Here is a 55,877-nt window from a genome sequence, read left to right as displayed (position 1 = left end):
TCGGGAAGGCGACGGTGCGGAAGTGGACCGGCCGGCCGCGGCGTCTGCTCATCGACTCGCACAGTGCGCCGTAGAGGTCATCGGGTCGCGCGGGCGCGGCCAGCGTGAGCTCTCCGAGCAACTCCCCGCACAGACGGCGCATTTCCTTTGCGATGCCCACAGCTCTCCCCAGGCTCACGACTCGGGCCGCTTGACGCTCTCCAGGAGCATGTCCAGCCACTCCGCCACCTTGTCGCGGTGCTGGTCGGTGGGCAACTGCGCGGCCCGCCAGGCGATCCCGCGGACCCCGTGGTCCTGCAGCAGCCGCTCCAACGGGTCCTCGGCGGCAGCGGCCTCCTCCCGCTCGGCGAGCTTGTGCAGGAGTTCCTGCTCGGTGCTCTGCAGGGCGCCCGTGAGGGCCTCGGGGTCCTCGGCCGTGAGGAATCCGGCGTGCACCCTGAAGAAACGCTGGATGGCGTCGCAGTGCTCCATGGTGGGGCGCCGGTCGCCGTTGATGAGCGCGCCCGCCTGCTGGCGGGACATGCCCGCGCCGTCGGCGATCTCCTGCTGGGTGTACCTGCGCCCGTTGGGCTTGAGCCGGGTGCGGCGCAGCAGGTCCAGGCGCTGCAGAAACCGCGCCTGCACATCGGGTTCGCCCGCCGGACAGCCGTTCAGCAGGGCCTTGACCACGGGTTCGGGGACTCCCGAGGCGGCGGACAGCCGGGCGGTGTCGAAGACCTCCGTGTGGGACACCGCGAGCCGGTCGGCGAGCGCGGTGACGCGAGCGACGACGGCCGGCAGCGCAGCGCTCGCCGCCGTGGTGCCCGGACCCCCGAGGCCTTCCGTCACCGGCAGATCTCCTACGTATCTCACAGGCTTCTCACAAGCGGTCGCCGCGAACTCGACGGAGATTACCGGGTAGTTCGAACTCTCATCCAGGTGTCGCCACAACTGTGGCCAGTTTCGGCCGTGATCGGGCACGAAATGCCACGATAGTTGACACGAGTTGAGTCCGGGCCCCAGGATCAAGGCGCCGCGTGAAGGCCGCAGAGGCAAGAGGGGTGACCTCCCGATGGCATATCAGGCAGGTGGGCAGCGGTCGGCACCGCGGCCCGTCCCCGAGAGTCTCGACGTCCAGGCGTATCTGGAGGATTACGCGGTCCTCCTGGAGGCCGTCCCCTTTCCGTCCGTGGTCCTGGACCACCGCTGGGACGTCGTCCTGGCCAACAGTGCTTTCGCGTCACTTTTCCGTGAAATGGGACAGCATCCCACGGCCATGCCGAACGACAACTTCCTCAGGTTCGTGCTGTTCCACCCCGACGCGGCCACGGTCCTCGGCGAGCACGAGTCGAGCTGGTGTCTGCCGATGCTGGCGCACTTCTCGGCAGCCGTCGAGCGCTACGCCCACGACCACGGACTGCAGTCCATCCGCCGTGACATCGCCCAGGACCCGATCATGGAGGCCGCCTACCGCCAGGGCCTGCCGCACTGGATCCGCGCGGTGGGTGAGCAGGCCGTGGTGCACGACGGCGCCGTACGCCCCCTGACGCACCCCGACCCGCGGTGGGGCGCCACCGACTGCCGCGTGGTGGACGAAACGCCGGGCACGCTGCGGGAGTTGGGGTACACCCGGCTCACCCTGGTCCTGCGGGAGGCCCGCCGCGAGCGGCCCCGGGTCCGCAGGGCGCGGCGCACGGAGGCGCATCTGACGGTGGTGCCGGCCACCGGAGCCTGAACGCAGACGCAGACGCAGACGCAGACGCAGACGCAAAAACTGCCCGCTCAGCTCTGCGCGAGCGAGATCACCAGGACGAGCGGGACGTCCGGGCACGGGACCAGCCGCAGTCCGCGGAAGCGTACGGGCCGCGCCCGCTCCAGTACGGCCGCGAAGTCGGGCCCCTTGGTGAGGGATCCGGCGAGATGGGCGGGGTCGGCGGACGCCGTCACCCGGCCGCGCGCGTTCACCAGGTGGGCCGGTCCCGGCAGCCCGCGCAGCATCGGCAGCACGGCCGCCTCGAAGTGACGTAGATACACGTCCGCGGCGGCCACCCCGGCGAACCGGCCCTCCATCTGCACGGGCGCGGACAGGGTGAGGCTGTACTCGTCGGAGCAGAGGTAGTCGACGTACGGCCCGGCCACCGCGCGCTCGCCGGTGTCGCGGGGCAGGGCGAACCAGTCCCAGTGCGTGTAGTCCGCGTACGCCGACTGCGCGGGGTCGAGGTCGAGCAGCAGCGGTCGTACGCCGCCGTCCGCGTCGCTCTGCCACCACTCCAGCCAGGCGGGTACGTCGGAGAGGAGACCCGGCGCGGCGACGAAGCCGACGCCGGAGACCAACTCATGGCGGCCCAGGCGCAGATGGAGTCCCGGTCGCAGGGCGGCGAGGTCCACGGTCGCGGGACGTCGGCCCTCTTCGGCCACCCGGGCCAGCAGTTGCGCGGTGTCCGCGCGGGTGGCGGCCACGGCGTCGAACACGCTCTCCAGAGCGGAGCGCACGCCTGCCGTGACCGACTTCTCCGGTGCCGTGCCGGCGGCTGCCGTCGCGAGGCTCATCCGTGCCCTCCAACGGACGGGGACCGGGCACGGTGCGGCGCAGGGCCCGCGCCTAGAGCGTCAGGCGCAGCGCGACGAGTCGCGCCGTGGACTCCTGGACGCACCGCTCGGCCAGTCGCCTGGCCGTTTCCTGGATCCCATCCTGCACGGCCGAGATCACGGACCGGTGACGGTCTGCCACCTCTTCACGATATTCGTCGTCCCCGAGCACAAGACAGAGCACGGCGCCGATCTCCGTCTGCAGCGCGACCTGTTCGCGGGTCAGCCGGGCCGACTGCGCGGCGGCGGCCAGCTCCACATGGAAGCGACCGTAGATCCGGCTGCGCGCCGCCGTGTCCGCGGCATGGGTCAACTCCTCGGCCGTACGCCGTAGTTGTACGAGGTCGTCGGGTTCCGTGCGCTCGGCGGCGAGCCGGGCCGCCGTACCCGACAGGGCGGCCCAGTGGTCGCCGAGGTCGCGCAGTTCCTCGGTGCTCCAGCCGCGCAGCCGGACCCTGAGCCGCTCGGCGCCCGGGGCCTCGGGCGAGGAGACGAAGGAGCCGCCGCCGCGGCCCCGGCGGGTGGTGACCAGGCCCTGCTGGCGCAGCGCCATCAGCGCCTCCCGCAGGGTCACGGTGGACACGCCGAGCTGCCCGGCCAGCTCGCTCTCGCCGGGCAGTTGCTCCCCTTCGGCCAGCAGGCCGAGCTCGATGGCGTCGCCGATCCGGCGTACGACCGCGTCGACGCGCGCCCGGTTGTCCACCGGCGTGAAGACGGCTCTGCGGGCGCCACCGTTGATCTGCTGCTGTTTCACGGCCACCACCTTGTGCGTTGACTCAAGCTTTACCTCGAGGGGGACTTGAGCTTTGAACTATGACTTCATATCTTTCCGTGCAACGTACGAGAGCGCCAGAAAGGTTCCCTGCATGGAGGGAATTGCGATCCGGCTGCAGGATCTGCGGAAGTCGTTCGGCGAGACGACCGCCGTGGCCGGGGTCGACCTGGAGATCAGGGACGGGGAGTTCTTCTCGATGCTCGGGCCCTCGGGCTCCGGCAAGACCACGGTCCTGCGCCTGATCGCCGGGTTCGAGACACCGACGACCGGCCGCATCGAGCTCGCCGGACAGGAGGTGACCGGCCTCGCGCCCTTCGAGCGCGACGTGCACACGGTCTTTCAGGACTACGCCCTCTTCCCGCACATGACGGTCGAACAGAACGTCGCCTACGGTCTCAAAATCCGCAAGGTCCCCAAGGCCGAACGCCTCGTCCGCGCCCGCAAGGCCCTCGCCGAGGTCCGCCTCGAAGGGTTCGGCGCCCGCCGTCCGGCCCAGCTCTCCGGCGGCCAGCGCCAACGCGTAGCCCTCGCCCGCGCCCTCGTCGGCCGCCCCCGCGTGCTGCTCCTCGACGAACCGCTCGGCGCCCTCGACCTCAAACTGCGCGAACAGATGCAGGTCGAACTCAAGGAACTCCAGCGCGAGGTGGGCATCACCTTCGTCTTCGTCACCCACGACCAGCAGGAAGCCCTGACGATGAGCGACCGCATCGCCGTCTTCGACCAGGGCCGCATCCAGCAGGTCGGCACCCCCGCCGAGATCTACGAACGCCCCGCCACCGCCTTCGTCGCCTCCTTCGTCGGCACCTCCAACCTCATCGAGGGCGAGTCCGCCCAACGCATCGTCGGCGCCCCGGGCGTCTACAGCATCAGGCCCGAGAAGATCCGCGTCCTGAAGGAGTCCGCGGAGTCCGACGAACCGGAACACGCCAGCGCCACCGGTACCGTCGCCGAGGTCGTCTACCTGGGGGACACCACCCGCTTCCTGGTCGACCTCGACGCCGGCGGCCGGCTCACCGCACTCCAGCAGAACCTCGAGACCTCTGCCGAGGACGTGGCCGCCTACCGCGGCACCAGGGTGCGCCTGCAATGGCACCACCGCCACACCGTCCGGGTCCCCGACACCCGCTGAAGCCCCCACCCCAGCCGCCGAAGCCCCCACAGCCCAGGGAGAACGTCGTGCGTCTCACCCGAACCCTCAAGGTCGCGGCCTGCGCGGCCACGCTGGTCCTCGCCGCCGGTGCCTGCGGCTCGTCCGACTCCGGCGGCGGTTCGTCGGCCACCGGCCTCAACCCGCCCGATCTCAAGGCGCCCACGAAACTCGGCAAGACCGAGGGCAAGGTGAATCTGATCGCCTGGGCCGGCTATGTCGAGGACGGCTCCAACGACCCCAAGGTCGACTGGGTCAGCGACTTCGAGAAGCAGACCGGCTGCCAGGTCAACTCCAAGGTCGCGGCCAGCTCCGACGAGATGGTCAAACTGATGAAGACCGGCGAGTACGACGCCGTCTCCGCCTCCGGCGACGCCTCCCTGCGCCTCATCGCCTCCGGCGACGCGGCCCCCGTCAACACCAAGCTCGTGCCCAACTACAAGGACATCTTCGCCGGGTTGAAGAACGGCGACTGGAACTCCGTCGACGGCCAGATGTACGGCATCCCGCACGGCCGCGGCGCCAACCTGCTGATGTACAACACAAAGAAGGTCACCCCCGCCCCGACCTCCTGGGCCGCCGTCTTCGACGACGCCGCCAAGTACAAGGGCCATGTCACCGCCTACGACTCCCCGATCTACATCGCCGACGCCGCGCTGTATCTCAAGGCCACCAAGCCCGAGTTGAAGATCAAGAACCCCTACGCGCTCGACCAGAAGCAGTTCGACGCCGCCGTCACGCTGCTGAAGAAGCAGAACGCGGACATCGGCGAGTACTGGAGCGACTACCTCAAGGAGGTCTCCGCCTTCAAGAGCGGCGACTCCGTGGTCGGCACCACCTGGCAGGTCATCGCCAACCTCACCGCCGACGAGGGCGCCAAGGTCAAGGCCTTCGTACCCAAGGAGGGTTCGACCGGCTGGTCCGACACCTGGATGGTCTCCGCCAAGGCCAAGCACCCCAACTGCGCCTACAAATGGCTGAACTGGATCGTCTCGCCGAAGGTCAACGCCCAGGTCGCCGAGTACTTCGGCGAGGCACCCGCCAACTCCAAGGCGTGCGAACTGACCAGCGACAAGAACTTCTGCACCACCTATCACGCCGCCGACGAGAACTACTGGAAGAACATCGCCTTCTGGAACACCCCCATCGAGCAGTGCCTCGACGGCCGCACGGACGTCAAGTGCGTTCCGTACGCCAAGTGGGTCCAGGCCTGGACCGAGATCAAGGGCTGAGCGCATGACCGTGGTTGCAGAGCGATCCGGCGGAGGGGGCACCGTCCGCCGGATCGCCGGGGCGCTGCACCGTCGCCCCCGGCTCCGGCTGGCCCTGCTGCTGACCGCCCCGCTGCTGTGGCTGACCGTGCTCTATCTCGGCTCGCTGGCCGTCCTGTTCGTCTCCGCGTTCTGGACGACCAACTCCTTCACCTCCCAGGTGGTGAAGGTCTGGTCGACCGACAACTTCCACGAGCTGTTCACCACGCCCGTCTACCGGCAGGTGATCCTGCGCAGCATCGGCGTCGCGCTCGCGGTCACCGCGCTGTGCGCGGTCATCGCCTTCCCGCTCGCCTTCTACACCGCGCGCGTGGCCCGCCCGAAGTGGCGGCCACTGCTCGTGGTCGCCATCCTCACGCCGCTGTGGGCCAGTTACCTGGTCAAGGTGTACGCCTGGCGGCTGATCCTCTCCGAGGGCGGACTCGCCGACTGGATGCTCAAGCCGTTCGGCGCGGGCGGGCCCGGGTTCGGACTGCCGGCCACCGTACTGACGCTGACGTACCTCTGGCTGCCGTACATGATCCTGCCGATCCACACGGCCCTGGAGCAGCTGCCCGCCAACCTGCTCGACGCCTCCGCGGACCTGGGCGCGCGCAGCTGGCGCACCTTCCGCTCGGTGGTGCTGCCGATGGTGCTGCCGTCCGTCGCGGCCGGATCGATCTTCACCTTCTCGCTCAGCCTCGGCGACTACATCACCGTGCAGATCGTCGGCGGCAAGACCCAGCTGATCGGCAACGTCGTCTACTCCAACATCGAACTCAACCTGCCCATGGCGGCCGCGCTCGGCACGGTGCCGGTCGTGGTCATCGTGGTGTATCTGCTGGCGATGCGCCGTACGGGCGCGCTCAGCAGTCTGTGAAGCGGGTGGTATGTCACATGGCACTCTCCCGATGGGCCCGCACAGCCCTGCGCATCGCCGCCGCCCTCGGCTTCGCGGTGATCTACGTCCCGCTGCTGCTCGTCCTCGTCAACTCCCTGAGCCCGGACCGCAGCGCGAGCTGGCCGCCGCCCGGCTTCACCCTGCACTGGTGGCACGTCGCCTGGCAGAACGCCGGTGCGCGCGAGGCGCTGTGGGTCTCCGTCAAGGCCGGCCTCGGTGCCACCGCCATCGCCCTGGTCCTCGGCACCCTCATCGCCTTCGCCGTCGCCCGGCACCGGTTCTTCGGCCGCAGCACCGTTTCCTTCGTGGTCGTCCTGCCGATCGCCCTGCCCGGCATCGTCACGGGCATCGCCCTCAACTCGGCCTTCGGGACGGTGCTCGAACCCCTGGGCGTGGGCCTCGGACTGTTCACCGTGATCGTCGGCCACGCCACCTTCTGCATCGTCGTCGTCTTCAACAACGTCGTGGCCCGGCTGCGCCGCACAGCCGGCTCCTACGAGGAGGCGGCCATGGACCTGGGCGCCGACACCTTCCGCGCGTTCGTCGACATCACCTTCCCGCTGGTGCGCTCGGCGCTGTTCGCGGGCGGACTGCTCGCCTTCGCGCTCTCCTTCGACGAGATCGTCGTGACGACGTTCACGGCGGGCCCCGGCATCGAGACGCTGCCCATCTGGATCTACGACAACATGACCAGGCCGCAGCAGGCGCCGGTGGTGAACGTGGTGGCCGCCGTCCTCGTCCTGCTCTCCGTCATCCCGATCTACGTCGCCCAGCGGATGTCCGCGGACACGGCTACGGGGAGCCGGGTGTAGGCGGGGAGGGGGCGCCCGGGCGGGTCGGCACCGTTCCCAACCCTTGTGGTATGTGACATAGTACTGACCGTGACCCACCCACTGACCTGCGACGTCGTGGTAATAGGCGCCGGCATGACCGGCGCCGCCTGCGCCCTGTTCGCGGCTCGGGCCGGTCTCGACGTGGTCGTCGTGGACCGCGGCCCGGTGGCGGGCGGTACCACCGGCGCGGGGGAGGGCAACGTCCTGGTCTCCGACAAGGAGCCGGGTCCGGAACTCGACCTCGCGCTCCTGTCCAACCGTCTGTGGAGCGAACTGGCCGAGGAGTTCGGCGAGTTCATCGAGTACGAGGCCAAGGGCGGCGTCGTGGTGGCCACTTCACCGGGCGGACTGGCCGCGCTGGAGCGGCTCGCCGTCGAGCAGCGCGCCGCCGGAGTCGTCGCCGAACGGGTCGACGGGGACACGCTCTACGGCCTCGAACCCCACCTCGCTCCGGGGCTGCCCGGAGCCGTGCACTATCCACAGGACAGCCAGGTCATGCCCGCCCTGGCCGCCGCCCACCTCGTACGGGCCGCGGGCGCGCGCCTGCTCACCGGCCGCACCGTGACGGACGTACTGCGCACCCCCGGCGGGGCGGTGCTCGGCGTCCGCACCGACCGCGGCGACATCCACGCCCCGGCCCTCGTCAACGCGGCGGGCACCTGGGGCGGCGAGATCGCCGCCCTCGCCGGGGCGCCCCTGCCCGTGCTCCCGCGCCGCGGCTTCGTCCTGGTCACCGAACCGCTGCCGCGCATGGTCCACCACAAGGTGTACGCCGCCGACTACGTGGCCGACGTGGCCAGCGACTCGGCCGCGCTGCAGACCTCGCCGGTCGTGGAGGGCACGGCCGCCGGCCCGGTCCTGATCGGCGCGAGCCGCGAACGGGTCGGCTTCGACCGGTCGTTCTCGCTGCCGGTACTGCGCGCGCTGGCGGCGGGCGCGACCCGGCTGTTCCCCTTCCTGGCCGACGTCCGCGCCCTCCGCTCCTACGTCGGCTTCCGCCCCTACCTGCCCGACCACCTCCCCGCCATCGGCCCGGACCCCCGCGTCCCCGGCCTCTTCCACGCCTGCGGCCACGAGGGCGCCGGCATCGGTCTGTCCACCGGCACCGGCCATCTGATCGCCCAGGCGCTGACAGCGAAGACACCCGATCTGGACCTGGCGCCGTTCCGTCCCGACCGCTTCGCCGAGGAGGCCGCGTGAGCTCCCCGCTCGAACTGGCAGGAGCCCGCCCGGGCCCCGCCTTCACGGTCACCTTCGACGGCCGCGAGATCGAGGCGCTGCCCGGCCAGACGGTCGCCGCCGCGCTCTGGGCGGCCGGCATCACCTCGTGGCGCACCACCCGGGGTACGGGCCGCCCGCGCGGCGTCTTCTGCGGGATCGGCGTCTGCTTCGACTGCCTGGTGACCGTCAACGGCCGCCCCGGCCAACGGGCTTGTCTGCTTCCCCTGCAACCGGGCGACGCCATCCGCACCCAGGAAGGCACGGGCCACGATGACTGACCGGCCTCGTCTCGCCGTGATCGGCGCAGGTCCCGCGGGGCTCGCCGCGACCGTCGCAGCCGCAGCGCACGGAGTCCGCGTCACGCTGATCGACGCGGCCGCGCAGGCGGGCGGCCAGTTCTACCGGCAACCCGCCGCCGCACTGCGTGCCGGCCGCCCGCAGGCGCTGCACCACGACTGGCGGACCTGGCAGCGGCTGCGCCGGGCGCTCGACGCACACGTACGGGCAGGCGCCGTAGCGCACTTGACGGATCATCATGTGTGGTTCGTGGAGCGGGAGTCCGGCGAGTCCGGTCGGTTCACCGTGCACGCCCTGCTCGGTCCCGAGGAGGCGGACGCGGTGGCCGTGGGCGCCGACGCCGTCCTCCTGGCCACCGGCGGATACGAGAAGGTGCTGCCCTTTCCCTGCTGGACGCTGCCCGGCGTCGTCACCGCGGGCGGGGCGCAGGCCATGCTCAAGGGGACGCTCGTGGTGCCCGGCCGTACCGCCGTGGTCGCCGGGACAGGGCCGCTGCTGCTGCCCGTGGCGGCCGGACTGGCGGCGGCCGGAGTGCAGGTCGCGGCCCTCGTCGAGTCGGCCGCTCCCCGGGCCTTCCTGCGGCGCACCCGGGCGCTGGCGGCCCAGCCGGGCAAGGTCGCCGAGGGCGCCGGATACGCGGCACAACTGCTGAGGCACCGGGTGCGGACGCTCGCCCGGCACACCGTCGTCGAGGCGCACGGCATCGACCGGCTGGAGGCGGTGACCGTCGCCGCGCTCGACGGCGAGGGACGGGTCAGGGTGGGCACCGAGCGCCGTATCCCCTGCGACACCCTCGCCGTCGGGCACGGCATGCTCCCGCACACCGACCTCGCCGGGACGCTCGGCTGCCGCCTCGACGGCCTGCGCGTCCACGTCGACGACGAACAGCGCACCGACGTACCCGGCGTCTGGGCCGCCGGTGAGGCCACCGGCATCGGCGGCTCGGCGCTCGCGCTCGCCGAGGGCCATATCGCCGGACGTTCCGCCGCGGCACGCCTCACCGGCTCCACACCGGACCCGCAGGAGTGGGCCGCGGCCGCCAAGTCCCGTACCGGACTGCGGGAGTTCGCCGCCGCGATCGAGAGCGTGTACGCCCCGCCCGCCCACTGGAGCGAGCAGGTCACCGACGACACCGTGGTGTGCCGTTGCGAGGAGGTCACCGCGGGCACCGTCCGCGAGGCCGTGGCGCAGCTCGGCGCCGGTGACCTGCGCACCGTGAAGCTGTTGACCCGGGCCGGCATGGGCTGGTGCCAGGGCCGCATCTGCGCACCCGGGGTCGCCGGACTCGCGGGATGCGAACTCACCGCGGCCAGAAGGCCGTTCGCACGTCCCGTACCGCTCGGCGTGCTCGCCGAGGACCACCCGCAGCCGACGTCCCGCGCGCACACCCACCCGACCGATGGAGGGCCATCATGACCGACCACCGTCCCTGGCGCGGCGTCCTCGTCGCCACCGCGCTGCCGCTGAACGACGACCTCTCGGTCGACCACGGCAGGTACGCCGAGCACTGTGCCTGGCTCGTCGAGAACGGCTGTGACGGCGTCGTCCCCAACGGCTCGCTGGGGGAGTACCAGGTACTGACGCCCGAGGAGCGCGCCAAGGTCGTCGAGACGGCAGTCGCCACGGTCGGCGGCGAGCGAGTGATGCCCGGCGTCGCCGCCTACGGGTCCGCGGAGGCCCGTCGCTGGGCCGAGCAGGCCCGCGACGCCGGCTGCCACGCGGTGATGCTGCTGCCGCCCAACGCCTATCGCGCCGACGAGCGTTCGGTCCTCGCCCACTACGCGGAGGTCGCCCGGGCGGGTCTGCCGGTCGTGGCGTACAACAACCCGATCGACACCAAGGTCGACCTCGTGCCCGAACTTCTCGCGAAACTGCACGGCGAGGGATACGTCCAGGGCGTCAAGGAGTTCTCCGGAGACGTCCGCCGCGCCTACCGCATCGCCGAACTCGCCCCGGAACTCGACCTGTTGATCGGCGCCGACGACGTGCTGCTGGAACTCGCCATCGCCGGTGCGAAGGGCTGGGTGGCGGGATACCCGAACGCGCTGCCGAGGTCGTGCGTCGAGCTGTACCGCGCGGCCGTCGCGGGCGACCTGGACACGGCCAAGAAGCTGTACGAGCAGCTGCACCCGTTGCTGCGCTGGGACTCCATGGTGGAGTTCGTGCAGGCCATCAAGTTGTCGATGGACATCGTCGGGCGGTACGGGGGCGGCTGTCGCCCGCCGCGGGTGCCGCTGCTGCCCGAGCAGGAGGCCGTGGTGCGGGCCGCCACCGAGCAGGCCGTCGCGGCCGGACTGGCGTAGGTCATGCGCAGCAAACTCGTCCTGCACGCCGTGGACTCGCACACCGAGGGCATGCCGACCCGCGTGATCACCGGCGGCATCGGAGTTGTCCCCGGCGCGACGATGAACGAGCGGCGGCTGTACTTCCGCGAACACCGCGACGACGTCAAGCAGTTGCTGATGAACGAGCCGCGCGGGCACTCCGCGATGAGCGGTGCGATCCTGCAGCCGCCGACCCGCCCGGACTGCGACTGGGGCGTGCTCTACATCGAGGTGTCCGGCTATCTGCCCATGTGCGGACACGGCACGATCGGCGTCGCGACGGTGCTGGTGGAGACCGGCATGGTCGAGGTCGTCGAACCGGTCACCACCATCCGCCTGGACACCCCGGCCGGACTGGTGATCGCCGAGGTGGAGGTGCGGGACGGGGCGGCGAAGGCGGTGACGCTCCAGAACGTGCCGTCGTTCGCGGTCGCACTCGACCGGAAGGCGACGTTGGCTGACGGTCGGTCAGTAACATATGACATGGCATACGGCGGCAACTTCTACGCCATCCTCCCGCTGGACCAGTTGGGCCTCCCCTTCGACCGCTCCCGCAAGAACGACCTCCTCGCCGCCGGCCTCTCCCTCATGGACGCCATCAACGCCGAGGCGGAGCCCGTCCACCCGGAGGACCCCTCCATTCGCGGCTGCCACCACGTCCACCTCCTCGCGCCCGGCTCGACCGCTCGTCACTCGCGGCACGCGATGGCGATCCACCCCGGCTGGTTCGACCGCTCGCCCTGCGGCACCGGGACGAGCGCGCGCATGGCCCAGCTGCATGCGCGGGGCGAACTCCCGCTGCACACCGAGTTCGTCAACGAGTCCTTCATCGGCACCCGCTTCACCGGACGCCTCCTCGGCGCGACCGAGGTCGCGGGCCGCCCGGCTGTCCTGCCCAGTTTCACGGGGCGCGCCTGGATCACCGGCACCGCGCAGTACCTGCTGGACCCGGAGGACCCCTTCCCCGCGGGCTTCGTGCTGTAGCCGCCTTCGATAGTGTCGGGCGACCCGAGGAGGACGATCACCATGGCCCCGCAGCAACGACCCGCCCTGCCCCCGCTCGGCGGCAGGAAGCCCAACTTCCGCGAACGTACGGTGGATGTGCTGCGGGCCGCCCTGATCGCGGGCGAACTGCGCCCGGGCGAGGTGTACTCGGCGCCCGGCCTCGCCCCCCGCCTCGGTGTCTCCGCGACGCCGGTGCGCGAGGCCATGCTCGAGCTGGTGAAGGAGGGCATGGTCGAGATCGTCCCGAACAAGGGCTTCAGGGTCACCGCCGTGTCCGACAGGCAGCTCGACGAGTACAAGCACGTACGGTCCCTCATCGAGATCCCGACGACGGTCGGCCTCGCGACCACCGCCGACCTCGACGCGCTGAGGGCGCTGCGCCCGCTCGCCATGGAGATCGTCAACTCGGCCGCCAAGGGCGACCTCATCGAGTACATCGAGGCCGACCTGAACTTCCATCTGAGCCTGCTGGCGCTCGCGGGCAACGGTCATCTGGTGGAGGTCGTACGGGATCTGCGGCGCCGTTCACGGCTGTACGGGCTGACCGCCCTGGTCGAGGCGGGGCGGCTGCGGGCCTCCGCCGAGGAGCACCTGGAGCTGCTCGACGCGCTGCTCGCACGGGACGAGGAGCGCGTCCGCGAGGTGATGACCCGGCATCTTGGGCACGTCCGCGGTCTGTGGGCGGCCCGCTGACCGTTCCGCCCGCACAGGCCCCGACGGCCCCGGTCCCGACGGCCCGGACGCGACGTTCCCGGCACCGTTACGCAAGCAGTTTGCATTTCTTGCGCTATTCTTGCGCTCATGACGCGACGACTTGCTGAGGTGGCGAAGAAGGTCGGGGTCAGCGAGGCCACGGTCAGCCGGGTGCTCAACGGCAAACCCGGGGTCTCCGAGTCCACCCGGCAGGCGGTGCTCTCCGCCCTGGACGTGCTCGGCTACGAGCGGCCCACCCAGCTGCGCGGCGAGCGCGCGCGGCTCGTCGGCCTGGTCCTGCCCGAGCTGCAGAACCCGATCTTCCCGGCGTTCGCCGAGGTGATCGGCGGCGCCCTGGCCCAGCTGGGCCTCACCCCGGTGCTGTGCACCCAGACCAAGGGCGGCGTCTCCGAGGCCGACTACGTGGAGCTTCTCCTGCAGCAGCAGGTCTCCGGCGTCGTCTTCGCCGGCGGGCTGTTCGCGCAGGCGGACGCCCCGCACGACCACTACCGGCTGCTCGGCGAGCGCAACATTCCGGTGGTGCTGGTCAACGCCTCCATCGACGACCTCGGTTTCCCGGGCGTCTCCTGTGACGACGCGGTGGCGGTGGAGCAGGCCTGGCGGCATCTGGCCTCGCTCGGGCACGAGCGGATCGGTCTGGTCCTCGGCCCGGCCGACCATGTGCCCTCGGTGCGCAAGCTCGCCGCCGCCCGGGAGATGGGGGACCTCCCGGAGGAGTTCGTCGCTCGGACCATGTTCTCCATCGAGGGCGGTCACGCGGCGGCCTCCCGGCTCATCGACCGGGGCGTCACCGGCTTCATCTGCGCCAGCGACCCGCTCGCCCTCGGGGTGATCAGGGTCGCGCGGCGCAAGGGGCTCGGCGTGCCCGCGCAGGTCTCGGTCGTCGGTTACGACGACTCCGCGCTGATGAACTGCACCGAGCCCGCGCTGACCACCGTCCGTCAGCCCATCGAGGCGATGGGGAGGGCGGCCGTGGAGCTGCTCAACGCGCAGATCAACGGCAGTTCCGTAGCCGCCGAGGAGCTGTTGTTCGAGCCGGAGCTGGTGGTCAGGGGGTCGACCGCGCAGGCGCCTCGCAGCTGAGATCCATCCCGCTGTCGAATAATTTCAAATTGTGCGCGACATCTTGCGTTCGGATGTCGGCGGTGCTTGAGTGTGCGACGCCCACCGCTCCTGCCCAGAGGGGTCCACCGATGAGAAGCACCGGGTTCCGCCGTACCTTCGCCGCGCTCGGCGTCTGTTCGCTCGCTCTGACCGCGTCCGCATGCGGATCGAGCGACGACGACTCCTCCAGCGGCAAAACGCGCATCACGGTCAACTGCGAACCGCCCAAGAGCGCCAAGGTCGACCGGGGGTTCTTCGAGCAGGACGTCGCCGCCTTCGAGAAGAAGAACCCGGACATCGACGTCGTCGCGCACGACGCGTTCCCCTGCCAGGACCCGAAGACCTTCGACGCCAAGCTCGCCGGCGGCCAGATGGAGGACGTGTTCTACACGTACTTCACCGACGCCAAGCACGTCGTCGACATCAACCAGGCGGCCGATCTCACCCCGTACATCAAGCAGTTGAAGAGCTACGACACCATCCAGCAGCAACTGCGCGACATCTACACCGTCGACGGGAAGATCTACGGCGTCCCGCGCACCGGCTACTCGATGGGTCTGATCTACAACCGCAAGCTCTTCCAGAAGGCCGGCCTCGACCCCGACAAGCCCCCGGCCACCTGGGAAGAGGTCCGCGCCGACGCCAAGAAGATCGCCGCGCTCGGAGGCGGCACCGTCGGATACGCCGACTACAGCGCCCAGAACCAAGGGGGTTGGCACTTCACCGCCGAGATGTACTCCCAGGGCGGCGACGTCGTCAGCGCCGACGGCAAGAAGGCCTCCGTCGACACCCCCGAGGGCCACGCCGTCCTGCAGAACCTGCACGACATGCGCTGGAACGACAACTCGATGGGCAGCAAGCAGCTCCTCGTCATCAACGACGTGCAGCAGATGATGGGTTCGGGCAAGCTCGGCATGTATCTCTCCGCCCCCGACAACATCCCGATCCTGGTGAAGGAGAAGGGCGGCAACTACAAGGATCTCGCGCTCGCCCCGATGCCCGGCGGCAAGGGCACGCTCATCGGCGGCGACGGCTACATGTTCAACAAGCACGACACCCCCGCGCAGATCCGCGCCGGCCTGAAGTGGCTCGACTCCATGTTCCTCACCCCCGGCGACGGCTTCCTCGGGGACTACGCCCGCGCCAAGAAGAACGACGCACCCGTCGGACTGCCCGAGCCGCGCCTTTTCACCGGCGCCGCCGACGCCAAGGACCAGCAGATCAAGAAGGCCAACGCCAACGTGCCGGTGGAGAACTACCAGACCTTCCTCGACGGCAACCAGCAGCTCCAGATGAAGATCGAGCCGCCGAACGCGCAGCAGATCTACTCCGTCCTCGACGGCACCGTCTCCGCCGTCCTGACCAAGAAGGACGCGAACATCGACCAGCTGCTCAAGGAAGCCTCCGGCAAGATCGACAGCATCCTGGCGCGGGGCTGAGCATGACGAAGACGGCCGAGCGGCGACCGATCGGCAAGGTCGCCGTACGCCCGGTGCAGGCGCCGCCCCCGGCAGGGGACCGGAGGCGGCGCCGCCTCGCCGACCAGGTGCGCGCCTACGGATTCCTCCTGGGCGGCCTGATCTGCTTCGCCCTGTTCTCCTGGTACCCGGCGATCCGCGCCGTCGTGATCGCCTTCCAGAAGTACACGCCGGGCTCCCCGCCCGAGTGGGTCGGCACCGCCAACTTCACCCGTGTCTGGCACGACCCGGAGTTCTCCGCGGCCTGGCGCAACACCCTGACCTTCACCCTGCTCGCCCTGCTGATCGGCTTCGCGATCCCCTTCGTGATGGCCCTGGTCCTCAACGAACTCCGCCATGCCAAGGCCTTCTTCAGGGTCGTGGTCTACCTCCCGGTGATGATCCCGCCGGTGGTCAGCGCCCTGCTGTGGAAGTGGTTCTACGACCCCGGCGCGGGCCTTGCCAACGAGGCCCTGCGCTTTGTGCACCTGCCCACCTCGAACTGGTCCAACGGCGCCGACACCGCGCTCATCTCCCTGGTGATCGTGGCCACTTGGGCCAACATGGGCGGCACCGTCCTGATCTATCTCGCCGCCCTGCAGTCGATCCCCGGCGAGCTGTACGAGGCCGCCGAACTCGACGGCGCGAGCCTCCTGCAGCGCATCCGGCACGTGACGATCCCTCAGACACGGTTCGTCATCCTGATGCTGATGCTCCTTCAGATCATCGCCACGATGCAGATCTTCACCGAGCCGTTCGTGATCACGGGCGGCGGCCCGGAGAACGCCACGGTCACCGTGCTGTACCTGATCTACAAGTACGCCTTCCTCTACAACGACTTCGGCGGCGCCTGCGCACTCAGCGTGATGCTCCTCGTGCTGCTCGGCGCCTTCTCCGCCGTCTATCTGCGGCTCACCCGCTCCGGAGAGGAGGCCGCATGAGCGCCACCCGCACCCTTGTCTCCCCGGCGGCACTCGCCCGCCCGCGCGGCAAGGCCATCTACTGGACCGTCTTCACAACGGTCGTCCTCCTCTTCGCCCTTGCCTTCCTCTTCCCCGTGTACTGGATGGTGACCGGCGCCCTGAAGTCTCCGGACGAGATCGCGCAGACACCGCCGAGTCTCGTGCCCAAGCAGTGGCATCTCAGCGGCTACACCGACGCCTGGGACCTGATGCAGCTGCCCGAGCACCTGTGGAACACGGTGGTGCAGGCGGCCGGCGCCTGGGCGTTCCAGATCGTGTTCTGCACAGCCGCCGCCTACGCCCTGTCCAAGCTCAAGCCCGCCTTCGGCAAGGTGATCCTCGGCGGCATCCTCGCCACGCTGATGGTCCCGGCACAGGCCCTGGTCGTACCCAAGTACCTGACCGTCGCCGACCTGCCGTTCATCCACACCAGCCTGCTCAACGACCCGCTGGCCATCTGGCTGCCGGCCGTCGCCAACGCCTTCAACCTCTATCTGCTCAAGCGGTTCTTCGATCAGCTTCCCCGCGACGTGCTGGAGGCCGCCGAGATGGACGGCGCCGGAAAGCTGCGCACGCTCTGGTCGATCGTGCTGCCCATGTCGCGGCCGGTCCTCGGAGTCGTGTCGATCTTCGCCCTGGTGGCCGTCTGGCAGGACTTCCTGTGGCCGCTGATGGTCTTCTCCGACACCGGCAAGCAGCCGATCAGTGTGGCCCTGGTCCAGCTGTCGCAGAACATCCAGCTCACCGTGCTCATCGCCGCGATGGTCATCGCCAGCATCCCGATGGTCGCGCTGTTCCTGGTCTTCCAGCGGCACATCATCGCCGGGATCAGCGCGGGCAGCACGAAGGGCTGACGCCCTCCCTTCGACAGAAAGGCATGCACAGTGGGACAGCCCTCCCCTGCCCAGAAGGACGAAGCCAACGACACGCGGGACCATGGGAATTGGTGGCGCTCCGCGGTCATCTACCAGGTCTACGTCCGCAGCTTCGCCGATGCCGACGGCGACGGCACCGGCGACCTCGCGGGCGTCCGCTCCCGGCTGCCGTATCTCGCCGAACTCGGCGTGAACGCCCTGTGGTTCACCCCCTGGTATCTGTCACCGATGAAGGACGGCGGCTACGACGTCGCCGACTACCGTGCGATCGACCCGTCCTTCGGCACCCTCGCCGAGGCGGAGAAGCTCATCGCCGAGGCCCGCGAGCTGGGCATCCGCACCATCGTCGACATCGTGCCCAACCATGTCTCCGACCAGCACCCGTGGTTCCGGGCCGCGCTCGCGGCCGGGCCCGGCAGCCCCGGGCGCGAGATGTTCCACTTCCGGCCCGGACGCGGTGAGCACGGCCAACTCCCGCCCAACGACTGGCCGTCGCAGTTCGTCGGCTCCACCGAGCCCGTGTGGACGCGGCTGCCCGACGGCGACTGGTATCTGCACCTGTTCACGCCCGAGCAGCCCGACCTGAACTGGGCGCACCCGGCGGTGCGCCAGGAGCACGAGGACATCCTGCGGTTCTGGTTCGAGCGGGGAGTGGCGGGCGTCCGCATCGACTCGGCGGCGCTGCTCGCCAAGGATCCCGAACTGCCCGACTTCGTCGAGGGCCGCGACCGAAACCCCTTCGTCGACCGCGACGAACTCCACGACATCTACCGCTCCTGGCGGGCCGTGGCCGACGAGTACGACGGGGTGTTCGTCGGCGAGGTGTGGCTGCCGGACGCCGAACGCTTCGCCCGCTACCTGCGCCCCGACGAGCTGCACACCGCCTTCAACTTCTCGTTCCTGTCCTGCCCTTGGGACGCGGACCGGCTGCGGACGTCGATCGACACGACGCTCGCCGAGCACGCCCCGGTGGGCGCGCCGGCCACCTGGGTGCTGTGCAACCACGACGTCACCCGGACCGTCACCCGCTACGGCCGCGACGACACCGGGTTCGACTTCGCCGCCAAGGCCTTCGGCACCCCGACCGACCTCGCCCTCGGCACCCGGCGTGCCCGCGCCGCCGCCCTGCTCTCGCTCGCCCTGCCCGGCGCCCTCTACCTCTATCAGGGCGAGGAACTCGGCCTGCCGGAAGTCGACGTGCCGCGCGAGAGCATCAAGGACCCGATGTACTTCCGCTCCGGCGGCACCGACCCCGGCCGCGACGGCTGCCGCGTCCCGCTGCCCTGGTCCGCGGAGGCGCCGTACGCCGGTTTCGGCTCCCGGCAGGAGCCGTGGCTGCCGCAGCCCGAAGGCTGGTCCGCGTACGCCGCAGACCTCCAGGCCACCGACCCCGCCTCGATGCTCACCCTCTACCGCGAGGGCATCCGGCTGCGCCCCCTCTTCGGCACCGGCCCGCTCACCTGGCTGCCCGCGCCCGACGGCGTCCTCGCCTTCACCCGCGCCGGCGCCCTGTGCGTGGTCAACCTCGGCGACACCCCCGCCGAGCTGCCTGCCCACACCGAACTCCTCCTCGGCAGCGCCCCCTTGGACGCCCAGGGACGGCTGCCGAAGGACACCGCGGTCTGGCTGCGCAGCTGAGCCCGCACCGCGCACGTCCCGCTATCCCCGCACCCCCACCTCGAAGGGATCAGCACATGCACAGAACTGTCAGGGGCATGCCCGCCGCCATGGTGGTCGCCCTCTCCGCCGGACTGCTCACCGCCACCGTCCCCGCCGCCCATGCGGCAGCGGGCGCGAGCCTGCCCTTCACCTCCGTGGAGGCCGAGTCCGCCACCACCACCGGCACCAAGATCGGCCCCGACTACACCCAGGGCACCGTCGCTTCCGAGGCCTCCGGACGCCAGGCCGTGCGCCTGAACTCGGGCCAGCGCGTGGAGTTCACGGTGCCGCGCGCGAGCAACGCGGTGAACGTCTCGTACAACGTCCCCGACGGCCAGTCGGGCTCGCTCAACGTGTACGTCAACGGCACCAAGCTCGCCAAGACGCTCCCGGTGACCTCCAAGTACTCGTACGTCGACACCGGTTGGATCGCCGGCGCCAAGACGCACCACTTCTTCGACAACGCCCGGATGCTGCTCGGGCAGAGCGTCCAGGCGGGCGACAAGGTCGCCTTCGAGTCGACCGGCACCCAAGTCACCGTCGACGTGGCGGACTTCGAGCAGGTCGGCGGGGAGGCCACCCAGCCCGCGGGCTCCGTCTCGGTCACCTCCAAGGGCGCCGACCCGAGCGGGAACGGCGACTCCACGCAGGCCTTCAGGGACGCGATCGCCGCCGCCCAGGGTGGAGTGGTGTGGATCCCGCCGGGCGACTACAAGCTGACGTCCTCGCTCAGCGGCGTCCAGAACGTCACGCTGCAGGGCGCGGGCAGCTGGTACTCGGTCGTGCACACCTCCCGTTTCATCGACCAGTCCAGCTCCTCCGGCGGCGTGCACATCAAGGACTTCGCGGTGATCGGCGAGGTCACCGAGCGCGTCGACTCCAACCCGGACAACTTCGTCAACGGCTCGCTCGGGCCGAACAGTTCGGTCTCCGGCATGTGGATCCAGCACATGAAGGTCGGCCTGTGGCTGACGGGCAACAACGACAACCTCGTCGTCGAGAACAACCGCATCCTCGACACCACCGCCGACGGCCTCAACCTCAACGGCAACGCGCACGGGGTCCGCGTTCGCGGCAACTTCCTGCGCAACCAGGGTGACGACTCGCTCGCCATGTGGTCCCTGAACGGCGCGGACAGCAACAGCAGCTTCGAGAACAACACCATCTCGCAGCCCAACCTCGCCAACGGCATCGCGATCTACGGCGGCACCGACATCACCGTCAGCGACAACCTGGTCTCCGACACCAACGCCCTCGGCAGCGGCATCGCGATCTCCAACCAGAAGTTCCTCGACCCCTTCTCCCCGCTGGCCGGCACGATCACCGTCTCCGGGAACACGCTCGTGCGCACCGGCGCGATGAACCCCAACTGGAACCATCCGATGGGCGCGCTGCGCGTCGACTCCTACGACAGCGCGGTGAACGCCACCGTGAACATCACCGACACCACGATCACCGACAGCCCCTACGGCGCCTTCGAGTTCGTCTCCGGCGGCGGACACGGCTACTCGACCGGCAACGTCAACGTCAGCGGGGCGACGGTGAAGAACACCGGCACGGTCGTCGTCCAGGCGGAGGCACAGGGCACGGCGAAGTTCAGCAACGTCCAGGCCACCGGCGTCGGCGCGGCCGGCATCTACAACTGCCCCTACCCGTCCGGCTCCGGCACGTTCACGATCAACGACGGAGGCGGCAACTCCGGCTGGAGCAGCACCTGGAGCGACTGCTCGACCTGGCCGCAGCCCGGCCAGGGCAACACCGACCCGGACCCGAACCGCAACCTCGCCAAGGGCCGCCCGGCCACCGCGACCGGCTCACAGGACGTCTACACCCCGGGCAAGGCGGTCGACGGCGACGCGAACACCTACTGGGAGTCGACCAACAACGCCTTCCCGCAGTCGCTGACGGTCGACCTCGGCTCGACGCAGGCCGTGCGCAAGCTGGCGCTGAAGCTCCCGCCGTCGTCCGCCTGGGCCGCACGCACCCAGACGGTCACCGTGCTGGGCAGCACCGACGGCTCGAACTACTCGACCGTCGTCGGCTCCACCGGCTACCGCTTCGACCCGGCCACCGGCAACACGGCCACCGTCTCCCTCCCGGCGAGCACCGACCTGCGCTACCTGCGGTTGACGGTCACGGCCAACACGGGTTGGCCGGCGGGGCAGTTCAGCGAGGTGGAGGCGTATCTGACGAACTGAGGCGGTGTTTCAGGCATGAGTTCGGCTCGTGAGCAGTCCGTTGCGAAGACTTCCCCGCGGCCAGGATCCCGACTGAGGCGGTTCTGACAGCCCGGTAACGGCCCGCTCACGCGGCGGCAAGACGGTGTGGCGACCCTGACGCCATGACCGACTCCACCGCCGGCACGCCGGCCCCGGCAGCCTCCCCGACCCTCTACGAACAACTCGGAGGGGAGGAGGCCGTCGGGGCCGTCGTCGACCTCTTCTACGACAAGGTACTGAGCGACCCGGATCTGCGGCCGTACTTCACGGGCGTGGATCTGGACCGGCTCAAGCAGCACCAGCGCCGTTTCATCGGCCAGGCGCTCGGGGCCACCCGCCCCTACTCCGGGCGCTCGATGCGCACGGCCCACGCGCACCTGGCCGTCACGCAGGACGCCTTCGACCGGGTGGTGACCCATCTCGCCGGGGCGCTCACCGAGGCGGGCGTCGACGAGGACACCATCGGCACGATCGCGCAGAGCCTGCTGCCGCTGCAGCAGGAGATCGTCACCGCCTGACGCTCAGGGCCGGTCGGCCGGGTCCGCCTTGCCGCTCTCCGGGTCCGCCTTCCCGCGCTTCGCCGCCTGGATCTGCTCGTAGACATGGGTGCGCAGTTCGGCGAAGCGCGGGGCCACGCGGGTGTTCAACTGGTCCCGCTCGTCGGGCAGATCCACCTTCAGCTGCTCCTGCACGACGGTGGGGGAGGCCGACAGGACGACGACCCGCTCACCGAGGTAGACGGCCTCGTCGATGTCGTGGGTGACGAACAGGATCGTGATGCCGCGCTCCCGCCACAGGCCGCGGACGAGGTCCTCCAGGTCCGCGCGGGTCTGCGCGTCGACGGCGGCGAACGGCTCGTCCATCAGCAGGACGTCGGGCTCGTAGGCGAGCGCGCGGGCGATGGCGACGCGCTGCTGCATACCGCCGGACAGCTGCCAGGGATAGGCACCGGCGGCGTCCGCGAGACCGACCGAGGCGAGGGCGTCCGCGACCAGTTCCTTGCGCCTGGACTTGCTCAATCCCTTGTGTTTGAGGGGGAGTTCGACGTTCTCGGCGACCCGCATCCAGGGGAAGAGGCTGCGCCCGTACTCCTGGAAGACCAGCGCCATCCCCGGCGGCGGCCCGCTCACCGGCTTTCCCGCGAACAGCACCTGCCCTCCGGTCGGGGCGAGCAGCCCGCCCAGGCATTTCAGCAGCGTCGTCTTGCCGCAGCCCGACGGGCCGACGACACAGACGAGTTCGCCGGACTCCACCGTGAAGGTCAGGTCGCGCACCGCCTCCACGCGGCGGCCCGAGCCCTCGTAGACCTTCCGCAGTCCGGATATGTCGAGCAGCGCGTCCATGGACCGCCCTTTCACGAGGTTCACGCCGACCGCCGGGTGGATGCGCGCAGGCCGTGGTACCAGGCGAGCACCCGCCGTTCGACCAGCTGGAAGACGACGGACAGGGCAAAGCCGAGCAGCCCGAGGACGAGGATGCCGGTCCACATGTCGGGGATGGCGAAGCTGCGCTGGAACTGTACGACGGTGAAGCCGATGCCGTTGCTGGCCGCGAACATCTCGCTGATGACCATCAGGATGATGCCGATGGACAGCGCCTGGCGCAGCCCAGCGAAGATCTGCGGACCGGCCGAGGGCAGCACCAGGGAGCGCAGCCGGGCGGCGCCGGTGATGCCGTAGGAGCGGGCCGTCTCCAGCATCACCGAGTCGACCGCGCGCACGCCCTCGACCGTGTTGAGCAGGATCGGCCACACACAGCCGCTGGCGATCACGACGATCTTCATCGAGTTGCCGATGCCGGCGAACAGCATGATGACCGGGACCAGCACGGGCGGCGGCACGGCCCGCAGGAACTCCAGCACCGGTTCGCAGAAGGCGCGCACCCGCCGGTAGGAGCCGATGACCGTGCCGAGCGCGATGCCCACGACGGCCGCCAGCGCGTAGCCGGCCAGCAGCCTGAGCACGCTCGGCAGCACGTCCGAGCGCAGCCGGTCGGCGGTCCACACGTCGGGGAAGGTCTTCAGGATCGTCCGCAGGGGCGGCCAGTAGGGGTTGACGCTGCCGCTGGAGGCGGCCCACCACACGGCGATCAGCACCGCGGGCAGCGCGAGCACGAACACCGCCCTCAGCAGCACGCGCCCGATCACACCGCCACCTCCCCGCGCACCGACTGGTGCCAGGCCAGCGCCCGCCGCTCGACCGTGCGCGCACCGACGTTGATGAGCAGCCCCAGCAGCCCGGTGACGACGATCAGCGCGTACATCTCGGGCACCGCCTGCGAGCTCTGCGCGACCGCGATCTGCTGGCCCAACCCCGGTGCGCCGATGACGAGTTCGGCGGTGATGGCGAGGATCAGCGCCACCGCGGCGGCCAGCCGCACCCCCGTCATGACGTACGGCAGCGCGGTCGGCCACAGCACGTGCCGCACGCGAGCCCAGGTGCCGAGGCCGTACGAGCGTGCCGTCTCCTCGGCGACCGGGTCGACGTCCTGGACGCCGTAGAGGGTCTGGATGAGCACCTGCCAGAACGACGCGTACACCACGAGCAGCAGGACGGAGCGCAGTTCGGTGCCGTACAGCAGCACCGCCAGCGGGATGAGGGCGACCGAGGGGATGGGGCGCAGGAACTCGATCGTCGAGGCCGTCGCCTCGCGCAGATACGGCACGACGGAGACCAGCACGCCGACGACGACACCCGCGCCGACCGCGATCGCGAGCCCGATCGCCCAGCCGGTGAGGGTGTCGCCGAGCGCCGACCAGAACGCGCCGTCGGTGATCTCGTCCCACAGGGCCGAGGCGATGCGGCTGGTCGGCGGGAAGTAGCTCTCCTTGACCAGGCCGGTCCGCGGCACCACCTCGCCCAGGGCGAGGAAGGCCGCGAGTCCGGCCGCACCGAGTGCGGTGTTCAGCCCTTTCACGGCATCAGCTTGTCGACGTCCGGCGCCGACTTGAACAGGCCGTCCTGCCGGCCTTCCTTGGCCAGCGTCTCGATCGAGGCCTGGTTCGGCTCGGCGGGCCAGTGCGGCAGTGTCATCTTCGACAGCAGGGCGGCTGGGATCTTGGTGTACGTACCGACGATCTTGCGGACCTCGGCCGGGTTCTTGTCGGAGTAGGCGAGGGCTTCCTTGGTCGCCGCCTGGAACCTCTTGACCACGTCGGGGTTCTTCTGCGCGTACTGCTGCGAGGTGAAGAACATCGCGACGGTCAGGTTCGCGGCGGCGTCGACGAAGGGGGACCCGACGTTCTTCGCGCCCTCGCTCTTGGCCTGGGTGAAGGCGGGCTCCACGATGAAGGCGCCGTCGACCTGGCCCTTGTCGAGCGCGGCCGGCATCTGGTCGAAGGGCAGCTCGACGAACTTGATCTTCGAGGGGTCGCCGCCCGCCTTGCGGACCGAGGCGCGCACCGTCGTGTCGCCGATGTTGTTGAGGTTGTTGACGGCGACCTTCTTGCCCGCGAGCTGCTTGGCCGAGGTGATGCTGCTGCCCTTGGGGACGACCAGACCGCAGAAGTCGGCGTTCTCCTTGCCGGTGGAGTTGACGCCCTCGGCCACGGCCTTGACCGGCACGTTGTTGGTCTGGGCGATCAGCAGCGAGGTGACGTTCGAGAAGCCGAACTGGTACTGGCCGCTGACCACGCCGGGCACGATGGCCGCGCCGCCCTGGGCCTGGCTGATGGAGAGCTTCAGCCCGTGCTTGGCGTAGAAGCCCTTGGCCTGGCCGACGTAGAGCGGGGCGGTGTCGACGATCGGGATGGTGCTGACCTTGATGGTGGTGGTCCCGCCGGACGAGGCGCCGCCGCCCGAAGAGCCGGAGCCCCCGGACGAGCCGCAGGCCGTCGCGGCGAGCAGGAACGTGCCGGTGGCGAGACCGGCGATCAGACGGCGCATGGCTCCTCCTGTGCAGAGAACGGGTGCAGCGGTGTTCCGACAGGTTGTGCGCGAGGCGCACAGTAGTGCGCAGACCTGCTCAGCGGGAAGGTAGAAGCGGCAACGGCTCCGGTCAATAGGTTCGCTGACAACATTGTTGACACTTTGGGGGTGGCAATGCCAGGGGGAGCCCGAGCACCACACTTCGTCAGGTCCTTCGAACGCGGCCTCGCCGTCATCCGTTCCTTCGGCGCCGAGCACCCCGTGCGCACCCTGAGCGAGGTCGCCGACTCCTGCGGCCTGACCCGGGCCGCCGCCCGCAGGCTGCTGCTGACCCTCGTCGATCTCGGCTACGTCCACCAGGACGGCCGGCTCTTCCGCCTCACCCCGCGCGTGCTGGAACTCGGCTACTCCTATCTCGCCGGCATCACGCTGCCGCAGATCGCCGAGCCGCATCTGGAGCAACTCGTCGAGCAGGTACGGGAGTCGTCGTCGCTGTGCGTCCTCGACGGCGACGACATCGTCTACGTGGCGCGGGTCCCCACCCGCCGCATCATGTCCGCGGCCATCACCGTGGGCACCCGCTTCCCGGCGCATCTGACCTCCACGGGCCGGGTGATCACCGCCCATCTGCCCGACGAGGAGATCGACGCCCGGCTCGCCCGCACGGAGCTGCTGCCCCTGACGGAACACAGCGTGACGTCAACCGCGGCCCTGCGGGCGGAACTTCAGCGCGTACGGCGACAGGGGTACGCCCTGGTCGACCAGGAGCTGGAGGAGGGGCTCCGGTCGGTGGCCGCCCCGGTGCGCGACCGAGGCGGCGACGTGGTCGCGGCCGTCAACATCGCGGTCCCGGCGGGCCGCAACTCCGTCGAGTCGATCCGCCGGGACCTGCTGCCGCACCTGCTGGAGACGGTCGCCCGGATCGACGCCGACCTGAGGATCACAGGTCCAGCAGGAGCCGCTTCCCGCGGCAGCGGGACACACAGATCATCATCGTCTCCCCGCTCTCCCGTTCCGCGTCGGTGAGCACCGAGTCGCGGTGGTCCGGGGTGCCGTCGAGGACATCGGTCTCACAGGTGCCGCAGGTGCCCTCGGTGCAGGAGAACAGCACCTCGACGCCCGCGGCACGGATGGCGTCCAGCACGGAGACGTCCGGGCCGACGGTGACTGTACGGCCGCTCTGCGCCAGCTCGACCTCGAACTCGCCGTTCGCAGCGGCCGGTTGCTCCTTCGGCGTGAACCGCTCCACCCGCAGCCGCCCGGCCGGGCAGCGCGCCTCGACCGCGTCCAGCAGCGGGCCGGGACCGCAGCAGTACACGAGCGCGTCGTCGGGCAGATCACCCGTGACCGCCTCCAGGTCCAGCAGCCCGAACTCGTCCTGCGGGCGGAGCATCACTCGGTCCCCGTAGCGCGCCAACTCGCCAGCAAAGGCAAGGGAGTTACGGGTGCGCCCACCGTACAGCAGCGTCCACTGCGCGCCCGCCGCCTCGGCCGCGGCCAGCATCGGCAGGATCGGGGTGATGCCGATGCCGCCGGCGACGAAGCGGTAGCGGGCGGCGGGCTCCAGCCGGAAGTGGTTGCGCGGCCCGCGCACCCGCACCTTGTCGCCCTCGCCCAACTCCTCGTGCACACGGGCGGATCCACCGCGCCCGTCCGGCTCCCGCAGCACCGCGATCCGCCACGCCGAACGGTCCGCGGGGTCCCCGCACAGCGAGTACTGCCGCTCCAGCTCCGGCCCGAGCACGACGTCGACATGGGCGCCCGGCTCCCAGGCCGGCAGCTCCTCGCCCAGCGGATGGCGCAGGGTGAGGGCGAGCACGCCGTCGGCCGCCGACTCCCGGCGTTCGACGACGAGTTCGGCTTCGTACACGGTCATGACGCGCTGCTCTCCTGCGGCCGGTGTCCTTCGGGGCGGGTCCGGTGGCCCTCGGGATGCGGCCGATGTCCTTCGGGATGGCCGAGCATCCACTCCCACATCGTGACGGGGTCCTGGGCGGTGTGCTCGGCGCCGCAGTGACAGGTGCCGTGCAGGGTGTCGGTGCCCGGCAGCCAGTCGATGCGGTAGATCTCGCCGGTGGGGCTGTTGCTCACAGGACCTTCTCCACGGGCTTGTCGCCCTCCTCGACCAGGCGGGCGAGGATACGGCGGGCGGCCAGGCCGCCGGTGTCGATGTTGATGCTCAGCTCCTGGTACCCCGTCCGCTCCGAACCGAGCGTCCGCTGCAGCAGGTTGAGCGCGTCGACGTCCTGCATGACCACCGTGTGGTTGTTGGCCCGCAGGAACTCGGTGACCTCGGCGTCCTCGACCGCCCAGTCGCGCGAGACCATCCAGAAGTCGTACACGTGCCCGTCGGCGGAGGGTGTGATGGCGTACGTGATCTCGGTGTGGAAGCCGTTCGGATCGCTGCCGTCGGCCTCCGGCACCACGCCGACCGGCGCGATCCGGCTGTGCAGCAGATACAGGCACGGGGCGTGGTACTCGATGTCCTGCCAGCGCGTGATCCGCCCCTGGATGCCGGTGGACCTGGCGTAGAACGGCGGACACGCCGCGTCGTCCATGTGCCGGCTGACCCGCACGATGCCCGCGCCCTCGTCGACCTCGGTCGTGATCGGCGTCTCGGCGACCTCGGGGGTGCCGATGTAACCGCCGTGCAGATAGGTCTCGTGGGAGAGGTCGAGGAGGTTGTCGACCAGCAGCCCGTAGTCGGCGTCGATCGGCTCCATGCCGCGGACGGTGACCCAGCCGGGGGAGTCGAGGTGCCTGGCCCGCGGGATGGTCTGCGCGTCGGCGAGCGCCGGGTCGCCGATCCACACCCACACCAGAGAGTCCTGCTCGACGACGGGATACGAGGCGACGCGCGCCGTGCGCGGCACCCGCTTCTGACCGGGCACATACACACACGTACCGGTCGTGTCGTACGTGAACCCGTGGTACCCGCACACGAGTTTGTCCCCGTCGAGCCGGCTCGGCCTCTCGTGCAGCGGGAAGCGCCGGTGCACACACCGGTCGGCGAGCGCGACGGCCGTCCCGTCCTCCTCGGTGCGGTAGAAGACGAGCGGCTCACCGAGGATCGTCCGGCCGAGCAGTTCCTCGCGCCCGACCTCGTGGCTGTAGGCGGCGACATACCACTGGTTCCTGGCGAAAGCGGTCGTGTGCGGCATGGCGGTTCCCGTCCCTGTCGGCGGGGCTGCGTCGCCCCGCGTGCCGTGGTTGAACTCAGAGTCGTGATGCGCGCCACACGGGAGCAAGGGCGCTTCCGTCAGACGGAAGCCGGGAACTCACACCCGCCCCGCGGCGACTACTGCACCGGAACCCACGGCCTGCTGGGCCGCGACGGGGCCGAGGACCACCGCGCCGTGGCGGAGGCCATCGATCGCTGCGGCGTCCTGCCGTTCGCGGACCGGGAGTACGCGTCCCTGTCCGGAGGCGAGCGCCAACGTGTCCTGCTGGCACGCGCGTTGGCGCAGAGCCCGCAGCTCCTGGTCCTGGACGAGGTCACCAACCACCTCGACATCCGCGCCCGGTTCGAGCTGCTGGACCTGATCCGCGCCACCGGCGTCACCACGCTGGCCGTCCTGCACGAGGGGGCGGTGGTCACCGCGGGACCGGTGCTGAAGGTGCTGACCCCGGCCGTCCTCAGCAACGTCTTCGGCGTCCGGGCGACCACCGAGCGGCACGCCGACGGCGTCATCCGCGTCAGCTACGCGGCTCACCCGCTGGCCGACGCCGTGACGGCCGACACCGACACCACGGCGGACGGGGACGGCATGCCCGCCGAGAGCGCCGTTCGCTGACCGTCCGCCGATGCCCCGCCGACGGCCCGAACGGCACGACCAGGCGGCGATCACCCGTACCCGGGAGGGAGCCGGGGCGCCCGGTGGCCGTCGACGGTGCGGCGGCCGGCGCGTTCGGTGGGGACGAGATGCGTGCGCGCGTCCTCGCAGGCGGCTGCATGTGATCTTGGATACCTGCGCATATGTCCAGCTGTGCAGGAGAGTGCCGAGCCCCCTACGGTGGGCGGGCCGTGGTGCTCGGGAAGTCGGTGCGAAGCCGACGCGGCCCTCGCCACTGTGAATCGGGGAGTTCCCCGCCCACGTCCCGCAAGGGACAGCCACTGGCCGTCGTGAGGCGGCCGGGAAGGCGGGCGGCCGGAACGCACGACCTGTAAGCCAGGAGACCGGCCACGGCATCTCACGAAGTGATCCACGAGGTGCTGGAGCGTGACCGAATGACCTTGCCCGAAACATCATCCGTGACTTCATCCGTGCCGGAGACCGCCGGGCCCGCCGCCTTCCGCTGGCGGCGCGAGGACACCGTCAGGACGATCGGGCTGATGGCGGTGATCGCCGCCCTGCACGCCGTCGCCTTCGGCATCCTCTTCCTCCTGGTCGTACCCGGGCACTACGAGATCGGCTCCAAGGCGTTCGGTATCGGCCTCGGTGTCACCGCCTACACCCTCGGTATGCGGCACGCCTTCGACGCCGACCACATCGCCGCCATCGACAACACCACCCGCAAGCTGATGGCCGACGGCAAACGGCCGGTGTCCGTGGGGTTCTGGTTCGCGCTCGGGCACTCGAGCGTGGTGATCGTGTTGGCCGCCCTGGTGGCGGGCGGCGCCCAGGTCGCGGGCACGCTCGTCGACGACGACTCCAGCACCCACCAGACGCTCGGAGTCATCAGCACGACCGTTTCCGGCTCCTTCCTCTACGTCATCGCCGCCCTCAACCTCGTGGCCCTGCTGGGCATCCTGAAGGTGTTCCGGGCGATGCGGGCCGGGACGTACGACGAGAGGGAACTCGAACAGCACCTGGATTCCCGGGGGTTCATGAACCGCGTCCTCGGCCGCCTCACCAGGTCGATCACCCGCCCCGGCCAGATGTACCCCGTCGGCCTCCTCTTCGGCCTCGGCTTCGACACCGCCACCGAGGTCACGCTGATGGTGATGGCCGGCTCCGGCGCGGCGGCGGGCCTGCCCTGGTACGCCGTCCTCAGCCTGCCGCTCCTGTTCGCCGCCGGCATGAGCCTGTTCGACACGCTCGACGGCACCTTCATGAACTTCGCCTACCAGTGGGCCTTCTCCAACCCGGTCCGCAAGGTGTTCTACAACCTCACCATCACCGGCCTGTCCATCGCCGTCGCCTTCTTCATCGGCACGATCGAGCTGGTCGGCGTCCTGCACGACAAGCTCGGCCTGACCGACACGGTCACCAACCGGATCTCCGGCCTCGACCTGGACAACGTCGGCTACGTCATCGTCGGCCTGTTCGTCGTCGTTTGGGCGGCGGCGCTGGGCTACTGGAAGGTGGCGAAGGTCGAACAGAGGTGGGCGACCCGGCCGGCCGACGGCGGCTGACACGTCCGGCGCGGCGTGACGCGTGCCACGCGTACGACCCGGAACTCGGGCCCCGACCCCTGCGACTCCTGAAGCGGTACGGCCGGATCCGACGACGCCGTACGACGCGATCTGGAGACCCGGTGATGGACGACTCCCGACCTTCCTCCCCCGGCGCGGGCGCGGTGCCGCGCAAGCTGGTGCCGCCTCCCGCGCTCTGCGGCTTCCTTCTGCTGCTGGCCCTGCTCTTCACGGTGTCGTACGCCGTGGGGGCCTCCGCCGGACCCGTCGCGCCCGGTATGCACGGTACGGGCAGTGGCACGGGCACGGGTTCCGGCGACGGCACGAGTACCGGGGGCACCGGCGGCGGGATGCAGGACATGGACGACGCGCACTCAGGAGGCAACTGATGGGCGCCGAACCGGTGGTGGCCCTGACGACCACCGATCTGACCGTCGGCGGCATGACCTGCGCGGCCTGCGTGAAGCGTGTCGAGAAGAAGCTCGAGAAGCTGGACGGGGTCTCGGCGACCGTCAATCTGGCCACCGGACGGGCCCGGGTGAGCCATCCGCCCGACATCGGCCCCGACGAACTCGTCGCCACGGTCGAGAAGGCCGGATACACCGCCGCCCTGCCCGAGCCGCCGAAGAAGGAGCGGCGCGAGGAGGCGGGGGACGGGGAGTCCGAGGGCGCCCGTCAGGAACGCGACCGGCTGCTGATCACCGCGTCGCTCGCGCTGCCCGTCCTCGTGCTGTCGATGGTGCCCGCGCTCCAGTTCCGCGACTGGCAGTGGCTGTGCTTCGCGCTCGCCGCGCCCGTAGCCGTGTGGGGCGCCTGGCCCTTCCACGCTCGGGCCGTACGGGGGCTGCGGCACTCGGCGGCCACCATGGACACCCTGGTGTCGCTGGGCGTGGTGGCGTCCTTCACCTGGTCCGCGTACGCGCTCTTCCTCGGCGGAGCGGGCGAGCCGGGCATGCGGATGCCGTTCAGCCTGGTGCCGTCGGCCTCGGACGGCGTGGCCGACATCTATCTCGAAGCTGCCGTCGGCGTGCCGCTGTTCGTGCTCGCCGGGCGGTTCCTGGAGGCGCGGGCGCGGAACGGTACCGGGGCGGCGCTGCGCTCGCTCGCCCGACTCGCGGCCAAGGAGGTCGCCGTACGGGAAGGAGACTCCGAACACCTCGTTCCCATCGAGGAGTTGGGCGTGGGGCAGGTCTTCGTGGTCCGTCCCGGCGAGCGGATCGCCACCGACGGCGAGGTGACACAGGGCAGTTCGGCCGTGGACCTGTCCCTGGTCACCGGAGAGACCGAACCCGTCGAGGTCGGGCCGGGCTCGGCCGTGGTCGGTGGGGCCGTCAACGCCGGCGGGCTGCTGCTCGTACGGGCCACCGCCGTCGGGGCGGACACCCAACTCGCCCGGATCACGCGGTTGGTGACCGAGGCGCAGGCCGGCAAGGCGAAGGCGCAGCGGCTGGCCGACTCGGTCGCCGGGGTGTTCGTTCCCGTGGTGCTGGCGCTGGCCGTCACGGTCCTCGGATTCTGGCTGGGAGCGGGCGCCGATCCGCAGGCGGCGATCACCGCGTGTGTCGCCGTCCTGGTCGTGGCCTGCCCGTGCGCGCTGGGTCTCGCCACGCCCACCGCACTGATGGCCGCCACCGGGCGCGGTGCCCAACTGGGCGTCCTCGTCACCGGTCCGCAGGCCCTGGAGGGACTCCAGCACCTCGACGCGGTCGTCCTGGACAAGACCGGCACCCTCACGTCGGGGCACATGAGCGTCGCCCGGATCACCGCCGTACCGGACGGACTCGGCCGCGATGCGGTGCTGCGGCTGGCGGGTTCCGTCGAGCGGGGGTCGGAGCATCCGCTGGGGCGGGCCATCGCCGCGTTCGCCCGGCGGGAGTCGGGCACGCGGCTGCCCGAGGTGGAGGAGTTCCGCGCGCTGCCGGGGCGCGGGGTACGGGGCCGGGTCGAGGGGCGGCTGGTCGGAGTCCTCGCGCCCGACGACGACCTGCCCACGGGACTGTCGGTGGACGAAGCCGCGGCGCACACCCCGGTGCTGGTGTACGTCGACGGAGTCGCCGAGGCGCTGATCGAGGTCGGCGACGTCGTCCGGCCCGGCAGCTACCGGGCCGTCGACCGGCTGCGGCGCCTGGGCGTACGGCCCGTGCTCGCCACCGGCGACCGCGAGGCACCCGCCCGGGCCGTCGCGGCATCTCTCGGCATCGACGAGGTGCACGCCCGCTGCACCCCCGAGGACAAGGCCGCCCTCGTGGGCGACCTCCAGGCGCAGGGCCACCGGGTCGCGGTCATCGGTGACGGCGTGAACGACGCCGCGGCCCTGGCCGGTGCCGACCTCGGCATCGCCATGGGCACCGGCTCCGACGTGGCCATCGGCGCCGCCGACGTGACCCTCGTCCGTGCGGACATCGAGGCCCTGGCGGACGCGGTCCGGCTGGGCCGCCGCACGCTGCGCACCATCCGGGCCAATCTCGCGTGGGCGTTCGGCTACAACGTCGTGACCGTGCCGCTCGCCATGGTCGGCCTGCTCAACCCGATGGTGGCAGCCGCCGCGATGTCGGTCAGCTCGGTGCTGGTCGTCGCCAACAGCCTGCGGCTGCGCGGTTGGCAGCCCACGTCCGCTCCCGTCGCCCGGAGGCGTACGCGATGAGCACACCGTCCCTGTGGCTGCCGACCCGTCGCCGTCTCACCGACACCCTGCTGGCCGCCGTCGCGCCGGTCGCCGCGTTCAGCCTCGCCCTCGGCGGCCTGGCGACATGGGTCGCGGCCGGGAAGGCGGGCAGCCCGCCCCGCATCGGCATCACGAACGGGCGCGTCTTCCTGCCGTACGGCGACAGCACGGAGACCGCCGCCTTCTTCGACGTCCTCAACCTCGGCGGGGCGGACGACCGGCTGGTGAGCGTGGCCTCCTCCGCGACGCGCGGGGAGCCGGTCCTCAGCCGGCACCGCATGTTGGGCGGCGGCGGCGCCTCGAACGCCGCCGTCACCTCGCTCGCCGTCCCCGCGGGCCGGGGACTGTCCATGTCCCCGGCCCGCGGGGACGTCACACTGACGCCCAGGGCCCGCCTGCGCTCGGGCGACCTCGTGCCGTTCACCCTGCACTTCGAGCACAGCGGGGCGGTCAAGACGCTCGCGGTGGTGATCAGGCCGGCATCGTGAACGGTCGCCGGTGGATATCCGTACCCCCGCGTGACGACCGACGTCCGGATGCGAGGATGAGGCGCCATGACAGCAGGGTGGTGTTCTCGCACGCTACGGGCCGCGGTCTTCGCGGCCGTGTGCGTGCTGCTCGCCGCCCTGGGCCACGTCCTGATGTCCGGAACCGACGTACCCGCGTGGGTACTTGCCGCGGGGTTCGCCGCGACGGGCACCGCGGGTTGGTGCCTGGCGGGCCGTGAACGCGGACTGCCGCTGATCGTGACGGTCGTGGTCGCCGTCCAGGCGGCGCTGCACGAGGCGTTCTCCCTCGCGCAGTCGTCATCGGGCGGCGCGGCATCGAGCGGCATGAAGAGCATGCACATGGGCTCCATGCACATGGGCTCCATGCACATGGGCTCCATGCACATGGGCTCCATGCACAAGGGATCGATGCCGATGCACTCCATGGACATGGGGCACATGGACATGGCGCACATGGACATGAGCCCTATGCCTCACATGGGGCACATGGCGCAGCCGATGGACGGCTGGGGCTCCTCGTACGGCATGTTCGCCGCTCACCTCCTGGCCGCGCTCCTGACCGGTCTGTGGCTCGCGTACGGCGAGAAGGCCGCCTTCCGCATCCTGCGGGCCGTGGCCGGCCGGCTGGCGGCGCCGCTACGGCTGCTGCTGGCGCTGCCGCCCGCCCCGGACCGGCCGCGCGTCCACCCGCGTCGCCCTCGCTCGGACAGGGCGCCGAGCCTGCGTCTGCTCGTTCATGCGATCACCTCTCGGGGACCTCCTGCGGGGACCGCTGTCGTCTGAGGACAGCCGGCTTCCCGGGGCCGCCCCTGTGCGCCCCGGGCTCGGCCGTCGGCCCGCGCAAGCGTCGTAGCGTCATCGCGCCGTGCTGTGTGGGTCGTTGGGCCGTCTCCCCACTCACCGGACCGTTCGCGCCCTCGCGCGCCCCGGTCCGGATCACGGATCCCGATAGGACACCAGGTGATCACCTCTGCCCTGCCCGAAACTCACCACACGACGAAGAAAAACGGAAACGAAGAAACGGCGTCCGTCGACGAGTCGGTGACCGCCTGGGCGCTGGCCGCCCGTGGCGGTGACCCGGACGCCGTCGCGCAGTTCGTCATCGCTCTGCAGCGCGACGTCCAGCGCTACGTCGCCCATCTGTGCGGCGATCCCCAGGCCGTCGAAGACCTCGCCCAGGACACGTTCCTGCGCGCGCTGGGCAGCCTGCATCGCTTCGAGGGCCGTTCCTCGGCGCGCGCCTGGCTGCTGTCCATCGCCCGTCGGGCGGTCGTCGACAGCTACCGGTACGCCGCCGCACGGCCCCGGCTGTCCGACGTGCCGGACTGGCAGCTGGCCGTCGAACTGGCCCAGCCCCGGGACCTGCCCGGCTTCGACGACGGCGTCGCGCTGCTGGATCTGCTGGCCGCGCTGCCCGATGAACGCCGGGAGGCGTTCATCCTCACCCAGCTGCTCGGCCTCCCGTACGCGGAGGCGGCCGAGTTCAGCGACTGCCCGATCGGCACGGTCCGCTCCCGCGTGGCCCGCGCCCGCTCGACCCTGCTGAGCCTGCTGGACGAGGCGGAGGAGCCCGCCGCGCCGGCAGCGGTCTGAGCCTTTCCGCGCGAGGGCGTCGGGGGCAACTGGGGATTGCCCCCGACAGTGAAGGCTGTCGGGGGCAATCCGGTGCGGTGGCGGTGGGGGCTGCGGCGCCCGCCCTGTCACTCGTAGCCGACGACCTTGAAGTCCTTGTTGACGAAGCAATGGTGCGGCCAGTTGATGCTGATGTTGTGCACCTCGTACTCGCCGTCGGCGAGCTTCACCACGCGGTCGACGATCCCGCCCGGGACGACCGCCTGAGCGGCTGCGGTGGCCTTGTAGGCGACCGAGCCGGTCTGGATCGTCCCTTCACCCTCGGTGTAGTCGGGAATCTTCCCCACCGACCTGTCGGGGGACGGGATTCCCTGCTGGAAGGGGATGACACCCGCCGCGTCGGCGGCAGCGGCTCCGCCGTCACCGTGCGGCTGGACCACGACCTTCGCCGCTGTGATGTCGGCGCTGTCCACCAGTCCCAGGACGAGCACACTGGCGCCCTTCTTCGCCGCCTTGGCGGACGTGTGGTGACCGTTCTTCAGAAACGTCGTGGACGCGTTGTCGGTCACCGTGACCGTCACGCCCGTGGCCGTCTTGAGGGTGAAGCCCGACGAGTTCGTCGCCTGGACGATGCCCGTGGCGCCACCGTCGGAGGGATCGGCCCGCTGGCCGCCGTCCGTGGGGAGGGCGGTCGGGGTCGCGGACGGGGCGGCCGCCGACGGGGTGGACGCGGCGGAGATGCCCGCGGTGGCAAAGCCGGCCAGCGCGCAGGTGAGTGCGGCCCCCGCGATCCAGACGGTCTTATTGGCCTTCAGCTGAAATCCCCTCTTTCGATGACTGTTTCCAGGATTGGCTTCACGCATGGGATGGCTCCTCATTCGGATTGCAAGCAAGAAAAATAGTGACCGAAGAGAATGTGAAATCGGTTATGGCTGCCTAGGAATCCGCTCCGGCTGCCCGCACCCCGGAACCGGTCGGGGGACTAGCGTCGGTGACATGACACTCTCGTACGACATCCACGGCGATGGGCCCACCGTGGTGCTGCTGCACTCCTCCGTGTGTGACCGGCGCATGTGGGACCCGCAGGTGCCGGGGCTGACCGAGGCGGGTTATCGCGTGGTGCGGTTCGACTTCCGGGGCTTCGGCGAGACACCGGTCGCGGATCGGCCGTACAGCGACGCCGGGGATGTCTGCGACCTCCTGGACCACCTGGAGTGCGAGCGGTACGCCCTGATCGGCTCTTCGCACGGTGGTGAGGTGGCCCTGGAAGTGGCGGCAACCCGGACCGACGCCGTCGCTTCTCTCGTTCTGCTCTGTGCCGGGATGCCGGGACATGTTCCGGGGCCCGAGCTGCGGGCGTTCATCGAACGTGAGAACGCGCTTTTGGCAGCGGACGACGTCGCTGGAGCGGTGCAGTTGAACCTCGCGACATGGATGGGACCCGAGGCCAAGCCGGAAGCACGGCAGTTGGTCCGCGTGATGCAACGGCACGCCCTGGATACACAGCGGGCGGCCAGGTTCGCCTCGGCCGGTGTCCCGGTGGATCTGGCCAGGATCACGGCTCCCTGTCTGGCGGTGTCCGGTGCGCATGACCTCGCGGACTTCCGGGAGATCGCCGTCGGCCTGCCGGGACAAATCCCCGGCGCCCGTCACCTCGAACTGCCCTGGGCGGGTCACTTCCCCTCCCTGGAGCGGCCCGACGAGGTCACCCGCCTGCTGATCGACTTCCTCTCCACGACCTTCCCTGCCCAGTGACGCGAGCCCCGCATCGGGATGCGGGGCGCCGGGCCTGCTTCAGGCGCCGGTGGTCCACGCCGCCGTGGGCACTTCGCGGGCGGCCCAGGCGGTGAACGTGGTCGCCGGGCGGCCCAGGACCTGCTCGACTCCGTCGGAGACATACGCGTCGGCGCCCGTGCGGATTCCCTCCAGCATCGCCATCCGCCACTCCACATAGCCTTCCGGCGTGCCGGCCGCCCGCAGCCGGGCCATGTGCGTGGCCGGATCCTCGGGTTCGAAGCGCACCTTGACGCCCGAGGCGGCCGAAAGGACCGCCGCGGCCTCCTCGAAGGACACCGCAGTGGGCCCGGACAGAGCGATCCGCCAACCCACGCACGCTCGCTCCACCAGGATCCTGGCAGCGGTCTCGGCGAGATCCCGCACATCGATGAACGGCTCGGCAGCAGTGCCCACCGGCGCGGAGATCACCCCGTCCACCGGGGCGAACATCGCCTCGGTGAAGTTCTGCGCGAAGTGCGAGGGACGCAGCACCGTCCACGGAACCGGCCCCGCCTCCAGCGCCCGTTCGGCGAGGTCGACCGCACCGCCGGGAAGGAACTCCACCCCACGGGCCGACAACAGCACCGCATGCCGGACGCCCGCCGAGGCCGCGACGTCGAGGAAGCGGGCCAGGAGGCCGTTCCAGTCCCGCGCGGATCCCGGGCCGACGACGAACACACTCTCGGCGTCGCCGACCGCCGCCGCCCAGGTGGAGGCGTCATGCCAGTCGAACCGCACCCGCGAACTCCGGCTCGCCGCCGTCGCTTCGTGTCCCTGCCGGGTCAACGTCTCGGTCAGGCGCCGCCCGACCTTCCCTTTTCCGCCCAATACGACGATCTGTGCCATACCCCCACGCTAGGCACCCCACCGCAGATGATGGATAGGTGATCGACGAGAAAACATTCGTGTTCGTCTACGCTGACGGGGTGGATGTTCTCAGCGACCAGCTCGCCCGCGCCCGGGCGCGTGGTGCGGTGTTCTCCACCCTGCGTCGCGTCGCGCCATGGGGGCTGGAGTTCTCCGGCCGGCGTCCCCTGACCGCGCACATCCTTCTGGAGGGCACGGCCTGGCTCAGCGCTCGCGAGGAAGAACCGATCCGTCTCGACGCCGGCGATGTCGTTCTCGCCACGCAGGGAGATCCGTATCGGATCGTCAGCGAGATCGGTGCCGACGCCGAGACGATCACCGACGCCCGCCGCCGAGGCAGTGACCGGGGGCCCGGAGACGCCGCCACCGTCCTGTGCGGGGCGTACGTGGTCGAGGGCAGCGTGGGAAGGAGCCTGCTGGAGTCGCTGCCCCGATTCGTGCGCATCCCACCGGACGAACAGACGGCCCGGCACCGCGACGCGATCGGCCTGCTGGCCGCGGAGGCCGATGCCGACGAGACCGGGCAGCAGGCCCTTCTCGACCGACTCCTGGATCTCAACCTGGTGTACGCGCTGCGCAGTTGGTGGCGGCAGGACCGCGGTCACGCGCCCGGGTGGTACCGGGCGCTGGCCCATGAGGGCCTCGCACGGGTGATGCAGGAGGTCCATGAACGACCGGAGCGCAAGTGGACCCTGGAGGTCATGGCGCACACCGCGGCCATGTCCCGGGCCGCGTTCACCGCCACCTTCAGGAAGGTGATCGGCCAGAGTCCCGGTGCCTACGTGACCCAGCTGCGGATGGGGTACGCCGAAGACCTGCTGCTGCGTACGGACGCCCCCTTGGCTTCCGTGGCGGCACGCGTGGGCTACACGAACGAGTTCGCCTTCGCCACCGCCTTCCGGCGCGCCCACGGCCTCGCGCCCGGACAGTGGCGCACCGCCCGCCGTCACTGAACCTGGTTGTCGCGACAAACCGAACTACCCATGGGGAACGGGTAGTTGGTGCTGCGGTCGGGTCACCGGGTGTACGCCGTTGCCTCGGCCACATGCCGCCAGGTGTCGAGCTCGGCCCGGACCGTCCTGAGCTTGTCCTGGACCCTTTGCACGCAGTCGGCGCCGAGCTGGAGACGGAGCGGGGGGTTGCTGTGGGCAGAGAGGTCGACGATGGCGGCCGCGGCCTTGGCGGGGTCTCCGGTCTGGGCGTGGTTGGCGGCACGGGCGCGTTCACGTGAGGCGCCGGCGGTGACGGCGTAGTCGGGGATGCGGTGAGGGGTGGTGCGCAGACTGCTGGAGTCGAGTAAGTCCGGCACTGCGCAGCGCACTCGCCCCGCTCGACGTGCACGTGACCATCGTCGAACCCGGCTACTTCCGCACCGGGGGAGCCGGTGAAACCGGCGACCGAGCTGATGTTGACGATTCGAGAGCTGGAACAGTCCGGGGCGAGACGGTGAAGCCAAGGGCGCCGACGCGACGCAGGCACCGCGAAATCTCTGAGGCCCGTCGAAGGCGAGCCGCGGTCAGCGCTCCAGCTCCCGGTGCGCCGTCTCCGGCAGCCGCAGATACACCAGTGACGACAGCAGGCAGAGCGCCGCCACGTACCAGGGGAACAGCCCTGAGTGGCCCAACTCCTTGAAGAGCGTGCCCACATAGGGTGCCGTGCCGCCGAAGAGAGCGACCGTCAGGGAGTACGGGAAGCCTATGCCCGCCGCGCGGACCCGGGGCGGGAACACCTCGGCGTTCACCGCCGCGCTGATCGACGTGAAGCCGGTCAGCAGGACCATGCCCGCGCACTGCACGAGCAGCAGCACCGCGAAGGAGTCGCGCAGGGAGTGCAGCAGGGGCACGCCGAGCAGGGCGAAGCCCAGACCGAAGAGGAGGAGAAGGGGGCGGCGGCCGAAGCGGTCGGAGAGCCATCCACCGAGGGGCTGGAGCAGACCGAAGAAGGCAAGCGAGATCGTGCCCGCGAGCAGCGCGTCGGACTTGGCGACGCCCGCGTTGAGTTCGGCGTACGTCGGCAGGTACGAGGTCCAGGTGTAGTACGCGATCGTGCCGCCCGCGGTGATCCCGCAGATGAGGAGCGACTCGCGCGGGTGCCGGCGCAGCGCCTCGAACAGGCCCGGGTGCGGGGCGCGTTGCTGCTCCTCGCTGCGCGTCTCGATGGCTCCCCGGCGGATCCAGAAGCCGACAAGACTCAGTACGGCGCCGAAGGCGAAAGGAACGCGCCACCCCCAGCCGTCCATCGACGGGTCGGCCAGGGTGTCCACCAGCAAGGTCGCGATCCCCGAGGCGACCAGCTGTCCCGCGGTCGTCGACACGTACTGGAAGCTGGAGAACAGCCCGCGCCGCCCGGGGCCCGCAGACTCCACCAGGAAGGTCGTCGAGGCCGCGAACTCCCCGCCCACGGACAGGCCTTGGAGCAGCCGGGCGAGGACCAGGATCACCGGGGCCAGGACGCCGGCCGCCGCGTACGTCGGGGTCAGACCGACCAGCAGACTGCTGCCGCCCATCAGCAGGATGGTGACCGTCAGGGCGGAGCGCCGCCCGTGCCGGTCCGCGATCGCTCCCATCAGCAGTCCGCCGACGGGCCGCATGAAGAACCCGACCGCGAACACCGCGAACGTCGACAGCAGCGGGACCAGGGAGTCGGACGCGCTCTTGGGGAAGACCGCGGCGGCGATGTACGTGGCGAGGAACGTGTAGGCGTACCAGTCGTACCACTCCACGGCGTTGCCCACCGACGCGGCGAACAGCTGTCGTACGGGGCGTCCGGTCGTCGGAGGTGCCGAGCGCGTCTGAGTCATGATCGCGACCTCCCCGGCGGACGGACCCGGCACACCTCACCCCCGCCTCAGCACACCGCTCGTACCGACGACTTTCACATTGGCGCCATCGGACCCTTCCCTGACGTTTGTTGCTCTTGGAACACTCGCTCCGCGCGCATTGCGTCATGTTCCGGCCATCCGCACCAGGATGAGAGGCACCCACCCATGCCCGAAGTCAATCGGCGCCGATTCCTGCAACTCGCGGGCGCGACCACCGCGTTCACCGCGCTGTCGAACAGCATCCAGCGTGCCGCCGCGCTGCCCGCGAACCACCGCACGGGGTCCATCGAGGACGTCGAGCACATCGTCGTCCTGATGCAGGAGAACCGTTCCTTTGACCACTACTTCGGTTCCCTCAGAGGCGTCCGTGGCTTCGGCGACCCGCGCCCGGTGACCTGGCCCGACGGTACGTCGGTGTGGCACCAGAAGGACGCGGGCGGCAAGGAGGTCCTGCCCTTCCACCCCGACGCCGACGACCTGGGCCTGGCCTTCATCCAGGACCTCCCGCACGGCTGGAACGACGGACACGCCGCCTTCAACGGGGGCAAGTACGACCAGTGGGTGCCCTCCAAGGGCTCCACGACGATGGCGTACCTGACCCGCGAGGACATCCCGTTCCACTACGCGCTCGCCGACACCTTCACCGTCTGCGACGCGTACCACTGCTCGCTCATCGGCTCGACCGACCCCAACCGCTACTACATGTGGACGGGGTACACCGGCAACGACGGCCAGGGCGGCGGCCCCGTCCTCGGCAACGACGAGGCGGGCTACGGCTGGACGACCTACCCCGAGCGCCTGGAGAAGGCGGGCGTCTCCTGGAAGATCTACCAGGACATCGGCGACGGCCTGGACGCGGCGGGCAGTTGGGGCTGGATCCCCGACGCCTACCGCGGCAACTACGGCGACAACTCCCTGCTGTACTTCAACCAGTACCGCAACGCGAAGCCCGGTGACCCGCTCTACGACAAGGCCCGCACCGGCACCGACGCGTCCAAGGGCGACGGCTTCTTCGACCGGCTCAAGGCCGACGTCAAGGGCGGCAGACTGCCGCAGATCTCCTGGATCGCCGCCCCCGAGGCCTTCACCGAGCACCCCAACTGGCCCGCGAACTACGGCGCCTGGTACGTCTCCCAGGTCATCGACGCGCTCACCTCCGACCCGAAGGTGTGGGCGAAGACGGCGCTGTTCATCACCTACGACGAGAACGACGGCTTCTTCGACCACCAGATCCCGCCGTACCCGCCGCAGTCCGCCGCGCAGGGCAAGTCCACCGTCGACCCCTCCCTCGACCTGTTCCAGGGCAGCGCCGGCAACCCGGCCGGACCCTACGGCCTCGGCCAGCGGGTGCCCATGCTCGTCGTCTCGCCCTGGAGCAAGGGCGGTTACGTCTGCTCCGAGACGCTCGACCACACCTCGATCATCAGGTTCATGGAGCGGCGCTTCGGTGTCGAGGAGCCGAACATCTCGCCGTGGCGGCGCGCCATCTGCGGCGATCTGACCTCGGCCTTCGACTTCTCCCGCACCGACACCCGGCCGGTCGCCCTGCCCGACACCGACGGATACCAGCCGCCGGACAAGGACCGGCACCCGGACTATGTGCCGACCCCGCCCGCCCAGGGCGTCCTGCCCCGGCAGGAGCGCGGTCACCGCCCGACGCGGCCGCTCAAGTACGCGCCGTACGTGGACGGTTCGGCCGACACCGCCGCGGGGAAGTTCACGCTCACCTTCGCCTCGGGGGCCAAGGCGGGCGCCGCGTTCCTGGTGACCTCCGGCAACCGCACGGACGGCCCGTGGACGTACACCACCGAGGCCGGCAGGACGGTCGCGGACACCTGGAACTCGGCCTACTCGAACGGCTCGTACGACCTGGCCGTGCACGGTCCGAACGGCTTCCTGCGCGTTTTCAAGGGCCCGAACAACGCCGCCGGACCCGAGGTCACCGCCCGGCACACCGGCGAGGACGTCGAGCTGACGTTCACCAACAAGGGCTCCGGCACGGTCCGGCTGAAGCTGACGGGCGGCTACGGCTGCCGGCCGCGGACCTTCACCGTGCGGGCCGGAGCGACGGTGCGGCACACCGTCGACCTCGCGGCGAGTCGGCGCTGGTACGACCTCACGGTCGCCTCCGAGGCCGATCCCGGATTCCTGCGGCGCTTCGCCGGGCATGTCGAGAACGGGCGTCCGGGCGTGAGTGACCCGGCGCTGCTGACCGCCTAGGCGGCGTCGCTCACAACGGTGTGAGGTGTCCCGGCTCGGCCGACGGCCGGGGCACCATCGCCGGTTCCGCGGTGGCCGTCTCCGGTTCGAGGGCGAGGACGGCGGCCACCGGGTGCTGCTCTGCCGCGAGGGCGGCACACCGTCGACCTCGCGGCGAGTCGGCGCTGGTACGACCTCACGGTCACCTCCGAGGCCGATCCCGGATTCCTGCGGCGCTTCGCCGGGCATGTCGAGAACGGGCGTCCGGGCGTGAGTGATCCGGCGCTGCTGACCGCCTAGGCGGCGTCGCTCACAGCGGTGTGAGGTGTCCCGGCTCGGCCGACGGCCGGGGCACCAGCGCCGGTTCCGGGGTGGCTGTCTGCGGTTCGAGGGCGAGGACGGCGGCCACCGGGTGCTGCTCCTGAGGCGGAGTGGGACTCACTCGGGTCAGCAGGACGACGCCCCATGACGCGAGCGCCGCGCCTGCGAGGCCGAGCAGCACGCCGGCCGCGCCGCCGCGCAGACCCTGGCCGAGCAGGGTGAGGCCGATCACCGAGGCCGCCATCGGGTTGGACAGGGTCAGCACCGCGAGCGGGGCTCCGAGGCCGCCCTTGTACGCGGTCTGCGACAGGAACAGCCCGCCCACGGCGAACGCGGCGACCAGCACTGCCACCAGCACGACCTGGAGGCTGAGCGCGGGGCCCGACCGGTCGGTCGCGGCGACCGTCACGGTCTGGGTGAGCGCCGAGGCCACCCCCGAGGCGAACCCGGACGCCGTGGCGTGCCGCAGCCCCGGCCGGGCCCCCGGCCGCGACAGCAGACCGATCAGCGTGGCCGTGACTCCCGCGACGGCCACTGCCTCGGTCAGGCTCAGCACCTGCCGGGGAGCGGATCCGGACGCGGCGACCAGCAGGGCGGCGAGTCCGGTGAGCGTCAGCGCGGTGCCCCGCCACTCGGCCGTACTGACCTTGCGCCCGGCGGCCCGCGCCCCCAGCGGCACCGCGGCGACCAGGGTGAGCGCGCCGAGCGGCTGTACGACGGTGAGCGGACCGTACTTGAGGGCGACGACGTGCAGCAGGGCCGCGGAGGCGTTGAGCCCGACCGACGCCCACCAGGCGCCGGTGCCCAGCAGCCGCAGTACGCCGGAGTCGGAGTTGCGGGCGGCCAGCCGCTCCTGGGCCACGGCCGCGGCCGCGTAGGCGACGGCGGAGACCAGGGACAGGGCGACGGCGACGAGGGTGGCGGTCATCGGCCGGCCCCCACGAGAACCTTCTCGTCGGCCGGCGCGAGCCGCTCGCCGCCGCGTCCGGCCGTGCTGACGGTGCGCTGCGGGCGATGTATCAGTGCCAGCGCGGCGCCGAGCATGGCGGTCGCCACGATCGCGTCGAGCCAGTAGTGGTTCGCCGTCCCGACGATCACCAGCAGGGTGACCAGCGGGTGCAGCAGCCACAGCCAGCGCCAGTGGGACCTGGTCGCCACGATCAGACCGATCGCGACCATCAGGGCCCAGCCGAAGTGCAGGGACGGCATCGCCGCGAACTGGTTGGAGAGATGGTCCGAGGAGGGCGGGCCGTACACCGATGGCCCGTACACGTGCGCGGTGTCCACGAGATGCGTGGCGGCCAGCATCCGCGGCGGGGCCAGCGGATAGACGAACGGCAGCACCAGGGCGGCCGAGGTGAGTACGGCGAGGACCCGGCGGGCCCAGACGTAGTGCGCGGGGCGCCGCAGGTAGAGCCAGATCAGGAAGCCCGCGGTGATCGGGAAGTGGACGGTCGCGTAATAGGTGTTGGCGATCTGCGCGAGATCGCCGCCGTGCAGCAGGAGGGACTGCACCGCGCCCTCGCCGGGCAGGTGCACGGCCCGTTCGAGGTCCCACACGTGGCGTGCGTTGTGGAAGGCCTCGCCGGTGTGGCCCGTCGCGAGTTGCCGACCGAGCTTGTAGACGAGGAAGAGCCCCGCGACGAGCAGCAGCTCGCGCACGAGCGGCGGCCGTGCCGCGTCGGCTCCCTCCGCATCCGGAGGCTTGGTGCGTCCGTTCATCCCCCGGCCCCTTTGCTGACCGTCGTACCTGTTCTGTTGCTTGGTGAGACTCCGGCCCTGGCCGGAACTCATCGATACGCGCCCGTCCCGAAACGAATGCGTTCCGATACGAGAGTGTACCGATACGTCGGCGTTCCGGTACAGTGGCGTATCGATAGGTACGACACACTGGAAGCCGGGAATAATCCCGGAGCCGCGAAAGACCGCAGAAAACGCGAGAAAGACCACACCAGAGGGAGAAACGCGCATGACGTCGCAGGCCGCGGACGGACCGGACCCGGTCATCGCCTCGCGCCGCTCCAAGATCACGCCGGAGCGTGAGAAGGAGTTCTTCGACGCCGTGCTCGAACAGATCCGTGAGTGCGGGTACGACGCCGTGACCATGGAGGGCGTTGCCGCGAGCACCCGCTGCAGCAAGTCGACGCTGTATCGCCAGTGGAAGACGAAGCCGCAGTTCGTGGCGGCCGCGCTGCGCTCGGCCCGGCAGGTCAGGTTCGGCGGCATAGACAGCGGGTCACTGGCCGAGGACCTGCGGCAGGCCGCCCGGATCGCCGCCCAGTGGGGACGCAAGGACACCAGGCTCCACCAGGCGCTGGGCCACGCCATCACCCAGGACCCCGAGCTGCAGCGGGCCCTGCGCGAGGCACTGGTCGAGCCGGAGATCTGCGCGCTGCAGGAGATCCTCCAGCGGGGCGTGGAGCGGGGCGAGATCGCCGCCGACCATCCGGCGCTGCCGTACGTCCCGGCACAGATGTTCGGCGTGATGCGGGCCAGGCCCGTCCTGGAGGGGGAGTACGCCGACCCCGACTATCTGGTCCGCTTCGTGGAGGCCGCCGTGCTGCCGGCACTCGGCCTCTCCTGAGACTCGGGCCGCCGTCCACGGGATGACTGGACGGTGACCCGACCGCGCCGCACCGTGGGGACGGGGGCGGCGCGCACCCCCCGGCCGGGTGGGGCTCCCCTTTGAGCGGAGGGGAGCGCCGCCCGGCCGATTGCTGTCTGAAGCGCCTTCGGGCGGTACGGGATCAGACGTTCTGGCCGTTGCCGCTTCCGGTCGACACCTTGATGCCCTTGGTGATGGTGTCGATGACGGTCTGCTTCTCGGCCACGTCGACACCGAAGCGGACGACGACGATCTGCTGAGGGTTCGCGGGGGAGGGGAACGCGAGCGACTCGACGTAGCCGTCCGAGCCCTTGCTGGTGACCGCCTTCCAGCGGACCAGGTAGCCCTTCTGCCCGGCCACGGTGACCGCCTTGGAGTCGATCACGTCGTGCGACGTGATCGAACCGTAGGTCTGGCCGCCGTAGGACTCCTCGGCGTTGGCCTTGATGTCGGCCTTCGCCACCGCCTCGGCCGAGGCGCCCTTGGTGCCCAGCGCCACCGCCGGCGCCGAGTACGCGCCGCCGTTCGTGCAGGTCTGGGAGGTGTCGCCGGGGCACTTGTAGGAGTGGTCGGACGTGATCTGCGCGCCCACCGAGAGCTGCTGGCCGTACCAGTCGTCCGGGATGGGCAGGCTGATCCCGCTGACCGGGTCGCTCACCGAACCGCTCCTGATCTTCGGCGCCTCGGACTGCCCGGGAGCCGGCGACTCGCTGCCGCCGGAACCCCCGGAACCACCGGAGCCCCCCGATCCGCCGGAGCCGCCGAACGGCCCGCCCTGGCCGCCCTGACCTCCCTGGCCGCCCGAGGAGCCGCCCTGTCCGCCTGGGCCGCCCTGCCCCTGCCGGGAGGCCGTGCCGCCGCCCGAACCGTCGTCGCCTGCCAGGGCGTACACACCCACGCCGATGCACGCGAGGACGACCGCGGCCGCCCCGACGGCGATGCCCATGCGCAGACCGCGGCGCGGCGCGGCCGGTGGCTGGGCGGGGTACGACGGGTACCCGGGGTATGCCGGGTGCACCGACGTGTCCGCCACGGGGGCCGGCTGCGCCGGATCCGCACCGGCCGTCGGCGTCTGCGCCGGGGGACCCCATACGGCGGCCGACCCGGCGGGTCGCGTCCGGTCCGTCCATGCCTTGCCGTCCCACCACCGCTCGGTGGCGGGACCCTCACTTGTCTGCCCGGGGTCGGGATACCACCCGGGAGGAGTCACCTGCGTCATGCCCCTACCGTATGAGGCCATGGTGAAAGCGGGATGAGAGCCCCGTCGCCGGGGCCCACGCCATGGGCGGTGAGCGAGGTCGGCGGTGCCGCCGGGGCTGGGGCGACGGGCGGGTCGGGTCTGCCGTGCGTGCGTTGCGATGAGAGCCCCGGCGGCCGCGTCCTCGCCGTGGGCGGCGCCCCCGCCGCCGCACCCCCCGCACCCCCCGCGCCGTCGCGTCGATCAGCGCGTACGCCGGCTCGTTGCCGAAGGGTGTGCCCTCGGGGGCGGTGAGGTCGGCGGTGCCGCCGGGGTTGAGGGCGACGGGTGGGCCGGGTCTGGCGTGGGTGCGTTCCGTGTCATCCCGCGTTGATCGTGAAGGGGCTTCATTTCACCGGCTTTTGACTGTCCGTTACCTTCTGTCGGGCTGATCACGGGCCCGGCGCGTCGCCCTGCCGTACACGCTGTCACCCATCACGGCAACAGCTGCCCGGACCGGCCACCACTTCCGCGACCGGACGGCTACGCTCGGGATCCGTACGTCGTTCGGGCGACTTGGGGAGGTAGCGGGATGACGGAGGTCCGGCCCGGGGAGGCCGCCTCGGCCTCCCTGTGGGAGCGCGAGGGCGAAGTCGCCGCCGTCGTACAGGCGCTCGACACCCTCTGCGGCGATCGCGCGTCCGGGGGCAGCCTCATGGTGATCCGCGGAGAGGCCGGAATCGGCAAGACCGCGCTGCTGGCCGAGGTCCGCCGGATCGCCGAGCGCCGCGGCTGCACCGTGTGGTCGGCCCGCGGCGGCGAGACCCTCAGGTCCGTCCCCTTCAACGTGGTGCGCCAACTGCTGCAGCCCGCGCTGGTGTCGCTGATGCCGGAGGAGGCCCGCGAGTATCTCGGCGACTGGTACGACATCGCCGGCCCGGCCCTCGGACTGACGGAACCGGGCGAGCGCCAGGCCGACCCGCAGGGCGTGTGCGACGGCCTGGTCGCCGGGGTGCGCCGGCTGGCCCGCCGCGACTGGCCCCTGGTGCTGCTGATCGACGACGCGCACTGGGCCGACCAGGAGACGCTGCGCTGGCTCGCCGCCTTCGCCGGGCGCCTCGACGACCTGTCCGTCCTGCTCGTGGTGGCACGCAGGCCCGGCGAGGTCAGCGGCGACAGCGCCCGCTACCTGGAGGCGGTCGCCGCCTGCGCGGGCGGACCGGACGCCACCCTGAGCGCCCTCACCCCGCAGGCCACCGCCGGCCTCACCCGCGCCACCCTCGGCGCGCACGCCGACGCCCCCTTCTGCCGCGAGGTATGGGCCGTCACCGGCGGAAACCCGTACGAGACCGTGGAGTTGCTCGCCAAGGTCCGCGAGAGCGAACTGGAGCCCACCGAGGGCGCCGCCGCCGAGCTGCGCGCCCTCAACCGCTCGGCCCGCGGCGGCGGTCTCGTCGCCCGCCTGGAGGAACTGGGCATCGACGCAACCCGGTTCGCCTGGGCGGCCGCCATCCTCGGCACCGGCATCTCCGTCGACCTGGTGGCCAAGCTCGCCACCATGTCCGTCGAGGAGGCGCAGCGCTGCGCCGAACTGCTGCAGGGCGCCCGTATCTTGACCGAACCCGACCCGTCCGCCGTCCGGATCGGCGACGGCGACCTGGAGTTCGTGCACCCGCTGATCGCCACCGCCGTCTACAACTCCATCCCGGACGCCCTGCGCACCGCCATGCACGGCATCGCCGCCCAGGTCGTCACGGAATCCGGACTCGGCGCCGCCATGGCCTCCCGGCATCTGCTCCAGGTGCACCCGGACGACGACGAGGAACTGGTCGAGCAGCTGCGCGAGGCCGCCCGCGAACACCTCGCCGTCGGCGCGCCCGACGCGGCCCGTCGCTGCCTGGAGCGCGCCCTGCTGGAGCCGCCCGTTCCGGAGTCCCACGCGCGCGTGCTCTTCGAACTCGGCTGCGCCACCCTCCTGGACGCCCCCGCCACCACCATCGAGCACCTGCAGTCCGCGCTCGCCATGCCCGGCCTCGACAGCGACGAACGCGTCGACGCCGTCGTCCGCCTCTCCCAGGCCCTCCTCCACAACGACCAGCTGGGGGAGGCCGTCCGCACCGTCGAGGCGGAGGCCGCCCGGCACGAGGACGGTCCCGCGAAGCTGCGACTGCAGGCCGTGCAGTACATGTGGGAGGGCATCCACTCCGGTGAGTCCAACACACCGGGACGCTCCGAGCGCCTCGCCGCCCTCGCCCGCACCTGCACCGGCCGCGACAACTCCGAACGCGCACTCCTCATGCTGCGCGGCTTCGACGCACTGCTCCAGGGGGAGAACGCCGAGGAGGTCATCGAGGCGTGCGACCGCGCCCTCGTCAACGGCCGCCTCGCGCCGGGCCTGGGCTGGACCAACACCGAGTGGGGCATCGAACTGCTGCTGATGCTCTCCAACTCCTACGCCTACACCGACCGCCTCGACCGCGCCGAGAGCCTCTACAACGAGGCCCTGCGCACCTACGAGACGGCCGGCTGGAGCGGCGGCCACCTCTCCCTGGCCCACGCCCACATCGGCCTCGTGCACCGCAGGCGCGGCCGCCTCAGGGAGGCGGAGGCGTCCCTGCGCGCGGCGCTGAGCCTGGCCGAGGGCGTCGGCCGCGGACTGCCCCTGCACTGGTGCGCCACCAGCAACCTCGTCGACGTCCTGCTCACCCGGGGCCACGTCGACGAGGCCTGGGACATCGCCGAGCAGCACGGCTTCGCGCCGCCCTACCCGTCGCCCATGGTGATGCACGACCCGCGCTCCGTGCGCGGCCGGTTGCTGCTCGCGGTGGGCCGCACCGCGGACGGCATCAACGAACTGGAGGAGGCCGAGAAGGACGCGGCCGTACGCGGCCACCACAACCCGGTGGTCCTCCCCTGGGCGTTCAACCTCGCCAGGGCCCTTGCCACCGAGGACCCCGCCAGGGCCGCCCAACTGGCCGCGGACGCCCGGCAGCAGGCCGAGCGCTTCGGCACCGACACGGCCATCGGCGAGGCACTCAGGTGCGAGGCGGCCCTGGAGACGGGACAGCGCGCCGTCCGGCTGGCCGCCCAGGCCGTCGCCTACCTGGAGGCCTCGCCCTGCCAGTACGAACACGCGGCGGCCCGGGTCGAGTACGGGATCGCTGCACGCTCGGTCTCGGAGCTCAACCGGGGGTTGGCGCTCGCGCGTTCTTGCGGGGCGGATGGGTTGGCGGAGCAGGCGCAGCAGGTGCTGGAGTTGGAGCGGGGGTTGCGCTGAAGGGCTCGGGCCATTTGGGGTGGGTTGGCGTCTGCGGGTCGATTGTGGTTGATCGCGCAGTTCCCCGCGCCCCCAAAAAGACCAACCCCCTGCTAAAGAGCGAGGAGTTGGTCCGTCACCGCCGATAGGCGCTTCTGTACCTGGCGGTCGTACGTGGCCTCGTGGGCGCGTGCTCGGGCCGTGCCGTCGAAGTAGCCGCCTGTGCCCAAGTCCTCGGTAGCGAGGGCCAGTACGGCCCGTGCACCGTCGGCCACCGTGTTCCAGGGGGTGACGCCGCTCTCGCGGACCATGGCCGTGTCCATGAAGGTGGCGGGGTGCAGGACGTTGACCGACACCCCGGTGCCGGTCAACTCCTCGGCCAGGGCGAAGGTGTGGGCGGCCAGGGCGAACTTCGCGCGGCAGTACGCCGCGAATCCGTCGTAGCCGCGCCGGAACTCGATGTCGTCGAAGTCGAGCGGGTCCTGGCCGCCCGAGCCGACATTGACGATCCGGGCCGGTGCGCTCGCGCGCAGCACCGGCAGCAGGGCGCGGGTGAGCACGACCGGCGCCAGGTAGTTCACCGCGAGCCGCAGTTCGTGCCCGTCGGCGCTCAACTCGCGTCCCGAGCCGGGCGCACCCGCTCCCACGCCCGCGTTGTTGATCAGCACGTCCAGACCGGGATGCGCACCGGCGACCCGCGCGGCCAGCTCGCGCACCTGTGTCAACGAGGCCAGATCTGCGACGTAGCCTTCCGCGTCCCCCTCCGCGCGCAGCTCCGCGACCAGCTGCTCGGTGCGGCCGGGATCACGGCCGTGCGCGAGGACGACATGGCCGGAGCGGACCAGCTCGAAGGCGACGTAGCGGCCGAGGCCCGAGGTGGCGCCGGTGATCAGAATGGTGGACATGCCTCCACCGTAGGCACGCGGCGAAGGCATGTGCGAGATGCTGCTGAGGCTACGACCACCAGGGTCACCCTCAGCTCCCGTCCTCCTCCTCCGCGAGGACCCGCTGGGCCACCGCGAACGCCGAGTTCGCCGCCGGAACCCCGCAGTACACGGCCGTCTGCAGGAGTACGGCACCGATCTCGTCCGGCGTCAGGCCGTTGTGCCGGGCCGCCCGCACATGCATGGCCAGCTCGTCGTAGTGGCCGTGCGCGACCAGCGCCGTCAGCGTGATCATGCTGCGTTCGCGGCGCGTGAGCGTCGGGTCGGTCCAGATCTCGCCCCAGGCGTAGCGCGAGATGAAGTCCTGGAAGCGGGCGGTGAACGGCGTCTGGCGGGCCTGCGCCCGGTCCACGTGCGGGTCGCCCAGCACCTCACGCCGCACCTCCATGCCCCGCTTGGCGCCCCCGCCGAGGTGAGCGCGCAGCGCGGTCAGCACGGCCTCGGGGCGCTCGGCCGGAGCCAGATGCGCGGCACCCGGCAGCTCGACGAGCGTGGAGCCGGCGACGGCGTCCGCGATCTCCCGCAGATGCGGCGGCGGGGTCGCCCTGTCCTGGCGGCCGGCGATCAGCAGCGTCGGCACGGAGATCTCCGCGAGCCTGCCCCGCAGGTCGAAGGCGGCCAGCGCGTCGCAGCAGGCGGCGTACGCCTCCGGATCGGCCTCGGCCTGGTCACGCACCAGCCGCGGGACGGTGAAGCCGGGCGTGAACCAGCGCGCGTCGGCGCTCTCCACCAGTGAGGCAAGGCCCTCCCGCCGCACCAGCGCGGCCCGTTCCTCCCACGGCTTCGCGCCGTCGAAGTGCGCCGACGAACAGATCACGGCCAGCGACGACACCCGCTCCGGGTGGTGCACCCCGAGATGCAGCCCGACGGCTCCGCCGAGCGAGACACCGGCGTACGCGAACCGCTCGATGCCGAGCGAGTCGGCGAGCGCGAGCACATGGGCGGCCAGGTCGGCGACGGTGGCGCCGGGACCGATCAGACCGGGCGCCGAACCACCGTGCCCCGGCAGGTCCCAGCGCACCACGCGGTGGCCGACGGACAGCTCGGGCGCCACGTGGTCCCACAGGGCGTACGACGTGCCGAGGGAGGGGCCCAGCAGCAGCGGGGGAGCCGAAACGGGCCCTTCGGCGCGGTGGTTGAGGAGTTGCTCGGTCAACGTCGCTCCAGTGCACGGTCGGTGAGGGTTCCGGCGGAGCCGGTGTAGCGGGCGGGATCGGTCAGATCGTCGAGGTCGAGATCGAGGTTGGTGGCCTTCAACTCGGGTTGCTCTGCCAGGAGTTCACGCAGGGAGCATCCTTCGGCGTAGGTGCGTCCGGCCAGCTCGCTCAGCAGCTCCTTGGCGCGGGCGCGGCCCAGCACCGGGGCCAGCTCGGCGGACAACCGCTCGGCGACCACCAACCCGTGGGTGAGGCCGAGGTGTTCGCGCATCGTGTCCGCGTTCACCCGCAGCCCCTCGGCCAGTTCGGCGGCGTCCCGGGCCGCCCCGCCGACCAGGCGCAGCAGATCCCGCAACGGCTCCCACTCGGCGTGCCAGGCCCCGGCCGGCCGCTCCTCCTCGGCGGCCAGCGAGCCGTACAGCGTGGCCGCGAGCTGCGGAGCCCGCCGGGCCGCCGCCGCGATCAGCGTGGACCGCACGGGGTTCGCCTTGTGCGGCATGGCCGACGAGCCGCCGCCGCTGCCCTCGGTGACCTCGGCGATCTCGGTGCGGCCCAGCACCAGCACATCCACGGCCACCTTGCCCAGCGCCCCGGCCGCGAACGCCAGACAGCCGGCCAGGTCGGCGATCGGGGTACGCAGGGTGTGCCAGGGCAGGAGCGGGCCCCGCAGGCCGAGTTCACGCGCGAAGGCCGCCGTGAGGGCCCGCGGGTCCTGGGCACCGTACGCACTGAAGGCGGCCAAGGTCCCGGCCGCGCCTCCGAGTTGGGCCGGCAGACCGTCCCGTACGGCCCTGGCCCGGTCCCGGGCGTCGAGCACGAGCGACCGCCAGCCGGCCGCCTTCAGCCCGAACGTCGTCGGTACGGCGTGCTGGGTGAGCGTACGCCCCGGCATGGCGGTGTCGCGGTGCTCGGCGGCCAGCCGCGCGAGCGCCCGTTCCGTGCGGTCGAGGTCGGTGAGGATCAGGTCCAGGGCGCGGACGGCGACCAGCATCGTCGCCGTGTCCATGATGTCCTGGCTGGTCGCGCCCCGGTGGACGTAGGGCCCGTGCTCCTCGCCGACCGCCTTCGTCAGATCGGCGACCAGGGGGATCACCGGATTGCCGCCCGCCCGCGCACGCTCCGCGAGGGACCGCACGTCGAAGCGCCCGGCGTCGGCCGCCGCGGTCACCGCTGCCGCGGCCTCGGCCGGGGCGAGATCCAGGGCGGCCTGCGCGCGGGTGAGCGCGGCCTCCGCGTCGAGGAGCGCCTGCAGATACGCCGTGTCGGCGGTGGCCGACGCGGTGGGGGAGCCTGCCCACCCGGGGGCGAGCAGGCCGGGGTCGTCGGACCTGGCAGAAGCACGGGCAGATGTCACTGGAACTCCAGGAAGACCGTTTCGCCTTCGCCCTGAAGGCGGATGTCGAAACGGTAGGTGCCCTGGCCGTCGTCCCTGGCGATCAGCGTGTCGCGTCGCGACGCGTCCACCCGGGACAGCAGCGGGTCGGCGGCGAGGGACGCGTCGTCGCCCGGCAGATAGATCCGCGTGAACAGATGGACCAGCAGACCGCGCGCGAAGACGCACACGCTGATGTACGGCGCACTCCGACCGCGGGCGCCGGGCCGCAGTGTGCGGGCGTACCAGTGGCCGTTGGCGTCCGTCTGGATGCGTCCCCAGCCGGTGAACTCCACGCCGTTGCGGCCCACATAGCCACCGGTGGCCGGGTCCCGCCGGATCGATCCGTCGGCGGTCGGCACGTTGCCCTCGGGGTCGGCGCCCCACAGCTCCACGAGGGCGTCCGGCAGCGGATTGCCCTCGCCGTCGTACACGTATCCCTGGACCGTGATCGTGTCCGGGTGTCCGACCGGGGCGATGTCACCGCCCCCGGGGAACGGCAGGGCGTAGCCGTAGAAGGGGCCCACCGTGTGCGAGGGAGTGGGCAGGACCGTCTCGGGCCTGCTCGTGTCGATCTTCGTCATGGCGGATCAGCGCCCTTCCTCGAGCCAGGTGGCGTTCGGGCCGTCCAGCACGATGTCCCAGTGGTAGCCCATCGAGAACTCCGGTACGGACAGGTCGTGGTCGTAGGTCGCGACCAGCCGCTGCCGAGCGGAGTCGTCGGTGACGGACTGGATGATCGGGTCGTAGGGGAACAGCGGATCGGCGGGGAAGTACATCTGCGTCACGAGCCGTTGGGCGAACGCCGAGCCGAACACCGAGAAGTGGATGTGCGCCGGGCGCCAGGCGTTGAGGTGGTTGCGCCAGGGGTAGGGGCCGGGCTGGATGGTGGTGAAGCGGTAACCGCCGTCGGCGTCGGTGATCGTACGGCCGACTCCGGTGAAGTTCGGGTCGAGCGGGGCATCGTGCTGCTCGCGCTGATGGGCGTACCGGCCCGCCGAGTTGGCCTGCCAGATCTCGATGAGCTGACCGCGCACCGGACGGCCGTCCCGGTCCAGCAGCCGCCCGGAGACCGTGATGCGCTCGCCGATCGGCTCGCCCCGGTGGTGCCGGGTGAGGTCGTTGTCGATCTCGGTGATGTCGCGTTCCCCGAAGGCGGGGGAGTGCAGCTCCACCAGTTCCGGGTCCTTGCTCACGTCGATGGCGATGGGCGGCTGTTGGGGGTGACGGAGGATCGAGGAGCGGTACGGGGCGTAGTCGCGGCGCGGGTGGTGTTCCACGGGGGCGCCGTCGGCGACCCGCTTCTCGTACGCGGCGTGCTCGGCCGCGATCTCCTGATCGATGTCGTGTTGCGTGAGAGTCATGGGGTTTTCCTCGGAGTTCCCGGGTGTCCTTGGCGTTCCGCCGGCTGCCTTCAACGCTGCGCGTTCAGCGTTCAGCGTTCGAGGATGAGGGCCAGGCCCTGTCCGACGCCGATGCAGAGGGTGGCGACGCCGGTGCCGGAGCCGCGGGCGGCGAGCTGGTGGGCGACGGTGCCCGCGAGCCGGGCACCGGAGGCACCCAGCGGATGCCCCAGCGCGATCGCGCCGCCCTGCGGGTTCAGGATCGCCGGATCGAACTCCGGCCACTCCGCGACACAGCCCAACACCTGCGCCGCGAACGCCTCGTTCAGCTCCAGGACGTCCAGGTCGGCGAAGGTCTTGCCGGCCTTGGCCAGGGCGCGGTTCACGGCCTCGACCGGGGCCAGGCCGAAGTAGTGCGGGTCGACGGCGTGCACGCCGGTCGCGGAGATACGGGCGAGCGGCTCGCGGCCGACCGCCTTCAGTCCCTCCTCGTCGACCAGGAGCAGGGCGGCCGCGCCGTCATTCAAGGGGGAGGCGTTCCCGGCCGTGACCGTGCCGTTCTCCTTGCGGAAGGACGGCTTGAGCTTGGCCATCGCGGCGAGCGAGGCGTCCGGGCGTACGCACTCGTCGGCGGCGAAGTCCACCGGATCGCCCTTGCGCTGCGGGACGGCGACCGGCGCCAACTCGGCGTCGAACAGGCCCTGTTCGCGAGCCGCGGTGGCCTTCTGGTGGGAGGCGAGGGCGAACTCGTCCTGCTGCT

The 55,877-nt window shown here is 71.0% G+C and carries 55 protein-coding genes, 1 pseudogene and 1 riboswitch (1 of these 57 running past the window's edge); of the genes and pseudogenes, 32 read left to right on the top strand and 24 right to left on the bottom strand.

The window, feature by feature from the left end; all coding sequences use genetic code 11:
* Both JYK17_RS28010 and JYK17_RS28005 read right to left on the bottom strand, forming a co-directional pair.
* Positions 1-160, bottom strand: partial view of a toxin-antitoxin system, toxin component gene (locus tag JYK17_RS28010; RefSeq protein WP_234548260.1) — the beginning only. 383 nt of this gene lie to the left of the window's left edge; only the first 160 of its 543 coding nucleotides appear in the window; it begins with the start codon at positions 158-160; its stop codon lies beyond the left edge, outside the window.
* A gap of 14 nt (positions 161-174) precedes the next feature.
* On the bottom strand, positions 175-828 hold the full coding sequence (locus JYK17_RS28005) for a helix-turn-helix domain-containing protein (protein WP_222811445.1): 654 nt from the start codon (positions 826-828) through the stop codon (positions 175-177).
* Between the two features lie 223 nt (positions 829-1,051).
* Here JYK17_RS28005 and JYK17_RS28000 point away from each other — a divergent pair, with 223 nt between their 5' ends.
* On the top strand, positions 1,052-1,714 hold the full coding sequence (locus JYK17_RS28000; RefSeq protein WP_164932127.1) for an MmyB family transcriptional regulator: 663 nt from the start codon (positions 1,052-1,054) through the stop codon (positions 1,712-1,714).
* Positions 1,715-1,761: 47 nt separating this feature from the next.
* Here the strand turns inward: JYK17_RS28000 and JYK17_RS27995 are convergent, their stop codons facing one another.
* Positions 1,762-2,529 carry a cache domain-containing protein gene (locus tag JYK17_RS27995; RefSeq protein ID WP_222811444.1) on the bottom strand — a complete coding sequence of 256 codons (768 nt, stop codon included), beginning with the start codon at positions 2,527-2,529 and terminating at the stop codon, positions 1,762-1,764.
* A 52-nt stretch (positions 2,530-2,581) separates the two neighbouring features.
* Positions 2,582-3,322, bottom strand: a complete 741-nt coding sequence (locus JYK17_RS27990; protein ID WP_108007420.1) for a FadR/GntR family transcriptional regulator — start codon at positions 3,320-3,322, stop codon at positions 2,582-2,584.
* Positions 3,323-3,434: 112 nt separating this feature from the next.
* Between JYK17_RS27990 and JYK17_RS27985 the strand changes: the two genes are divergently transcribed.
* The 17 genes from JYK17_RS27985 to JYK17_RS27905 all read left to right on the top strand — a co-directional run bounded on the left by JYK17_RS27985 (position 3,435) and on the right by JYK17_RS27905 (position 21,829).
* On the top strand, positions 3,435-4,472 hold the full coding sequence (locus tag JYK17_RS27985) for an ABC transporter ATP-binding protein (RefSeq protein ID WP_108006048.1): 1,038 nt from the start codon (positions 3,435-3,437) through the stop codon (positions 4,470-4,472).
* A gap of 47 nt (positions 4,473-4,519) precedes the next feature.
* The gene (locus JYK17_RS27980) at positions 4,520-5,722 is read left to right on the top strand and encodes an ABC transporter substrate-binding protein (protein WP_222811443.1); all 1,203 of its coding nucleotides are present in this window, start codon (positions 4,520-4,522) and stop codon (positions 5,720-5,722) included.
* 4 nt (positions 5,723-5,726) lie between these two features.
* Positions 5,727-6,620, top strand: a complete 894-nt coding sequence (locus JYK17_RS27975; RefSeq protein ID WP_108006044.1) for an ABC transporter permease — start codon at positions 5,727-5,729, stop codon at positions 6,618-6,620.
* 17 nt (positions 6,621-6,637) lie between these two features.
* Positions 6,638-7,453, top strand: a complete 816-nt coding sequence (locus tag JYK17_RS27970; protein ID WP_222811442.1) for an ABC transporter permease — start codon at positions 6,638-6,640, stop codon at positions 7,451-7,453.
* 69 nt (positions 7,454-7,522) lie between these two features.
* The gene (locus JYK17_RS27965) at positions 7,523-8,674 is read left to right on the top strand and encodes an NAD(P)/FAD-dependent oxidoreductase (protein ID WP_108006040.1); all 1,152 of its coding nucleotides are present in this window, start codon (positions 7,523-7,525) and stop codon (positions 8,672-8,674) included.
* Positions 8,671-8,973: a (2Fe-2S)-binding protein gene (locus tag JYK17_RS27960; protein ID WP_108006038.1), complete on the top strand. Its 303-nt coding sequence runs from the start codon at positions 8,671-8,673 to the stop codon at positions 8,971-8,973. Before JYK17_RS27965 ends, JYK17_RS27960 begins: the two co-directional genes overlap by 4 nt.
* A complete protein-coding gene (locus tag JYK17_RS27955) occupies positions 8,966-10,408 on the top strand; it encodes an FAD/NAD(P)-dependent oxidoreductase (RefSeq protein ID WP_222811441.1) in 1,443 nt (480 codons plus the stop codon). Before JYK17_RS27960 ends, JYK17_RS27955 begins: the two co-directional genes overlap by 8 nt.
* Positions 10,405-11,295 (top strand): dihydrodipicolinate synthase family protein, encoded by an 891-nt coding sequence (locus tag JYK17_RS27950; protein ID WP_108006034.1) that lies wholly within the window; start codon positions 10,405-10,407, stop codon positions 11,293-11,295. Before JYK17_RS27955 ends, JYK17_RS27950 begins: the two co-directional genes overlap by 4 nt.
* Positions 11,296-11,298: 3 nt before the next feature.
* Positions 11,299-12,300, top strand: coding sequence for a proline racemase family protein (locus tag JYK17_RS27945; protein ID WP_222811440.1), 1,002 nt, complete (start codon positions 11,299-11,301; stop codon positions 12,298-12,300).
* A gap of 42 nt (positions 12,301-12,342) precedes the next feature.
* Positions 12,343-13,014 carry a GntR family transcriptional regulator gene (locus tag JYK17_RS27940; RefSeq protein ID WP_108006030.1) on the top strand — a complete coding sequence of 224 codons (672 nt, stop codon included), beginning with the start codon at positions 12,343-12,345 and terminating at the stop codon, positions 13,012-13,014.
* Between the two features lie 108 nt (positions 13,015-13,122).
* A complete protein-coding gene (locus JYK17_RS27935; RefSeq protein WP_222811439.1) occupies positions 13,123-14,118 on the top strand; it encodes a LacI family DNA-binding transcriptional regulator in 996 nt (331 codons plus the stop codon).
* Positions 14,119-14,228: 110 nt separating this feature from the next.
* Positions 14,229-15,578, top strand: coding sequence for an ABC transporter substrate-binding protein (locus JYK17_RS27930; RefSeq protein WP_108006026.1), 1,350 nt, complete (start codon positions 14,229-14,231; stop codon positions 15,576-15,578).
* 2 nt (positions 15,579-15,580) lie between these two features.
* Positions 15,581-16,537, top strand: coding sequence for a carbohydrate ABC transporter permease (locus tag JYK17_RS27925; RefSeq protein WP_108006024.1), 957 nt, complete (start codon positions 15,581-15,583; stop codon positions 16,535-16,537).
* A complete protein-coding gene (locus JYK17_RS27920; RefSeq protein WP_108006022.1) occupies positions 16,534-17,412 on the top strand; it encodes a carbohydrate ABC transporter permease in 879 nt (292 codons plus the stop codon). Before JYK17_RS27925 ends, JYK17_RS27920 begins: the two co-directional genes overlap by 4 nt.
* Positions 17,413-17,442: 30 nt before the next feature.
* Entirely contained in the window at positions 17,443-19,071 is a 1,629-nt protein-coding gene (locus JYK17_RS27915) for a glycoside hydrolase family 13 protein (RefSeq protein ID WP_222811438.1), read from the top strand.
* 56 nt (positions 19,072-19,127) lie between these two features.
* On the top strand, positions 19,128-21,290 hold the full coding sequence (locus JYK17_RS27910; RefSeq protein WP_108006018.1) for a discoidin domain-containing protein: 2,163 nt from the start codon (positions 19,128-19,130) through the stop codon (positions 21,288-21,290).
* A 143-nt stretch (positions 21,291-21,433) separates the two neighbouring features.
* Complete coding sequence (locus JYK17_RS27905; protein ID WP_108006016.1) at positions 21,434-21,829, top strand: group I truncated hemoglobin; 396 nt, start codon at positions 21,434-21,436, stop codon at positions 21,827-21,829.
* Between the two features lie 3 nt (positions 21,830-21,832).
* Here the strand turns inward: JYK17_RS27905 and JYK17_RS27900 are convergent, their stop codons facing one another.
* The 4 genes from JYK17_RS27900 to JYK17_RS27885 are packed head-to-tail and all read right to left on the bottom strand — an operon-like array spanning position 21,833 to position 25,195.
* The gene (locus JYK17_RS27900; protein ID WP_222811437.1) at positions 21,833-22,654 is read right to left on the bottom strand and encodes an ABC transporter ATP-binding protein; all 822 of its coding nucleotides are present in this window, start codon (positions 22,652-22,654) and stop codon (positions 21,833-21,835) included.
* A gap of 20 nt (positions 22,655-22,674) precedes the next feature.
* Positions 22,675-23,454 carry an ABC transporter permease gene (locus JYK17_RS27895; protein WP_222811457.1) on the bottom strand — a complete coding sequence of 260 codons (780 nt, stop codon included), beginning with the start codon at positions 23,452-23,454 and terminating at the stop codon, positions 22,675-22,677.
* Positions 23,454-24,227: an ABC transporter permease gene (locus JYK17_RS27890; protein ID WP_128801398.1), complete on the bottom strand. Its 774-nt coding sequence runs from the start codon at positions 24,225-24,227 to the stop codon at positions 23,454-23,456. The genes JYK17_RS27895 and JYK17_RS27890 overlap by 1 nt, the downstream gene beginning before the upstream one ends.
* Entirely contained in the window at positions 24,224-25,195 is a 972-nt protein-coding gene (locus tag JYK17_RS27885; RefSeq protein WP_128801397.1) for an ABC transporter substrate-binding protein, read from the bottom strand. Before JYK17_RS27885 ends, JYK17_RS27890 begins: the two co-directional genes overlap by 4 nt.
* 156 nt (positions 25,196-25,351) lie before the next feature.
* On the opposite strand from JYK17_RS27885, the gene JYK17_RS27880 reads away from it, so the two are divergent.
* The gene (locus tag JYK17_RS27880; protein WP_222811436.1) at positions 25,352-26,203 is read left to right on the top strand and encodes an IclR family transcriptional regulator domain-containing protein; all 852 of its coding nucleotides are present in this window, start codon (positions 25,352-25,354) and stop codon (positions 26,201-26,203) included.
* Here JYK17_RS27880 and JYK17_RS27875 read toward each other — a convergent pair.
* Genes JYK17_RS27875 through JYK17_RS27865 form a run of 3 tightly spaced genes read right to left on the bottom strand, consistent with a single transcriptional unit; the run spans position 26,118 to position 28,338 of the window.
* Positions 26,118-27,053 carry a PDR/VanB family oxidoreductase gene (locus tag JYK17_RS27875; RefSeq protein ID WP_222811435.1) on the bottom strand — a complete coding sequence of 312 codons (936 nt, stop codon included), beginning with the start codon at positions 27,051-27,053 and terminating at the stop codon, positions 26,118-26,120. The two genes, JYK17_RS27880 and JYK17_RS27875, sit on opposite strands and share 86 nt — an antisense overlap.
* Positions 27,050-27,268: a hypothetical protein gene (locus JYK17_RS27870; protein WP_108006004.1), complete on the bottom strand. Its 219-nt coding sequence runs from the start codon at positions 27,266-27,268 to the stop codon at positions 27,050-27,052. Before JYK17_RS27870 ends, JYK17_RS27875 begins: the two co-directional genes overlap by 4 nt.
* Positions 27,265-28,338: a Rieske 2Fe-2S domain-containing protein gene (locus JYK17_RS27865; RefSeq protein WP_222811434.1), complete on the bottom strand. Its 1,074-nt coding sequence runs from the start codon at positions 28,336-28,338 to the stop codon at positions 27,265-27,267. Before JYK17_RS27865 ends, JYK17_RS27870 begins: the two co-directional genes overlap by 4 nt.
* A gap of 66 nt (positions 28,339-28,404) precedes the next feature.
* On the opposite strand from JYK17_RS27865, the gene JYK17_RS27860 reads away from it, so the two are divergent.
* The 7 genes from JYK17_RS27860 to JYK17_RS27830 all read left to right on the top strand — a co-directional run bounded on the left by JYK17_RS27860 (position 28,405) and on the right by JYK17_RS27830 (position 35,300).
* Positions 28,405-28,971 carry an ATP-binding cassette domain-containing protein gene (locus JYK17_RS27860; RefSeq protein WP_261996227.1) on the top strand — a complete coding sequence of 189 codons (567 nt, stop codon included), beginning with the start codon at positions 28,405-28,407 and terminating at the stop codon, positions 28,969-28,971.
* A gap of 214 nt (positions 28,972-29,185) precedes the next feature.
* A riboswitch (cobalamin riboswitch) is annotated at positions 29,186-29,377 on the top strand.
* A gap of 28 nt (positions 29,378-29,405) precedes the next feature.
* The gene (nicT, locus tag JYK17_RS27855) at positions 29,406-30,533 is read left to right on the top strand and encodes a Nickel transporter NicT (protein ID WP_108007416.1); all 1,128 of its coding nucleotides are present in this window, start codon (positions 29,406-29,408) and stop codon (positions 30,531-30,533) included.
* A 125-nt stretch (positions 30,534-30,658) separates the two neighbouring features.
* The gene (locus tag JYK17_RS27850; protein ID WP_108006000.1) at positions 30,659-30,922 is read left to right on the top strand and encodes a hypothetical protein; all 264 of its coding nucleotides are present in this window, start codon (positions 30,659-30,661) and stop codon (positions 30,920-30,922) included.
* Positions 30,922-33,177: a heavy metal translocating P-type ATPase gene (locus JYK17_RS27845; protein WP_222811433.1), complete on the top strand. Its 2,256-nt coding sequence runs from the start codon at positions 30,922-30,924 to the stop codon at positions 33,175-33,177. Before JYK17_RS27850 ends, JYK17_RS27845 begins: the two co-directional genes overlap by 1 nt.
* On the top strand, positions 33,174-33,686 hold the full coding sequence (locus JYK17_RS27840) for a copper chaperone PCu(A)C (protein ID WP_108005996.1): 513 nt from the start codon (positions 33,174-33,176) through the stop codon (positions 33,684-33,686). The genes JYK17_RS27845 and JYK17_RS27840 overlap by 4 nt, the downstream gene beginning before the upstream one ends.
* 66 nt (positions 33,687-33,752) lie before the next feature.
* Positions 33,753-34,490 carry a hypothetical protein gene (locus tag JYK17_RS27835; protein ID WP_222811432.1) on the top strand — a complete coding sequence of 246 codons (738 nt, stop codon included), beginning with the start codon at positions 33,753-33,755 and terminating at the stop codon, positions 34,488-34,490.
* A gap of 177 nt (positions 34,491-34,667) precedes the next feature.
* Complete coding sequence (locus tag JYK17_RS27830) at positions 34,668-35,300, top strand: sigma-70 family RNA polymerase sigma factor (protein ID WP_372465311.1); 633 nt, start codon at positions 34,668-34,670, stop codon at positions 35,298-35,300.
* Positions 35,301-35,407: 107 nt separating this feature from the next.
* Here JYK17_RS27830 and JYK17_RS27825 read toward each other — a convergent pair whose 3' ends face one another.
* Complete coding sequence (locus tag JYK17_RS27825; protein WP_222811431.1) at positions 35,408-36,142, bottom strand: hypothetical protein; 735 nt, start codon at positions 36,140-36,142, stop codon at positions 35,408-35,410.
* Positions 36,143-36,275: 133 nt separating this feature from the next.
* Here JYK17_RS27825 and JYK17_RS27820 point away from each other — a divergent pair, with 133 nt between their 5' ends.
* Complete coding sequence (locus JYK17_RS27820) at positions 36,276-37,034, top strand: alpha/beta fold hydrolase (RefSeq protein WP_222811430.1); 759 nt, start codon at positions 36,276-36,278, stop codon at positions 37,032-37,034.
* A gap of 39 nt (positions 37,035-37,073) precedes the next feature.
* Here the strand turns inward: JYK17_RS27820 and JYK17_RS27815 are convergent, their stop codons facing one another.
* Positions 37,074-37,901, bottom strand: coding sequence for an NAD(P)H-binding protein (locus tag JYK17_RS27815; protein ID WP_222811429.1), 828 nt, complete (start codon positions 37,899-37,901; stop codon positions 37,074-37,076).
* An 80-nt stretch (positions 37,902-37,981) separates the two neighbouring features.
* On the opposite strand from JYK17_RS27815, the gene JYK17_RS41065 reads away from it, so the two are divergent.
* On the top strand, positions 37,982-38,875 hold the full coding sequence (locus JYK17_RS41065) for an AraC family transcriptional regulator (protein WP_234548261.1): 894 nt from the start codon (positions 37,982-37,984) through the stop codon (positions 38,873-38,875).
* A 62-nt stretch (positions 38,876-38,937) separates the two neighbouring features.
* On the opposite strand, the gene JYK17_RS27805 is transcribed toward JYK17_RS41065, so the two are convergent.
* Together JYK17_RS27805 and JYK17_RS27800 are read right to left on the bottom strand one after the other, a co-directional pair.
* Positions 38,938-39,231: a Rossmann-fold NAD(P)-binding domain-containing protein gene (locus JYK17_RS27805; protein ID WP_181362680.1), complete on the bottom strand. Its 294-nt coding sequence runs from the start codon at positions 39,229-39,231 to the stop codon at positions 38,938-38,940.
* Between the two features lie 207 nt (positions 39,232-39,438).
* Positions 39,439-40,722, bottom strand: a complete 1,284-nt coding sequence (locus JYK17_RS27800; protein WP_222811428.1) for an MFS transporter — start codon at positions 40,720-40,722, stop codon at positions 39,439-39,441.
* A gap of 186 nt (positions 40,723-40,908) precedes the next feature.
* On the opposite strand from JYK17_RS27800, the gene JYK17_RS27795 reads away from it, so the two are divergent.
* Both JYK17_RS27795 and JYK17_RS41270 read left to right on the top strand, forming a co-directional pair.
* On the top strand, positions 40,909-42,963 hold the full coding sequence (locus tag JYK17_RS27795) for a phosphocholine-specific phospholipase C (RefSeq protein ID WP_222811427.1): 2,055 nt from the start codon (positions 40,909-40,911) through the stop codon (positions 42,961-42,963).
* Between the two features lie 132 nt (positions 42,964-43,095).
* Positions 43,096-43,242 (top strand): annotated as a pseudogene (locus tag JYK17_RS41270) (phospholipase domain-containing protein); the annotation flags it as partial.
* Positions 43,243-43,252: 10 nt separating this feature from the next.
* Here the strand turns inward: JYK17_RS41270 and JYK17_RS27785 are convergent.
* Both JYK17_RS27785 and JYK17_RS27780 read right to left on the bottom strand, forming a co-directional pair.
* The gene (locus tag JYK17_RS27785) at positions 43,253-44,191 is read right to left on the bottom strand and encodes a DMT family protein (protein WP_222811426.1); all 939 of its coding nucleotides are present in this window, start codon (positions 44,189-44,191) and stop codon (positions 43,253-43,255) included.
* Positions 44,188-44,985, bottom strand: coding sequence for a phosphatase PAP2 family protein (locus JYK17_RS27780; protein WP_108016108.1), 798 nt, complete (start codon positions 44,983-44,985; stop codon positions 44,188-44,190). Before JYK17_RS27780 ends, JYK17_RS27785 begins: the two co-directional genes overlap by 4 nt.
* 247 nt (positions 44,986-45,232) lie before the next feature.
* Here JYK17_RS27780 and JYK17_RS27775 point away from each other — a divergent pair, with 247 nt between their 5' ends.
* Entirely contained in the window at positions 45,233-45,847 is a 615-nt protein-coding gene (locus JYK17_RS27775) for a TetR/AcrR family transcriptional regulator (RefSeq protein WP_108016107.1), read from the top strand.
* Positions 45,848-46,010: 163 nt separating this feature from the next.
* On the opposite strand, the gene JYK17_RS27770 is transcribed toward JYK17_RS27775, so the two are convergent.
* On the bottom strand, positions 46,011-47,087 hold the full coding sequence (locus JYK17_RS27770) for a DUF2510 domain-containing protein (RefSeq protein ID WP_222811425.1): 1,077 nt from the start codon (positions 47,085-47,087) through the stop codon (positions 46,011-46,013).
* Positions 47,088-47,637: 550 nt separating this feature from the next.
* Here JYK17_RS27770 and JYK17_RS27765 point away from each other — a divergent pair.
* Positions 47,638-50,322, top strand: a complete 2,685-nt coding sequence (locus JYK17_RS27765) for an ATP-binding protein (protein ID WP_222811424.1) — start codon at positions 47,638-47,640, stop codon at positions 50,320-50,322.
* Positions 50,323-50,414: 92 nt separating this feature from the next.
* On the opposite strand, the gene JYK17_RS27760 is transcribed toward JYK17_RS27765, so the two are convergent.
* The 6 genes from JYK17_RS27760 to JYK17_RS27735 form a co-directional block, all read right to left on the bottom strand.
* Complete coding sequence (locus tag JYK17_RS27760; protein ID WP_222811423.1) at positions 50,415-51,206, bottom strand: SDR family NAD(P)-dependent oxidoreductase; 792 nt, start codon at positions 51,204-51,206, stop codon at positions 50,415-50,417.
* Between the two features lie 70 nt (positions 51,207-51,276).
* On the bottom strand, positions 51,277-52,401 hold the full coding sequence (gene pcaDC / locus JYK17_RS27755) for a bifunctional 3-oxoadipate enol-lactonase/4-carboxymuconolactone decarboxylase PcaDC (protein ID WP_222811422.1): 1,125 nt from the start codon (positions 52,399-52,401) through the stop codon (positions 51,277-51,279).
* On the bottom strand, positions 52,398-53,756 hold the full coding sequence (pcaB, locus tag JYK17_RS27750) for a 3-carboxy-cis,cis-muconate cycloisomerase (protein WP_222811421.1): 1,359 nt from the start codon (positions 53,754-53,756) through the stop codon (positions 52,398-52,400). The genes pcaDC and pcaB overlap by 4 nt, the downstream gene beginning before the upstream one ends.
* The gene (gene pcaG / locus JYK17_RS27745; protein ID WP_222811420.1) at positions 53,753-54,358 is read right to left on the bottom strand and encodes a protocatechuate 3,4-dioxygenase subunit alpha; all 606 of its coding nucleotides are present in this window, start codon (positions 54,356-54,358) and stop codon (positions 53,753-53,755) included. Before pcaG ends, pcaB begins: the two co-directional genes overlap by 4 nt.
* A 6-nt stretch (positions 54,359-54,364) precedes the next feature.
* On the bottom strand, positions 54,365-55,138 hold the full coding sequence (pcaH, locus tag JYK17_RS27740) for a protocatechuate 3,4-dioxygenase subunit beta (RefSeq protein WP_222811419.1): 774 nt from the start codon (positions 55,136-55,138) through the stop codon (positions 54,365-54,367).
* 71 nt (positions 55,139-55,209) lie between these two features.
* A partial coding sequence (locus JYK17_RS27735) for a thiolase family protein (RefSeq protein WP_222811418.1) occupies positions 55,210-55,877 on the bottom strand: 668 nt, incomplete at its 5' end.

The organism is Streptomyces plumbidurans (genome assembly GCF_019857225.1).
GTDB lineage: Bacteria > Actinomycetota > Actinomycetes > Streptomycetales > Streptomycetaceae > Streptomyces > Streptomyces plumbidurans.
Note: the sequence above shows the minus strand (reverse complement) of the source record. Positions and strands in the feature narration are given on the sequence as shown.

Bases quoted from the DNA above. Each gene is read 5' to 3' on its own strand.
- JYK17_RS28000 (WP_164932127.1), top strand. From the start codon at position 1,052: ATGGCATATCAGGCAGGTGGGCAGCGGTCGGCACCGCGGCCCGTCCCC.
- JYK17_RS27995 (WP_222811444.1), bottom strand. From the start codon at position 2,529: ATGAGCCTCGCGACGGCAGCCGCCGGCACGGCACCGGAGAAGTCGGTC.
- JYK17_RS27985 (WP_108006048.1), top strand. From the start codon at position 3,435: ATGGAGGGAATTGCGATCCGGCTGCAGGATCTGCGGAAGTCGTTCGGC.
- JYK17_RS27975 (WP_108006044.1), top strand. From the start codon at position 5,727: ATGACCGTGGTTGCAGAGCGATCCGGCGGAGGGGGCACCGTCCGCCGG.
- JYK17_RS27970 (WP_222811442.1), top strand. From the start codon at position 6,638: ATGGCACTCTCCCGATGGGCCCGCACAGCCCTGCGCATCGCCGCCGCC.
- JYK17_RS27955 (WP_222811441.1), top strand. From the start codon at position 8,966: ATGACTGACCGGCCTCGTCTCGCCGTGATCGGCGCAGGTCCCGCGGGG.
- JYK17_RS27950 (WP_108006034.1), top strand. From the start codon at position 10,405: ATGACCGACCACCGTCCCTGGCGCGGCGTCCTCGTCGCCACCGCGCTG.
- JYK17_RS27945 (WP_222811440.1), top strand. From the start codon at position 11,299: ATGCGCAGCAAACTCGTCCTGCACGCCGTGGACTCGCACACCGAGGGC.
- JYK17_RS27940 (WP_108006030.1), top strand. From the start codon at position 12,343: ATGGCCCCGCAGCAACGACCCGCCCTGCCCCCGCTCGGCGGCAGGAAG.
- JYK17_RS27935 (WP_222811439.1), top strand. From the start codon at position 13,123: ATGACGCGACGACTTGCTGAGGTGGCGAAGAAGGTCGGGGTCAGCGAG.
- JYK17_RS27930 (WP_108006026.1), top strand. From the start codon at position 14,229: ATGAGAAGCACCGGGTTCCGCCGTACCTTCGCCGCGCTCGGCGTCTGT.
- JYK17_RS27925 (WP_108006024.1), top strand. From the start codon at position 15,581: ATGACGAAGACGGCCGAGCGGCGACCGATCGGCAAGGTCGCCGTACGC.
- JYK17_RS27920 (WP_108006022.1), top strand. From the start codon at position 16,534: ATGAGCGCCACCCGCACCCTTGTCTCCCCGGCGGCACTCGCCCGCCCG.
- JYK17_RS27910 (WP_108006018.1), top strand. From the start codon at position 19,128: ATGCACAGAACTGTCAGGGGCATGCCCGCCGCCATGGTGGTCGCCCTC.
- JYK17_RS27905 (WP_108006016.1), top strand. From the start codon at position 21,434: ATGACCGACTCCACCGCCGGCACGCCGGCCCCGGCAGCCTCCCCGACC.
- JYK17_RS27900 (WP_222811437.1), bottom strand. From the start codon at position 22,654: ATGGACGCGCTGCTCGACATATCCGGACTGCGGAAGGTCTACGAGGGC.
- JYK17_RS27885 (WP_128801397.1), bottom strand. From the start codon at position 25,195: ATGCGCCGTCTGATCGCCGGTCTCGCCACCGGCACGTTCCTGCTCGCC.
- JYK17_RS27880 (WP_222811436.1), top strand. From the start codon at position 25,352: ATGCCAGGGGGAGCCCGAGCACCACACTTCGTCAGGTCCTTCGAACGC.
- JYK17_RS27875 (WP_222811435.1), bottom strand. From the start codon at position 27,053: ATGACCGTGTACGAAGCCGAACTCGTCGTCGAACGCCGGGAGTCGGCG.
- JYK17_RS27865 (WP_222811434.1), bottom strand. From the start codon at position 28,338: ATGCCGCACACGACCGCTTTCGCCAGGAACCAGTGGTATGTCGCCGCC.
- JYK17_RS27860 (WP_261996227.1), top strand. From the start codon at position 28,405: ATGCGCGCCACACGGGAGCAAGGGCGCTTCCGTCAGACGGAAGCCGGG.
- nicT (WP_108007416.1), top strand. From the start codon at position 29,406: ATGACCTTGCCCGAAACATCATCCGTGACTTCATCCGTGCCGGAGACC.
- JYK17_RS27850 (WP_108006000.1), top strand. From the start codon at position 30,659: ATGGACGACTCCCGACCTTCCTCCCCCGGCGCGGGCGCGGTGCCGCGC.
- JYK17_RS27845 (WP_222811433.1), top strand. From the start codon at position 30,922: ATGGGCGCCGAACCGGTGGTGGCCCTGACGACCACCGATCTGACCGTC.
- JYK17_RS27840 (WP_108005996.1), top strand. From the start codon at position 33,174: ATGAGCACACCGTCCCTGTGGCTGCCGACCCGTCGCCGTCTCACCGAC.
- JYK17_RS27835 (WP_222811432.1), top strand. From the start codon at position 33,753: ATGACAGCAGGGTGGTGTTCTCGCACGCTACGGGCCGCGGTCTTCGCG.
- JYK17_RS27825 (WP_222811431.1), bottom strand. From the start codon at position 36,142: ATGCGTGAAGCCAATCCTGGAAACAGTCATCGAAAGAGGGGATTTCAG.
- JYK17_RS27820 (WP_222811430.1), top strand. From the start codon at position 36,276: ATGACACTCTCGTACGACATCCACGGCGATGGGCCCACCGTGGTGCTG.
- JYK17_RS27815 (WP_222811429.1), bottom strand. From the start codon at position 37,901: ATGGCACAGATCGTCGTATTGGGCGGAAAAGGGAAGGTCGGGCGGCGC.
- JYK17_RS27800 (WP_222811428.1), bottom strand. From the start codon at position 40,722: ATGACTCAGACGCGCTCGGCACCTCCGACGACCGGACGCCCCGTACGA.
- JYK17_RS27795 (WP_222811427.1), top strand. From the start codon at position 40,909: ATGCCCGAAGTCAATCGGCGCCGATTCCTGCAACTCGCGGGCGCGACC.
- JYK17_RS27785 (WP_222811426.1), bottom strand. From the start codon at position 44,191: ATGACCGCCACCCTCGTCGCCGTCGCCCTGTCCCTGGTCTCCGCCGTC.
- JYK17_RS27780 (WP_108016108.1), bottom strand. From the start codon at position 44,985: ATGAACGGACGCACCAAGCCTCCGGATGCGGAGGGAGCCGACGCGGCA.
- JYK17_RS27775 (WP_108016107.1), top strand. From the start codon at position 45,233: ATGACGTCGCAGGCCGCGGACGGACCGGACCCGGTCATCGCCTCGCGC.
- JYK17_RS27770 (WP_222811425.1), bottom strand. From the start codon at position 47,087: ATGACGCAGGTGACTCCTCCCGGGTGGTATCCCGACCCCGGGCAGACA.
- JYK17_RS27765 (WP_222811424.1), top strand. From the start codon at position 47,638: ATGACGGAGGTCCGGCCCGGGGAGGCCGCCTCGGCCTCCCTGTGGGAG.
- JYK17_RS27760 (WP_222811423.1), bottom strand. From the start codon at position 51,206: ATGTCCACCATTCTGATCACCGGCGCCACCTCGGGCCTCGGCCGCTAC.
- pcaG (WP_222811420.1), bottom strand. From the start codon at position 54,358: ATGACGAAGATCGACACGAGCAGGCCCGAGACGGTCCTGCCCACTCCC.
- pcaH (WP_222811419.1), bottom strand. From the start codon at position 55,138: ATGACTCTCACGCAACACGACATCGATCAGGAGATCGCGGCCGAGCAC.